The 56,347-nt window shown below is 72.2% G+C and carries 53 protein-coding genes and 1 pseudogene (2 of these 54 only partly in view); 19 read left to right on the top strand and 35 right to left on the bottom strand.

Going from position 1 to position 56,347, the window contains the following annotated elements:
• The 8 genes in view from B0I33_RS28685 to B0I33_RS28650 are tightly spaced (at most 45 nt apart) and all read right to left on the bottom strand, a layout consistent with a single transcriptional unit that may run on beyond the window.
• Positions 1-198 carry the 5' portion of a cytochrome d ubiquinol oxidase subunit II gene (locus tag B0I33_RS28685; protein WP_106182306.1) on the bottom strand. Its footprint begins 801 nt before the window's first position, so 198 of the gene's 999 nt are visible here — the first part of the coding sequence; it begins with the start codon at positions 196-198; the stop codon falls past the left edge of the window.
• Positions 195-1,565, bottom strand: a complete 1,371-nt coding sequence (locus B0I33_RS28680) for a cytochrome ubiquinol oxidase subunit I (protein ID WP_245901159.1) — start codon at positions 1,563-1,565, stop codon at positions 195-197. Before B0I33_RS28680 ends, B0I33_RS28685 begins: the two co-directional genes overlap by 4 nt.
• A gap of 6 nt (positions 1,566-1,571) precedes the next feature.
• Positions 1,572-3,515: an MFS transporter gene (locus tag B0I33_RS28675; RefSeq protein ID WP_106182305.1), complete on the bottom strand. Its 1,944-nt coding sequence runs from the start codon at positions 3,513-3,515 to the stop codon at positions 1,572-1,574.
• Between the two features lie 10 nt (positions 3,516-3,525).
• A complete protein-coding gene (locus B0I33_RS28670; protein WP_106182303.1) occupies positions 3,526-4,998 on the bottom strand; it encodes a phosphatase PAP2 family protein in 1,473 nt (490 codons plus the stop codon).
• Positions 4,999-5,006: 8 nt separating this feature from the next.
• On the bottom strand, positions 5,007-5,516 hold the full coding sequence (locus B0I33_RS28665) for a hypothetical protein (protein WP_106182301.1): 510 nt from the start codon (positions 5,514-5,516) through the stop codon (positions 5,007-5,009).
• 29 nt (positions 5,517-5,545) lie between these two features.
• Positions 5,546-6,196 carry a DUF2238 domain-containing protein gene (locus B0I33_RS28660; protein WP_106182300.1) on the bottom strand — a complete coding sequence of 217 codons (651 nt, stop codon included), beginning with the start codon at positions 6,194-6,196 and terminating at the stop codon, positions 5,546-5,548.
• A 45-nt stretch (positions 6,197-6,241) separates the two neighbouring features.
• Entirely contained in the window at positions 6,242-7,531 is a 1,290-nt protein-coding gene (locus B0I33_RS28655; RefSeq protein WP_106182298.1) for a sodium:proton exchanger, read from the bottom strand.
• A gap of 38 nt (positions 7,532-7,569) precedes the next feature.
• Positions 7,570-7,986: a hypothetical protein gene (locus B0I33_RS28650; RefSeq protein ID WP_245901157.1), complete on the bottom strand. Its 417-nt coding sequence runs from the start codon at positions 7,984-7,986 to the stop codon at positions 7,570-7,572.
• A 219-nt stretch (positions 7,987-8,205) separates the two neighbouring features.
• Between B0I33_RS28650 and B0I33_RS28645 the strand changes: the two genes are divergently transcribed.
• On the top strand, positions 8,206-8,964 hold the full coding sequence (locus tag B0I33_RS28645) for an acetate uptake transporter (RefSeq protein WP_106182297.1): 759 nt from the start codon (positions 8,206-8,208) through the stop codon (positions 8,962-8,964).
• A 69-nt stretch (positions 8,965-9,033) separates the two neighbouring features.
• On the opposite strand, the gene B0I33_RS28640 is transcribed toward B0I33_RS28645, so the two are convergent.
• Positions 9,034-9,558 carry a YflT domain-containing protein gene (locus tag B0I33_RS28640; RefSeq protein ID WP_245901155.1) on the bottom strand — a complete coding sequence of 175 codons (525 nt, stop codon included), beginning with the start codon at positions 9,556-9,558 and terminating at the stop codon, positions 9,034-9,036.
• Positions 9,555-10,511, bottom strand: a complete 957-nt coding sequence (locus B0I33_RS28635; RefSeq protein WP_106182295.1) for a universal stress protein — start codon at positions 10,509-10,511, stop codon at positions 9,555-9,557. Before B0I33_RS28635 ends, B0I33_RS28640 begins: the two co-directional genes overlap by 4 nt.
• A gap of 81 nt (positions 10,512-10,592) precedes the next feature.
• On the opposite strand from B0I33_RS28635, the gene B0I33_RS28630 reads away from it, so the two are divergent.
• A complete protein-coding gene (locus tag B0I33_RS28630) occupies positions 10,593-11,438 on the top strand; it encodes a YihY/virulence factor BrkB family protein (protein WP_181193488.1) in 846 nt (281 codons plus the stop codon).
• A gap of 34 nt (positions 11,439-11,472) precedes the next feature.
• Here the strand turns inward: B0I33_RS28630 and B0I33_RS28625 are convergent, their stop codons facing one another.
• Together B0I33_RS28625 and B0I33_RS28620 are read right to left on the bottom strand one after the other, a co-directional pair.
• Positions 11,473-12,000: an SPW repeat protein gene (locus tag B0I33_RS28625; RefSeq protein ID WP_245901153.1), complete on the bottom strand. Its 528-nt coding sequence runs from the start codon at positions 11,998-12,000 to the stop codon at positions 11,473-11,475.
• A 31-nt stretch (positions 12,001-12,031) separates the two neighbouring features.
• On the bottom strand, positions 12,032-12,388 hold the full coding sequence (locus B0I33_RS28620) for a hypothetical protein (protein ID WP_106182294.1): 357 nt from the start codon (positions 12,386-12,388) through the stop codon (positions 12,032-12,034).
• Positions 12,389-12,544: 156 nt separating this feature from the next.
• On the opposite strand from B0I33_RS28620, the gene B0I33_RS28615 reads away from it, so the two are divergent.
• From B0I33_RS28615 to B0I33_RS28605, 3 genes are all read left to right on the top strand, one after another.
• Entirely contained in the window at positions 12,545-13,798 is a 1,254-nt protein-coding gene (locus B0I33_RS28615) for a cation:proton antiporter (RefSeq protein ID WP_106182292.1), read from the top strand.
• A 9-nt stretch (positions 13,799-13,807) separates the two neighbouring features.
• Positions 13,808-14,836, top strand: a complete 1,029-nt coding sequence (locus B0I33_RS28610; protein ID WP_106182290.1) for a S1C family serine protease — start codon at positions 13,808-13,810, stop codon at positions 14,834-14,836.
• Between the two features lie 75 nt (positions 14,837-14,911).
• Entirely contained in the window at positions 14,912-15,478 is a 567-nt protein-coding gene (locus B0I33_RS28605; protein ID WP_106182288.1) for a hemerythrin domain-containing protein, read from the top strand.
• A 68-nt stretch (positions 15,479-15,546) separates the two neighbouring features.
• Here B0I33_RS28605 and B0I33_RS28600 read toward each other — a convergent pair whose 3' ends face one another.
• The 4 genes from B0I33_RS28600 to B0I33_RS28585 are packed head-to-tail and all read right to left on the bottom strand — an operon-like array spanning position 15,547 to position 19,797.
• A complete protein-coding gene (locus B0I33_RS28600) occupies positions 15,547-16,449 on the bottom strand; it encodes a carbohydrate ABC transporter permease (RefSeq protein ID WP_106182287.1) in 903 nt (300 codons plus the stop codon).
• Positions 16,450-16,451: 2 nt separating this feature from the next.
• On the bottom strand, positions 16,452-17,390 hold the full coding sequence (locus tag B0I33_RS28595; protein ID WP_181193487.1) for a carbohydrate ABC transporter permease: 939 nt from the start codon (positions 17,388-17,390) through the stop codon (positions 16,452-16,454).
• On the bottom strand, positions 17,387-18,757 hold the full coding sequence (locus B0I33_RS28590; protein ID WP_106182285.1) for an ABC transporter substrate-binding protein: 1,371 nt from the start codon (positions 18,755-18,757) through the stop codon (positions 17,387-17,389). Before B0I33_RS28590 ends, B0I33_RS28595 begins: the two co-directional genes overlap by 4 nt.
• A 44-nt stretch (positions 18,758-18,801) precedes the next feature.
• Entirely contained in the window at positions 18,802-19,797 is a 996-nt protein-coding gene (locus B0I33_RS28585) for a zinc-dependent alcohol dehydrogenase family protein (protein WP_106182283.1), read from the bottom strand.
• 137 nt (positions 19,798-19,934) lie between these two features.
• Here B0I33_RS28585 and B0I33_RS28580 point away from each other — a divergent pair, with 137 nt between their 5' ends.
• Positions 19,935-20,936 (top strand): sugar-binding transcriptional regulator, encoded by a 1,002-nt coding sequence (locus tag B0I33_RS28580; RefSeq protein ID WP_106182281.1) that lies wholly within the window; start codon positions 19,935-19,937, stop codon positions 20,934-20,936.
• A gap of 57 nt (positions 20,937-20,993) precedes the next feature.
• Here B0I33_RS28580 and B0I33_RS28575 read toward each other — a convergent pair whose 3' ends face one another.
• Positions 20,994-21,614: a YHS domain-containing protein gene (locus B0I33_RS28575; RefSeq protein WP_181193486.1), complete on the bottom strand. Its 621-nt coding sequence runs from the start codon at positions 21,612-21,614 to the stop codon at positions 20,994-20,996.
• Positions 21,615-21,804: 190 nt separating this feature from the next.
• Between B0I33_RS28575 and B0I33_RS30760 the strand changes: the two genes are divergently transcribed.
• The 3 genes from B0I33_RS30760 to B0I33_RS28560 are packed head-to-tail and all read left to right on the top strand — an operon-like array spanning position 21,805 to position 24,603.
• The gene (locus tag B0I33_RS30760) at positions 21,805-22,944 is read left to right on the top strand and encodes a sensor histidine kinase (RefSeq protein ID WP_106182278.1); all 1,140 of its coding nucleotides are present in this window, start codon (positions 21,805-21,807) and stop codon (positions 22,942-22,944) included.
• Entirely contained in the window at positions 22,941-23,603 is a 663-nt protein-coding gene (locus tag B0I33_RS28565; RefSeq protein WP_106182276.1) for a response regulator, read from the top strand. Before B0I33_RS30760 ends, B0I33_RS28565 begins: the two co-directional genes overlap by 4 nt.
• A gap of 58 nt (positions 23,604-23,661) precedes the next feature.
• On the top strand, positions 23,662-24,603 hold the full coding sequence (locus tag B0I33_RS28560; RefSeq protein ID WP_106182274.1) for an RluA family pseudouridine synthase: 942 nt from the start codon (positions 23,662-23,664) through the stop codon (positions 24,601-24,603).
• A 14-nt stretch (positions 24,604-24,617) separates the two neighbouring features.
• Here the strand turns inward: B0I33_RS28560 and B0I33_RS28555 are convergent, their stop codons facing one another.
• From B0I33_RS28555 to B0I33_RS28545, 3 genes are all read right to left on the bottom strand, one after another.
• On the bottom strand, positions 24,618-28,391 hold the full coding sequence (locus B0I33_RS28555; RefSeq protein ID WP_106182272.1) for a DNA gyrase subunit A: 3,774 nt from the start codon (positions 28,389-28,391) through the stop codon (positions 24,618-24,620).
• Between the two features lie 16 nt (positions 28,392-28,407).
• Positions 28,408-30,465, bottom strand: a complete 2,058-nt coding sequence (locus B0I33_RS28550) for a DNA gyrase/topoisomerase IV subunit B (RefSeq protein WP_106182271.1) — start codon at positions 30,463-30,465, stop codon at positions 28,408-28,410.
• Positions 30,466-30,616: 151 nt separating this feature from the next.
• Positions 30,617-31,645, bottom strand: coding sequence for a DNA polymerase IV (locus B0I33_RS28545; RefSeq protein WP_106182269.1), 1,029 nt, complete (start codon positions 31,643-31,645; stop codon positions 30,617-30,619).
• A 59-nt stretch (positions 31,646-31,704) separates the two neighbouring features.
• On the opposite strand from B0I33_RS28545, the gene B0I33_RS28540 reads away from it, so the two are divergent.
• From B0I33_RS28540 to B0I33_RS28530, 3 genes are read left to right on the top strand one after another with little or no spacing between them, the layout of a single operon-like run.
• Complete coding sequence (locus tag B0I33_RS28540; RefSeq protein WP_106182268.1) at positions 31,705-31,941, top strand: hypothetical protein; 237 nt, start codon at positions 31,705-31,707, stop codon at positions 31,939-31,941.
• A gap of 39 nt (positions 31,942-31,980) precedes the next feature.
• Complete coding sequence (locus tag B0I33_RS28535) at positions 31,981-32,400, top strand: CBS domain-containing protein (RefSeq protein ID WP_106182266.1); 420 nt, start codon at positions 31,981-31,983, stop codon at positions 32,398-32,400.
• A gap of 47 nt (positions 32,401-32,447) precedes the next feature.
• Complete coding sequence (locus B0I33_RS28530; RefSeq protein ID WP_106182264.1) at positions 32,448-33,368, top strand: ribonuclease Z; 921 nt, start codon at positions 32,448-32,450, stop codon at positions 33,366-33,368.
• Here the strand turns inward: B0I33_RS28530 and B0I33_RS28525 are convergent.
• Both B0I33_RS28525 and B0I33_RS28520 read right to left on the bottom strand, forming a co-directional pair.
• Entirely contained in the window at positions 33,340-34,038 is a 699-nt protein-coding gene (locus B0I33_RS28525; RefSeq protein WP_106182262.1) for an HAD-IA family hydrolase, read from the bottom strand. The two genes, B0I33_RS28530 and B0I33_RS28525, sit on opposite strands and share 29 nt — an antisense overlap.
• Positions 34,035-35,090 carry an alcohol dehydrogenase family protein gene (locus tag B0I33_RS28520; RefSeq protein WP_181193493.1) on the bottom strand — a complete coding sequence of 352 codons (1,056 nt, stop codon included), beginning with the start codon at positions 35,088-35,090 and terminating at the stop codon, positions 34,035-34,037. The genes B0I33_RS28525 and B0I33_RS28520 overlap by 4 nt, the downstream gene beginning before the upstream one ends.
• Before the next feature lie 300 nt (positions 35,091-35,390).
• Here B0I33_RS28520 and B0I33_RS28515 point away from each other — a divergent pair, with 300 nt between their 5' ends.
• Positions 35,391-36,236 (top strand): class I SAM-dependent methyltransferase, encoded by an 846-nt coding sequence (locus B0I33_RS28515; RefSeq protein WP_106182261.1) that lies wholly within the window; start codon positions 35,391-35,393, stop codon positions 36,234-36,236.
• A 1-nt stretch (position 36,237) separates the two neighbouring features.
• Here B0I33_RS28515 and B0I33_RS28510 read toward each other — a convergent pair whose 3' ends face one another.
• Together B0I33_RS28510 and B0I33_RS28505 are read right to left on the bottom strand one after the other, a co-directional pair.
• A complete protein-coding gene (locus tag B0I33_RS28510) occupies positions 36,238-37,200 on the bottom strand; it encodes an esterase/lipase family protein (protein ID WP_106182259.1) in 963 nt (320 codons plus the stop codon).
• Between the two features lie 32 nt (positions 37,201-37,232).
• Positions 37,233-37,790, bottom strand: a complete 558-nt coding sequence (locus B0I33_RS28505; RefSeq protein ID WP_106182257.1) for a hypothetical protein — start codon at positions 37,788-37,790, stop codon at positions 37,233-37,235.
• Between the two features lie 213 nt (positions 37,791-38,003).
• On the opposite strand from B0I33_RS28505, the gene B0I33_RS28500 reads away from it, so the two are divergent.
• On the top strand, positions 38,004-39,245 hold the full coding sequence (locus tag B0I33_RS28500) for a PucR family transcriptional regulator (RefSeq protein ID WP_106182256.1): 1,242 nt from the start codon (positions 38,004-38,006) through the stop codon (positions 39,243-39,245).
• A gap of 264 nt (positions 39,246-39,509) precedes the next feature.
• On the opposite strand, the gene B0I33_RS28495 is transcribed toward B0I33_RS28500, so the two are convergent.
• The 9 genes from B0I33_RS28495 to B0I33_RS28455 are packed head-to-tail and all read right to left on the bottom strand — an operon-like array spanning position 39,510 to position 48,655.
• Positions 39,510-40,577 carry an MCE family protein gene (locus B0I33_RS28495; protein ID WP_106182254.1) on the bottom strand — a complete coding sequence of 356 codons (1,068 nt, stop codon included), beginning with the start codon at positions 40,575-40,577 and terminating at the stop codon, positions 39,510-39,512.
• On the bottom strand, positions 40,577-41,578 hold the full coding sequence (locus B0I33_RS28490) for an MCE family protein (protein WP_106182252.1): 1,002 nt from the start codon (positions 41,576-41,578) through the stop codon (positions 40,577-40,579). Before B0I33_RS28490 ends, B0I33_RS28495 begins: the two co-directional genes overlap by 1 nt.
• On the bottom strand, positions 41,578-42,591 hold the full coding sequence (locus B0I33_RS28485; protein WP_106182251.1) for an MCE family protein: 1,014 nt from the start codon (positions 42,589-42,591) through the stop codon (positions 41,578-41,580). Before B0I33_RS28485 ends, B0I33_RS28490 begins: the two co-directional genes overlap by 1 nt.
• Positions 42,591-43,583 carry an MCE family protein gene (locus tag B0I33_RS28480; protein ID WP_106182249.1) on the bottom strand — a complete coding sequence of 331 codons (993 nt, stop codon included), beginning with the start codon at positions 43,581-43,583 and terminating at the stop codon, positions 42,591-42,593. The genes B0I33_RS28485 and B0I33_RS28480 overlap by 1 nt, the downstream gene beginning before the upstream one ends.
• Entirely contained in the window at positions 43,580-44,596 is a 1,017-nt protein-coding gene (locus B0I33_RS28475) for an MCE family protein (protein WP_106182248.1), read from the bottom strand. Before B0I33_RS28475 ends, B0I33_RS28480 begins: the two co-directional genes overlap by 4 nt.
• On the bottom strand, positions 44,593-45,783 hold the full coding sequence (locus B0I33_RS28470) for an MCE family protein (protein WP_106182246.1): 1,191 nt from the start codon (positions 45,781-45,783) through the stop codon (positions 44,593-44,595). The genes B0I33_RS28475 and B0I33_RS28470 overlap by 4 nt, the downstream gene beginning before the upstream one ends.
• Positions 45,780-46,616, bottom strand: coding sequence for an MlaE family ABC transporter permease (locus B0I33_RS28465; RefSeq protein ID WP_106182365.1), 837 nt, complete (start codon positions 46,614-46,616; stop codon positions 45,780-45,782). Before B0I33_RS28465 ends, B0I33_RS28470 begins: the two co-directional genes overlap by 4 nt.
• Before the next feature lie 9 nt (positions 46,617-46,625).
• Complete coding sequence (locus B0I33_RS28460; RefSeq protein ID WP_106182244.1) at positions 46,626-47,432, bottom strand: MlaE family ABC transporter permease; 807 nt, start codon at positions 47,430-47,432, stop codon at positions 46,626-46,628.
• Entirely contained in the window at positions 47,429-48,655 is a 1,227-nt protein-coding gene (locus B0I33_RS28455; protein ID WP_106182243.1) for a DUF6801 domain-containing protein, read from the bottom strand. Before B0I33_RS28455 ends, B0I33_RS28460 begins: the two co-directional genes overlap by 4 nt.
• Positions 48,656-49,014: 359 nt before the next feature.
• Here B0I33_RS28455 and B0I33_RS30620 point away from each other — a divergent pair, with 359 nt between their 5' ends.
• Positions 49,015-49,575 (top strand): GtrA family protein, encoded by a 561-nt coding sequence (locus B0I33_RS30620; protein ID WP_106182241.1) that lies wholly within the window; start codon positions 49,015-49,017, stop codon positions 49,573-49,575.
• Here the strand turns inward: B0I33_RS30620 and B0I33_RS28445 are convergent.
• Positions 49,560-51,029: pseudogene (locus tag B0I33_RS28445) on the bottom strand (AMP-binding protein); the annotation flags it as partial. The gene B0I33_RS30620 and the pseudogene B0I33_RS28445 sit on opposite strands and share 16 nt — an antisense overlap.
• Positions 51,030-52,046: 1,017 nt before the next feature.
• On the opposite strand from B0I33_RS28445, the gene B0I33_RS30105 reads away from it, so the two are divergent.
• From B0I33_RS30105 to B0I33_RS28420, 4 genes are all read left to right on the top strand, one after another.
• A complete protein-coding gene (locus B0I33_RS30105) occupies positions 52,047-53,363 on the top strand; it encodes a DUF6801 domain-containing protein (RefSeq protein WP_181193485.1) in 1,317 nt (438 codons plus the stop codon).
• Between the two features lie 162 nt (positions 53,364-53,525).
• Positions 53,526-54,131 carry a dihydrofolate reductase family protein gene (locus tag B0I33_RS28430; protein ID WP_106182237.1) on the top strand — a complete coding sequence of 202 codons (606 nt, stop codon included), beginning with the start codon at positions 53,526-53,528 and terminating at the stop codon, positions 54,129-54,131.
• A 144-nt stretch (positions 54,132-54,275) separates the two neighbouring features.
• Positions 54,276-54,599: a YciI family protein gene (locus B0I33_RS28425; protein ID WP_106182236.1), complete on the top strand. Its 324-nt coding sequence runs from the start codon at positions 54,276-54,278 to the stop codon at positions 54,597-54,599.
• A 2-nt stretch (positions 54,600-54,601) separates the two neighbouring features.
• Positions 54,602-55,843, top strand: coding sequence for an RNA polymerase sigma factor (locus B0I33_RS28420; RefSeq protein ID WP_106182234.1), 1,242 nt, complete (start codon positions 54,602-54,604; stop codon positions 55,841-55,843).
• Positions 55,844-56,107: 264 nt separating this feature from the next.
• Here the strand turns inward: B0I33_RS28420 and B0I33_RS30100 are convergent, their stop codons facing one another.
• A protein-coding gene (locus B0I33_RS30100; RefSeq protein ID WP_181193484.1) for a DUF6801 domain-containing protein crosses the window boundary here: on the bottom strand, positions 56,108-56,347 show its end. The gene runs 726 nt beyond the window's last position; 240 of the gene's 966 nt are visible here — the last part of the coding sequence; its start codon lies beyond the right edge, outside the window — the gene reads right to left on this strand; its stop codon occupies positions 56,108-56,110.

Raw genomic sequence — 56,347 nt, 5'->3', positions numbered from 1 at the left:
GACGAAGATGAGCCAGACGTGGTTGGCCTCCCACACCGGACCGATCGAGTCCTCGATCAGCTCCCGTTGCCTCGCGCCGCGCCGGGCGCCGCCCGCCACCAGATCCCAGACGCCGGCGCCGAAGTCGGCCCCGCCGAGCACGACGTAGGCGGTGAGCGCCACCCACATGAGCCCGATCAGCCAGTCGGCGAGCGTCATGGTTCACCTCGCTCGGTGTCACCGGTCTCGGCCTCCTGCGGCGCCAGCGGCAGCGGTGCCTTCGCGAGCCTGCGCAGGACAGCCACTGTGGCCACGGTCAGCAGCACGTACACCCCGGTCACCACGGCGAGCCCGGCCACGAGGCCGGGCACCGGGGTCACGGCGTCCTCGACCCGCATGACACCCCAGACGATCCACGGCTGCCTGCCCACCTCGGTGGTCACCCAGCCTGCCTCCAGCGCGAGCACCGACGCGAGCCCGGAGAAGGCGGCGCACCGGTAGAACCAGCGCGACTCCGGCAGCCGCTTGCGCCGCCACCGCACGATCAGCGCCCACGCACCGAGTGCCAGCAGGGCGAAGCCCATGGCGACCATGATCTGGAACGCCCAGTGCACGATGTTGACCGGTGGCCGCTGGTCGGGCGGCACCTCCGCGAGCCCGAGGACGGTCGCGTTCGGATCCCAGTGCGCCAGCAGCGAGAGCAGGTTGGGGATCTCCAGCGCGTAGTGCATCTCGCCGTCGGAGTAGAAGCCGCCGATCCGCAGCGGCACCCCCTGCGACGTCTCGTAGAGCCCCTCGATGGCGGCCAGCTTCACCGGCTGGTTGGTGGCGAGGAAGTGCGCGGCCCAGTCCCCCACCCCGATCTGCACGGGCGTCAGCACGGCGGCGACGGTGAACGGGATGGCGAAACCGAGCCGGTGGTAGCGGTCGTTCCGGCCACGCAGGATGGCGACCGCGTAGACACTCGCCATACCGAACCCGGCGACCAGGAACGCCGCGAGGATCATGTGGACGGTCTGCGGTGGAGTGGCCGGGTTGAACATGGCCGCCCACGGCTCGACCTCCGTGACAATGCCGTTCTCCAGGTCGAAGCCCCGCGGCTGGTTCATCCACGCGTTCGCGCACACCACGAAGAACGCCGAGGCGACCCCGGCCACGCACACGGGGATCCCGGTCAGCAGGTGGGTCTTCGGCGGCAGCCGGTCCCAGGCGTAGAGGTAGATGCCGAGGAAGATCGCCTCGATGAAGAACGCGAACCCCTCCAGGGTGAACGGCAGCCCGATCACCTGGCCGTAGGTCTCCATCAGGCCGGGCCACAGCACACCCATCTCGAAGCTGAGGATGGTGCCGGACACGGCGCCGACCGCGAACAGCACGCCCATCGCCTTGGCCCACCGGTGCGCGAGCAGCCGGTAGGTCTCGTCGCCCGTGCGCAGCGCGCGCCACTCGGCGAAGACCGTGATGGCGGGCATGCCGACGCCGAAGCAGGCGATGATGATGTGCCAGCCGAGCGACAGCGCCATCTGTGTGCGTGCCGCCATCAGGTTCGCCGGGGTGGTGACCTCGGCGAGCACCGGCCACGACACCAACCATCACCTCCGGGCGCGCTGGTGATCGCCCGCCGGGCCGTACACCCGCCGGGAGAACCTGCGCACCCGGCCCTCGTCGACAGCCGCCCGCAGAGCCGAGCCGAACCGGCCGGGGCCCCAGTAGCGCGCGCCGACCATCTCGGCGAGCGCGTCCCGCCGCGTCGGGCCGTGCTCGCGCAGCGCGTGGTCGATCATCTCGATCTCCAGCTCCAGCGCCTCGTCGGCGGCGGCCGCGTGACCCGGGTCCACGCCGAGCCCCCACGAGCCGACCAGCGAACCGGGACCCGGTCGCCAGCGGGCCTGCCTGCGCTCGGCGCGTTCCAGGGCGCGCCGGGCGCGGTCGGCGTCGGCCTGCCGCCGTTCGGCGGCGCGCTCGGCGACGTCGGCCCTGCGTTCGGCCTCCGCCCGCCGCCCGCGCTCGGCCTCCAGCTCGTCCCCGGGTTCTTCTCCCTCCTCGTCGGGCTTCCCCTCCGGGCGTGCCCGCTCGCCGCCGCCTTCCTCGGCCTCCTCGGCGGTGAGCGGCTTGGCGATGTCCTCGAGCGAGTTCTGCTCGGCGCGGACCCCGAACACGAGCTCGGCGACGCCGCCGAGGGCCATGACACCCGCGGCGATGGCGAAGCCGATCGCGACCAGCGTCCGGTCACCCGAGTCGATGAACTGCCCGAACAGCAGCGGGCCCGCGATCCCGCCGCAGGCCGTGCCGACGGCGTAGAAGAACGCGATGGCCAGTGCCCGCGTCTCCATCGGGAAGATCTCGCTGACGGTGAGGTAGGCCGCGCTCGCGCCCGCGGAGGCCAGGAAGAACGTGGCCACGACGAACCCGAGGAAGGTCCACTGCCCACCGAACTGGGCCAGGAACACCCAGATCAGCGGCACCACCAGCAGCGCGGAGCCGAGGTAGGAGATGCTGATCATCTGCTTGCGGCCGACCGTGTCGAACATCCGGCCGAGCGTCACCGGACCGAGGAAGTTGCCGATCGCGTAGGCGATGACGAACACCGGCACCATCCCGGACGCCACCCCGTAGTAGTTGTTGAACAGGGTGCCGAGGTTGAACGTGATGCCGTTGTAGATGAACGCCTGGCCGATGAACAGCGCGAGCCCGAGCACCGCCCGCTTGGGGTACACCTTGAACGCGGTGCGGGCGATGGTGCGGAACGGGATGGTGCGGCGCTGCCGCACGGTGATCGAGTCGTCGGGCTCGCCGAGCGGCTGGCCGGTCTCCTCCGTGACCCGGTCCTCGATGCCGCGGACGATGCGTTCGGCCTCGTCCTCGCGGCCGTGGATGAACAGCCAGCGCGGGCTCTCCGGCACGTGCCGCCGCACCAGCAGGATCACGAAGCCGAGCAGCGCGCCCATGCCGAACGCGAGCCGCCAGCCGAGGTCCGCGGGGAAGATCGCCTTGTTGAGGAAGAGGATCGCGAGCGCGGCGCCGATGGCGGCGCCGAGCCAGTAGGTGCCGTTGATGACCAGGTCCACCCGTCCCCGGACCCGGGCAGGCATCAGCTCGTCAATGGCCGAGTTGATCGCGGCGTACTCGCCGCCGATCCCCGCGCCGGTGAAGAAGCGGGCGAGGAAGAAGTACCAGGGGGCGAACGCGAACGCGGTGGCGACGGTGGCCGCGACATAGACACCGAGGGTGATGATGAACAGCTTCTTGCGGCCGAACCGGTCGGTGAGCTGCCCGAAGAATAACGCACCGAGACAGGCCCCGGTGACGTAGAAGGCGGCGGCGATCCCGATGTCCGCGGCCGACAGGTTGATCTGGGTCTCCGGATCGGTCAGCCGGGCGGCCACCGACCCGACGATGGTGACCTCGAGCCCGTCGAGGATCCACACCGTGCCGAGTCCGATCAGGACGCGCCAGTGGAAGTGCGACCACGGCAGCCGGTCCAGCCGGGACGGCACTCTGGTCTCGATCGTTCCCGTCTCCACCGTAGAACTCACGCCCCAGGCACTACCCACCGCGGCGGTTCGAAAACCGTCGCCGGGCGGACTCCTCCCCGGTGAACGCCTCGCCGGGGCGGAGGACCCACCACGCGACCAGGGTCCACGGGACGGCCAGCAGCACGCTGCCCAGCACGTCGCTGAGGTAGTGGGCGCCGGCGTAGACCCGCTGGAACGCCACCAGCAGGGGAATCAGCACGGCGAGGGCCACGAACGGCCAGCGCCACCAGCCGCGGGTCGCGGACGTCGCGAGCAGCGCCGTACCGAGGTACAGCGCGATGGCCGCGGTGAGGTGACCAGAGGGGAAGCTCTGCTGCGCGGGCAGGCCGGTGACCAGGTCGGGCACGTGCGGGCGGGCGCGGCTCACGGCGTTGGCCACCACCAGGTACAGCGTCACCTCGCCGAGGAGCGCGACCGCCAGGAAGAGCATGGGCCGCCAGCTGCGGCTGAGCGCGATCGCGAGGGGACCGAAGACCATGGCTCCGGCGGCGATGCCCGCGGTGTCGCTGAGCTTGGCGACGAAGGAGGTGACCGCGGTGAGCGCCGGCGTCCGCACGCCGACCAGCCACCGGGACACCGCTTGGTCCCATCCCGGGGCCTGCGGGCCGGGGCCCGCACCCTGCAGCCATTCGCCGACGCCGAGAAGCACACCGCCCACCAGCACCCAGGCGACCGCGAGCGCCGCGAGCTGGCGGCCGGGGCTCGCCAGCGCGGGGGGCCGGTCGCGCGGGGCCGGCTCGACCGCACCAGCGGCCTCGGGCCCGATCGTCGCTGTGGGTGACACCCGCCGGGCGCCGAGATCGCCAAGCCAGCGGCGGAACGCGACCGTCGTCGCGGTGAGCCACAGTGCCCCGAGCAGCCAGCCGCCGAGCACGTCGGTGAGGTAGTGCACACCGAGCGCCATGCGCGTGAAGCCGATCGCGAGCACGAGCAGCGCCACCACCGCGGCGAGGATGCGGCGGACACGCCGGGAGACGGCGGGCGCGAACACCAGGAACAGCACGCCGTAGCCCACCAGCGAGCCCAGCGCGTGCCCGCTGGGGAAACTCGGTCCCGGCGCGGTGCCGACCGGCACGTCGACGACCGGGCGGATGCGGTCGACGAGCGTTTTGACCAGGGTGCTGAGCACCATCCCGCCGATGGCGGTGACCGACACGTAGAGCGCCACCCACGGCAGGCGCCGGATGAGCAGGTACAGCACGCCGACCGTGAGCACCCAGGCGAGGACGGTCGCCCCGCCGAGTCGCGTCACGGCGTCGAGCGCCGACGCGAGCCGGTCGTTGCCCGACACGACGAGGTTCAGCCGGTCGGCGACCGCCCGGTCGGCGTCCCGCAGCGGGGCCCAGCGCAGCCGGAGCAGAGCGAGCAGGAGGGCGAAGCCGAGGCCGCAGGCGACGACCAGGACCAGTGCGCCGGCGGTTCGCGCGGCGAACCGCTCGGTCGCGCCGGTCAGGCCGGGCCCGCTGTCGCGGTGTTCGGTCAACGACGCGCTCAGCCCGTGTTGCCGCCGGTGTTACCGGCCGTGTTGCCGCCGGTGCCGTTCTCCTGCGGCACCGACTTGTCGATGTTCTGCGCGACGAGGAACTCCTCACCGCCGTACGGCTCGTAGAGGTCGGCGGCGCCGAGCGCGTAGTCGGCCTCGTAGTTCTGGTAGTCGAACTCCCGCACCGTCCCGGTCACCTGCACGACGTTGCCCTCCTGCACGTCGGGAGCGTCGCGCTGGGCCAGCACCAGCACGGAGTCGTCGCCGTAGTCCTGCGCGCCGAGCACGAAGCTGCGCGGTCCGACGACCTCGTCGACGGTGGCGCTGAGGGTCACCTGCCTGCCGACGTACTCGTTGTCGCCGAACCAGTCGTCCCCGGCGACGTCCCCGACATCGGCACCCTGCTCGGGACCGGCGGACTCGCCACCGCACGCGGTGAGGGCGAATGGGGCGGCGGCCAGCAGTCCGGCCGCGGCGGTCCCGGCGAGGCGGCGACGCAGGTTTCCATACGGTGGCATGACGAGTCTCCTTCGATCGGATTCCAGGGTCACGTGCGGAGGGAACGACCGTGGTCGGCGGCACCCGCGGCGACCAGCCACCGGTGCCTGCGCCTGCCGATCGTGGTGGCCCACAACGTCAGCAGGAGGCCCGCGCCGAGCGAGCCTGCGCCGTCGGCGAGCAGGTCGCCGACCGTGTCGGTGTAGCCCACCACCATCTCCATGCCGAGAAGGCGCTCGCCGATCCACTCGTAGAACTCCCACAGCATGCCGATGGTCCAGCCGAGCATCAGCGTCAGCAGCGGGTTCGCGACCGTCCGGACGCCGCGGTCGAGCAGCGGCGGGAACACCTCGGCACGGATCAGTAACAGGTGCAGCGCGGCCGCGATGGCGCCGGTGTCCACTGTGTGCAGTACCCAGTCGATCCAGGGCACGCTCTGGTACCAGCCGAGGATCGAGGCGATCATCGCCGTCGGGATCGTCAGGCACACCGCCAGGTCGAACAGCGGCGGCACCTTCCCGAGCCGCGGCACCAGCAGCACGGCCGCCGCCACGCCGAGCCGGACCGCGCCGTCGACCGAGCCGAGGATCGCCACGACCACGGCGGCCACGGCGAGACCGGCCCGGACGACGTCGGCCGCCATCCGGGTCGCGGTGAGGGCCCTGCCCTCGCGGTCGCCGTTCGTCGTCTCATCCCGCACACCGTTCCCCTTCCCCGTACGAACCGGGCGAAACAACCGGATCGGTCAGCCCGTGGGTTCCCGTTCCCCGAGCAGCCGCTCCGGGTGGGTCCGCGTCCCGTCCCTGAGGACACCGGGAATCCGGTGCCGCAGCCGGGCGATCCTGGCCACCGCGAGGACCAGGTACACCGCCGACAGGGTCAGCCGCAGCACCGAACGCGCGTCATCGCTGAGGACCACGCTGCCCGCCACGTCGGAGAGGAACAGCGTGAGGATGAGCGCGGCCTGCGGCACCGACAGCCGGAGGTCGAACAGCAGGCTCATCGCGAACACCGACTGTGCCGACGTGAGCAGGATGGCCTGCTGCTGCGTCGGGCTGATCGGCATGCCGTTCAGGCTGCCCGCCGCCAGCGCGTACGCGGCGGGCACCATGCTCACCAGCAATGTCCACTGGTTGATCTTCGAGGACAGCAGGGTGCCCAGCCCCTTGTTCGGCAGTTGCCGCCACGCGAACAGGCATGCAGGCACCAGCTCGGCGGACTCGGTGGCCAGCGGCGCCACCCACTGCACCATGAGGAACTTGTCCAGACCGAGCAACTGGCCAGTCTGGACGATGGAGTCGCTCAGCGGGTGTGCCATGAGGACGATCACGGCGGCGGCCGATCCCATCAGGACGACGACGACCGTCCTGCGCTTGGCGGTCGGCAACCGGTTGATCAGAGCGGGCGGACCGATGAACTCCGGTTCCTCCTGTGGCGCCCGGACGAGCCGGAACACGTAGAAGCCGAACAGGGACAGCAACACCGCCGAGTCGACCAGAGTGAGCGTCGACCGCAGTGGGATGTGCAGCATGTAGAGCGACGCGGCGGCGAGCACCACGAGGTCCACGGTCGCCAGCCGCCGCAGATGCATGGAGTAGCGGCGTTCACCCGTGCCGTCCGCACCCCGGCGCCGGGCCCGGTGGTAACTGACGGCCCCGACGAACACCACCACCGACCAGCCGATGCCGATGAGCAGCCGGTTGGCGCCGGTCATGTTGGCCAGCGCCAGCGACGACGTGCCCGGGTTCTGCCCGGCCTGGTACGCGAACAGCAGGTCGATCGCGTACTCCGGCAGGATCGCGATGACCGCCAGCGCCGAGAGCGCCAGGCCGGTCGGCACCTCCAGCTGCGCGAGCTCGGTGCCCCACACCAGCAACAGCGCGGCGCCGATGAACGCGGCGCCGTAGGCGAGCGTCCCCACGGGCGCGCTGACGTGCCCGATCACGAAACGCAGCAGGAGCGCGGGCACGCACAGCCCCGCCGCGCCCACCAGCGCGAGAACCTGGCGCCGCTGGGCGCCGCTGGAGGCGTTCATCGTCGCGGGGGGTAGCCCGATCCCGCGACGGCTACACCTCAGGCGACGTCCCTGGCCTCCTCGATGTGCCGGGCGACCGTCATTTCCAGCCCGTTGAGCAGCAGGTAGGTGGTGGACGCCGCGAACGAGCCCGCGAACCAGGCCGGCGCGACCGGCAGGAACAGGCCGCACAGGGCGGTCGCGCCCACCCCCAGGGAGATCGAGACCACGCTGAACGAGCTGCCCAGGGCGACCACCTTCGTCTGCTCGTCGCCGCCGAGGGACCGGCGGAACCCTCTCGTCGCGAGCGCCTCGACGGCGAGGAAACTCACCACGGCGCCGACCACGAACAGGAAGATGTGCGCGGTGGCGGGCATCCCCAGCTGCGAGTTCAGCATCGCCAGCGCGCACGTGATGAGCACCGAGAAGCCGTAGGCACCGGAGTTGTTGCGCAGCGAGAGCCGTATCTCGCGCACGTAGAGCCCGCCTGACCTGGACTGATTCGAGCTCTTGGCCGCCATCATCGCTCGCCCTTCCTCTGCGCGGGACCGACGCTTCGAGTGTGGTTCCGGACCGTCCCGGCCGCGACCGGAGGTCACGAATCGGAAAAGCGCCGAGGGAGCGAGTTACCTCCCGCGGCGGCGGGTATGCGCAGAAGGGTCCTGACGATCCGACAGAGCAAGGAGCGCAATCAGATGACCCGAAGTGCGAGCGTGACCAACGGTCACGGACAGACGAGGGAAGACTCGGAGTTCACCTTCTGGAAGGACCACACGCACATCAACCTGAGCCCGGTGGCGGCGCCGTCGATCCTGGGCCTCTACGGATTCGCCGTCGCCACGTTCATGGTCGCGGCCAACATCGGCGGCTGGTACGGCAATGACACCACCACGCCGCTGGTGCTGTCGTCGTTCGCGCTGACGTTCGGCGGTATCGCCCAGTTCCTGGCCGGCATGTGGTCCTACCGCGCGCGGGACGCCCTCGCGACCGCGATGCACGGTGCCTGGGGATCGTTCTGGATCGGGTACGGGATCTACCACCTGCTGGTTGCCGGTGGCGTCCTGCCCGGCCCCGCGACCAGTCCGGTCGCCGCGACGGCGTTCGGCTTCTGGTTCATCGGCCTCGCGGCCGTGACCTGGGTCGGCGGCATTGCCGCCATGGCGGAGAACGTGGCTCTCTCCCTGGTGCTGCTCACCCTGGCGGCCGGTGCGACGCTGCTGGCGATCGGCCTGATCGGCGGCTGGGGCATCATCGAGACGATCGCGGGCAACGTGCTGGTCGCCTCGGCGGTGTTCGCGTGGTACACGGCCAGCGCGATGGTGCTGGAGGCGACGTTCAAGCGCGTCATCCTGCCGGTCGGCAAGATGGGCCCCGAGCCCAACGCCCCCGGCGCCAAGCCGAAGGACACCATCCAGTACTCGCTCGGTGAGCCGGGCATCAAGATCGGTCAGTGACCCACCGCACGAAAGGCGCCCCGGGTTTCCACACCCGGGGCGCCTCTGCTGCGCGATCCAGCTCCGGCCTCAGCCGGTTCCGGGTGCGTCCTCGCGGGTGAGCACCTGCCGGGCCTGGTCGGCGACCTCCGTGTCCACCAGCAGGTCGTAGGACCGCGCCCGGAAACCGGGCACCGAGCTGAAGTCGCGCCTGCCGCGGGTGGCGGCATGCGCGGCGACCCCGAACAGGGCGCCGATCACCGCGCCGACGACCGCGCCGAACACGGCGCCGTAGAGCGCGAGCAGCAGGTAGCCGACCACCGGCTCCACCCAGCCGAACAGGCCGAACAGCCAGCCGAACAGAGCACCGACCACGGCACCCGTCGCCGCTCCGCGGCCCGCCGCGGACCAGTACGTGTACCGGCCGGTGATCCGTTCCACCATCTCCAGGCCACGGCCCACGAGCATGGTGCGGCGCACCGGGAAGTCGTGATCGGACAGATAGTCCACCGCGCGCTCGGCCTCGGCGTAGGAGCGGTAGCTCCCGACCACCTCGTGCGCCTCGGCACGGGCGGTCCCTTCCGTCCGCTGTGGAGCGTCGTGGTTCGTGCTCACTGAGCACCTCCTTCGTCGTTTTCTTTCTCCTCGTCGGTGTCGGCCAGTTCCCTGAGCACGGCCACCGGGCAGGGCGCGTGGTGCACGACGGCGTTGCTCACCGAGCCGAGCAGCACCCGCCGGACGGCACCGCGGCCGTGGCTGCCGACCACGAGCAACCGGGCGTCCCCGGCCAGCTCCAGCAGCGCGCTCCCCGGGCGGTCGGCCACCGAATGCCACTCCACAGGCACGTCGGGGAACCGGTCGCGCCGGGTCTCGACGTGCTCCCTGGCCAGCTTCTCGGCCGCGTCCGTGGCCTCGTCCTGCCCGACCTGGCCGAGTGGTGCGCTGACCGTGATGTCCAGCGGCCAGTCCGACCACGCGTGGACCGCGCGCACCGGCGCGCCGTGCCGCGCGGCGAAGTCGAGCGCGAACTCGATCGCCCGGTCGCTGGCCGCCGACCCGTCGACGCCCACCACCACGGGACCCGACCGGGGCACGTCCTCGCCCTCGCCGTCGCGGACGACGACCAAGGGGCAGCGCAGCGTGCGGGCCAGTTCCCCGACCGTGGAACCGAGCGCCGCCCTGGCCACCGCGCCCCGGCCGGAGCCGCCGACGGCGACCAGCTCGGCGGCGGCGCCCTCGGCCAGCAGCGGCACGGTCTCCTCGGGTGCCCCGTCGGGCATCTGCGACGTCACGGTCAGCCCGGGATGCGCGTCGCGCACCTCGGTGACCAGGTCACGCAGCGCGGACTCCGCGAACTCCCGGATCCGGTCGACGCCGTACTCGGACGCGCTCGTCGCGCCGCGGGCGATCAGCGGTATCCCCCACTCGAACGACTGCACGACCAGCAGGGACCGGTCCCGGGCCAGCGCCTCGGCGGCGGCCCAGTGCACGGCTCGCCGTGCGTTGTCCGAGCCGTCGAAACCGGCGACCACCGCGTACTGTTCGAGGTCCTGCACGGAAGCGGACAAGGTCGGCCTCCTTTCGGATTGCTCCCCCGTTGTCCGGGTTACCCCGAGGCCACGATCGGTACGCGGAACGAGGAGGGGCGCGTGGCGGCACGGTGGTGGCGGTTCGTGCGGAGGCTGTTCGAGGAGATCGGACGGGACCAGCTGCCCCTGGCCGCGGCGGGCATCGCCTTCTTCGCCCTGCTGGCGCTCGTACCGGCACTCATCGCGTTGATCTCGGTGTACGCGCTGGTCACGGACCCGCAGAACGTGCGGGACCAGTTGCAACCGCTGCTGTCGGCGATCCCCGGTTCCGCGGGCGGGCTGGTGAACCGGCAGCTGAAGTCGGTGACGGCGCTGGGTTCGGGCGGCCTGACATTCGGCCTGGTGGCCAGCGTGTTCGTGGTCCTCTCCAGCACGTCGACCGCCATGAGCGCGGTGATCTCGGGGCTGAACCGGGCGTTCAACGAGCAGGAGACCCGTGGCTTCCTCCGCGTGCGGGCCCTGGCGCTGCTGCTCACGCTCGGCGCACTGGTGGTCGCCGCGGTGTCCCTCGGCGCGCTGGCCGTCCTCCCGATCGTGCTGAACCTGCTCCGCGTGCCGGGCGACACCCTCTGGATCGTGGACACCGCGCGCTGGGGCGGGCTGGTGCTCCTGCTGGGCGGCGCCATCTCGGTGCTGTACCGGTTCGGCCCCGACCGGGAGCACACCCGCCGCCGGTGGTTCAGCTGGGGCGTGTTCACCGCCCTCGCGCTGTGGCTGGCGGGGTCGGCCGCGTTCGCCGTGTACGTCGAGAACTTCTCGCGCTACGAGGCGACCTACGGCACCCTGGCCGCGCTGGTGGTGCTCCTGCTGTGGCTGTATCTCTCGGCGTTCGCGGTGCTCGTCGGCGCCGAAGTGGACTCCGTGCGGGCGGAACGCCGCGCCGCCCCGCCCGGCCCTCGTGAGTGAGAAACATGGTGAGCGGGCGGCGGGTGGGCGTTCCTCACGGACGGCGGGAACGCATCGTCCACCCCAGACTGAGCGCGGTGAGCACGACGACGAGGGCGCCGCACACGATGTCGTTGCCGATCGCCGCCGCGGTGTCCCCGTTCTGCTGGTAGCCGAGCACGAACGGCGCGGCGATCAGCCAGCCGCCCAGGGGCAGCGTGAGCCAGCCCGCCCACATCGTCGAGAACGGCACGACGGCGCGGGCCGAGCCGAGCAGCACCAGCAGCGCGCCCACGCCCACGTCGTTCCACACGGAACTGATGCCCGCCGCCGTCCCGGGGTGGTCGATGAGGAACTGGCCGACCAGCAGCCACACCCCGACCAGGAACACGATCGCGCTGGGGAAGCCGGACAGGACGTCGCGGAACGGCACGTTCCTCGCCCTCGGCCGCTGGTACCGGTCGGCGGGCACGGCGGACGGGTGGGTGTGCGGCGGGCGCATGCCCTTCCACGGCCCGTACTGCTCCTCGGGCACCATCGGCGGCGGAACCTGCCCGCGGTGCTTGTGCCGGATCTTCGCCACGGCTGTCGCCTCCTTGCCTCCTCCCGGCGCGTCACGCCGGTCGCGCGTCGATCACCTCGACGGGAATGCCCTGCATGCACGTGGTGGCCTGGTCCGGCGCGGCCCGCGCCTGCACGACCACCCGGTCGCCCGGCTGCAGTGCGTCGTCGCCGCCCAGCAACAGGTACTGCCGCTGCTCGGCCATGAGCACGAGACAGTTGGGCTCGACCCCTTCCTGCACGATGCCTTCGAGGGTCAGCCGCTCGCCGGGTTCCGGCGTCGGCACGGGTTCGCTCGTCGGGGACGGGCTCACCGGCGCGGGCGGAACCTCGGGCGGTGTCTGCGTGTCACCGCAGGCGGACACCGCCAGCAGCGCGGCGGCGAAGACACCGGACAGCACGGTTCGCACGGCGATACTCCACTCCCTCATCCGGACGCGGACATGTCGCGGACATGTCAGGGTTGCCCATCAGCGCACCAGGGGTATGCCCGCCACGGGAACGGCCGAATCATCCGTTGCCGGTTCGTGACGGGCCCGCGGAGAACCCGAGCGGAAGGAGCCTCGATGGCACTGGCGCTGGCGTTCGGAGCCGTGCTGCTGCTGAGCGTGTCGCTGTCGGGGCTCGCCGCCAGGACCGTGCTGTCCACGGCACTGCTGTTCCTCCTCGCCGGGGCGCTGCTCGGACCTGGCGTGTTCGGGGTCGTCGACCTCTCGCTCGACACCGTGAGCAGGCTGGCCGACATCGCGCTGTTCACGGTGCTGTTCACCGACGGGCAGCGGGTGAGTGTGCAGGCGCTGCGCGAGGGCTGGCGGCTCTCCGGGCGGGCGCTGCTCCTCGGCATGCCGCTGATCATGGTGGGCGTCGCGGTGCCGGTCCACTTCCTGGCCGGGCTCGACTGGCCGACCGCGTTCCTGATCGGCGCCATCCTCGCGCCGACCGACCCGGTGTTCGCCTCCATCATCGTCGGGCGCGAGGACATCCCGCTGCGGCTGCGGCGGCTGCTCAACGTCGAGTCCGGGCTCAACGACGGCCTCGCCCTGCCGTTCGTGCTGCTGCTCATCGCCGCCGCGGCGCACGAGAGCGCCCACCCGCTCCAGGTCGCCGGTGAGCTGGCCCTCGGCCTGCTGTTCGGCGTCGCCATCCCGCTGGCGATCTCGTACGCGTGGCGGCTGCGGGTGTTCTCCGCCGAACCCCGGCTGCAGCCGCTCGGCCCGCTGGCGATCGCCGTGCTGCTGTACGCGGCCTGCCACCTGACGCACGCGAACCCGTACCTCGCCGCGTTCGTCGCGGGCTCCACGCTGGCGACCCTCGACCGCACGGCCGTCCGGCGGTTCCATCCGTTCGGCGACCTGCTGTCCGAACTCGCCAAGTTCGGCGCGCTGCTGGTGTTCGGTGCTCTCATCACGCCCGACCGGATCACCGACCTGAGCTGGGGCGCGTGGGCGGTGGCCGGCCTCGCCATCTTCCTGGTGCGGCCCACCGCCATCCTGCTGTCGATGCTGCGCACCCGGTTGTCGCCGCGGGAGCGCGCCGCGGCGGCCTGGTTCGGGCCCAAGGGGTTCGCCTCGGTGGTCTACGGGCTGCACGCGCTCCAGTCACCGATCCCGCACGCCGAGCAGGTGTTCGACCTCGTGGCGATCACGATCGCGCTGTCGATCGTGCTGCACTCGTCCACCGACGTGCCCTTCGCCAAGCTGCTGCGGGTGCGGCCCCCCGACAACCTGCCCGGCGGCCGGGAAGAAACGGAGGAGGAGACGGGGGAGCAGGCCGGCGGCGAAACCGGCGAAACCGGATTGGGAGCGCGCCGCCTCGGGTAGCCGGGCGCTATGGCGCCGAATCGATGGATCGCGGCCGCGGCCGGCGCGGTGCTGGTACTGGTCAGCGGCTGCACCGGAGGCGGGGGCGACGACTCCGACGCCTCCGCCACCCAGAACCAGACGTCCGCGCCCGGCCAGTCGGCGGGCGGCCAGGGCTACGCCGACCTCGTGGACCGGGTGGAGCCGAGCGTCGTCACGGTCCGGGTGCAGGGCGGCGTCGGCAGCGGGGTGGTGTTCAAACCGGACGTGGTCATCACCAATCACCACGTCGTCCAGGGCCAGGACCAGGTCCGCGTCGTCTACGCCGACGGCACCGAGTCGGCGGCGAGCGTCATCGCGACCGACCAGGTCACCGACATCGCGGTGCTCCGCACCGAGCGCGGTGGGCTGCCCGTGCCCGAGTACCGGGAGCAGCTGCCCCGCCAGGGTGACCGGGCCATCGCCATCGGCAGCCCCCTCGGGTTCCAGAACACGGTCACCGCGGGCATCATCTCCGGCCTGCACCGCGAGATCCCCGGCTCGGCGGGCCGGACCCAGTCGCTGGTCGACCTCATCCAGACCGACGCGCCGATCTCCCCGGGCAGCTCCGGTGGCGCGCTGCTCGACGCGCAGGGCCGGGTGATCGGCATCAACGAGGCCTACATCCCGCCGAGCACGGGCGCGGTCGCCCTCGGCTTCGCGATCCCCTCGGCGACCGCCGTGGACACCGCGAACGAGCTGCTGCAGGACGGCACCGCCACCCACCCGTACCTCGGCGTGTCGCTGGGCAGGCTGACGCCCCCGATCCGCGAGCAGTTCAACGTGCAGGTCGAGCAGGGCGCGCTGGTGCTCGGCGTCGAGGAGGGCGGCCCCGCCGCGCAGGCGGGCCTGCGGCAGGGCGATGTCATCGTCGGGCTGGGTCAGCAGGACGTGAACACCGTGGAGGACGTGCTCTCCGTGCTGCGCCGTGCCGAACCCGACCAGCAGCTGCAACTGACCTACTCCCGCGACGGCAACGAGCGGCAGACGACGGTCACCGTGGGCACCAGGCCGAGCTGACCCTCCGTTTCGCCGGAAGCGGCGGGGGTACCCGGGGCGCGAGTTCCCGAACCGAACCACCACGAGGAGACACCCATGACATCGGCGCAGGGCCAGCCCGACCTGATCAGCGTCATCGTCAACGACCACCGCGAGGTCGAGCAGGTGTTCACCGAGCTCGAGCGCGGTGGCGGCGACTCCCGGCACCGCAGGGCGCTCGTCGACCACGTCATCGCCGAGCTCGTCCGGCACAGCGTCGCCGAGGAGCAGTACATGTACCCGGCGGCACGCAAGAACCTCGCCAACGGCGACCAGGTCGCCGACCACGAGATCGCCGAGCACGCCGAGGCCGAGCAGCTGATGAAGCAGCTGGAGGACCTCGACCCGGACGACCCGAAGTTCGAGCAGCTGCTCGGCGAGCTGATGGGGGCGATCCGGCACCACGTCGAGGACGAGGAGAACGACCTGCTGCCCAAGCTGCGGAACGCGCTGTCCGAGGAGGAGCTGCGCGAGCTCGGCCAGCAGGTGGTGAAGGCCAAGGAGCGGGCACCGACGCGGCCGCACCCCGGCGCCCCGGACAAGCCGCCCGCCAACCGCATCCTCGACCCGGGCGCCGGCCTGATCGACCGCATGCGGGACCGGCTCGCCGGCAGGCAGTCCTGACCAACCGCCTGGTCACCGGTCGTGAGTGAGGAACGTGGTTAGAACCACGTTCCTCACTCACGACCCGGTCACTTCACGGCGCCGAGGGACAGCCCGCGCACGAGCCACTTCTGCGCCACCCAGCCCGCGATGATCACCGGCAGCGCGGCCATGGTGGACGCGGCCGACAGCCGCGCCCAGAACAGGCCCTCGCTGGTGATGAAGCCGACGAGGAAGACGGGCACGGTCGCCGCCTGCGTCGCGGTCAGGCTCACCGCGAAGAAGAACTCGTTCCAGGCGAAGATGAAGCAGATCAGCGCGGTCGCGGCCAGCCCTGGCGCGATCATCGGGAGGATGACGCGCCGGATCTCCACGCCGAAGGTGGCGCCGTCGATCCGCGCCGCCTCCAGCACCTCCTTGGGCACCTCGACCAGGAACGACCGGATCATCCAGACCGCGATCGGCAGGTTCATCACGGTGTAGACGAGCGCCAGCATGGTGACGTTGTCCAGGACGCCGACGTTCTTCGCGATGATGTAGAGCGGCAGGATGATCGCGACCGCGGGCATCATGCGCGTGGAGATGAAGAAGAACAGCGAGTCCCGCCACCTCGGGATCTTCGCGATGGACAGCGCGTACGCCGCCGGGGTCGCCAGGATGATCACGAGGATCGTGGAGAACACCGACGCGCTGACCGAGTTCAGGAAGTACGGGGTGAAGTCGCGGCCGAGGATCGCCCGGTACTGGTCGAGCGTCGGCACGAAGAAGAACGTGGGCGGGTCGGTGGAGGCCTGCGACTCCTGTTTGAAGCCGGTCAGGAACATCCACAGCACCGGCGAGAAGAACACCGCCGCCGCGGCCCACGCGGCGAACGCGACGCCGGGGTGGCGTGGCCGGAACCGGCGGCGCCGCCGGTGCGGGACGGTCCGCACGTCCGCCTGCCCGCGTTCGGGCACGGCCGCTTCCGGCGCGGTGGTGGTCGTCGGCGACATCGTCACACCTCTTCCCGGAACAGGTTGGAGATGACCCGCAGGGCGAACGTCGCGATGATGATCGTCGCGACGACGACGAGCACCCCGGCGGCGGCCGCCTCGCCGACGTCGAAGGCCCGGAACGACTCCTGGTAGATGAAGTACGGCAGGTTGGTGGTGGCCTGCCCCGGCCCGCCCTGCGTGATCATGAAGATCGCGTCGAACGTCTGCACGATGAAGATCGAGCCGAGCAGGATGCCGAGCTCGATGAACTGCCGCAGGTGCGGCAGGGTGATGTAGCCGAACGTGGACCACGGCCCCGCACCGTCCACTGTGGCCGCCTCGAGGACCTCGGGGGACTGGCTCTGCAGTCCGGCCAGGACGATCAGCATCATGAACGGCGTCCACTGCCAGACCAGGACGAGGATGATCGACGCCATCGGGAACCGGCTGACCCAGTCGACGTTGTCGACGCCGAACGGGGAGAGCACCCAGTTGAGCAGGCCGAAGACCGGGTTGAAGATCGAGGTCTTCCACAGCAGCGCCGCGGCGGCGGGCATCACCAGAAACGGGGTGATGAGCAGCGTCCGCACGATGCTGCGGCCGAGGAACTTCTTGTCCAGCAGGATCGCCAGCCCGATGCCCAGCGCCATGGACAGCAGCACGGTGGACGCGGTGAGCACGACCGTGTTGAACACGGCGTTGCGGAACAGCCGGTCGCCGAGGACGTCCGCGTAGTTGGCGAGCCCGACGAACTCCCGCGATCCCGGCCGCAGCAGGTTCTGCGAGAACAGGCTGTAGAAGACCGTGAGCAGCATCGGGATCTGCGTCAGCACGATCGTGAGCAACAGGGCGGGCAGCAGCGGCCCCCGGCGGCGCCACCGCTGCGCCGCGGGGGGTTTCGGGGGTGGTGCCGGGCGGCGGCCCCGCGGGGCCGCCGCCCGGACGGTCGGTGCGGTCATTTCCGGTAGCCGCCCTCCGTGGCGGTCTGCTCGGCGTACCGCTGGGCCTTGGTCAGTGCCTCATCGACCGACTGCCTGCCCGCGATGGCCGCCGAGATCTCCTGCGAGACCGTGGTGCCCAGGTCCTGGAACTCGGGGATGGCCACGTACTGCACGCCGACCCAGGGCTGCGGATGCACGCCGGGCTGCCGGACGTCGACGTTCTGGATCGCGTTCAGCGTCGGCTCCGCGAACGCCTCCGCCGCCTGCTGGTACTCGGGGATCTCGTAGGTGGACTGCCTGCTGCCCGGCGGCACCCTCGTCCAGCCCAGCTCGTTGCCGACCAGCTTCATGTACTCCTTGGACGTGGCCCAGGAGATGAACTCCCACGCGGCGTCCTTCTGCTGCGAGGTCTCCGGGATCGCCAGCGACCACGCCCACAGCCAGCCGGACTTCTCGGTCTCCATCACCGGCGCGGGAGCGTAGCCGATCTTGCCGGCGACCTTGCTGTTCTTCGGGTCCTCCAGCGAGCTCGCGGCGACCGTCGCGTCGAACCACATGGCGGCGTTGCCCTGGCCCATCGCGGTCAGGCACTCGGAGAACCCGGCGTTGGGCGCGCCCGGCTGACCGTGCTCACGCACCAGGTCGACGTAGAACTGGACGGCCTCCTTCGTCTCCGGCGAGGTCAGCTTGGCGTTCCAGTTCTCGTCGTACCACTGCCCGCCGAAGGTGAGGATCATCGTGTTCAGCGGCGCGAGGACCTCGCCCCAGCCGGGCAGGCCGCGCAGGCAGATCCCGGCGGTGTCACTCGCCGGGTCGTCCAGCTTCGCGGCGAAGTCCGCGACCTGCTGCCACGTCGGCTGCTCCGGCATCGTCAGCCCGGCCTCGGCGAAGAGGTCCTTGCGGTACATCAGGAACGAGGACTCGCCGTAGAACGGTGCCGCGTACATCGTGTCCTCGTAGGACAGTGCCTCGCGCACCGGGGTGAGGATGTCGTCGACGTCGTACGCGGGGTCGCTCGCGTACTCGTCCAGCGGGGCGAGCCAGCCGTTCTCCGCCCAGATCGGCGTCTCGTAGGTGCCGATGGTGACCACGTCGTACTGGCCCGCCTGCGTCGCGATGTCCTGCGTCACGCGGTCGCGAAGCTCGTTCTCCGGCAGGATCACGAAGTCCAGGTTGATGTCCGGGTGGTCCTCCTCGAACCGCGCGCTGAGCTTCTCGATGTCCTGCATCTGCGGGTTGGCGACGGTCGCGATCGTGACGGTGCGCTCGCCGTCACCCCCGCCACCTCCTCCTGCGCCTGCGCACGCGGTCGCCAGCAACGGCAGCGTCGCCGCCATCGCCGCGAGCGCGAGCGGCGTCCTTCGGGCTCGGGAACGGGTTGTCATCAGGACCTCCTCGTCCTGTCCGGTGGGTGGTTGGCTGGCGGGCCTCAGGTGGCCGGGACGACCTGGACCTTCAGTCCCGCACCGCTGCGCATCAGGTCGAGCGCCTCGGGGTAGCGCTCCAGCGGGAGCGTGTGGGTGAGCAGTTCGGAGGTGTCGACGGCGCCCGTCGCCACCAGGTCGAGCGCGGCTCCGAAGCTGTGCAGCACGGCCATCGAGCCGACCACGGTGATCTCGTCGTTGTAGATGCGGAACGGCGAGAGCGACACGCGCGCCTCCTCGGGGGCGACGCCGAATACGAGCAGCCGCCCGCCGCGGCGCAGCGCGTCGAACGCGGCCTCGATGGCGGGCACGGCACCGGTGCAGTCGGCGGCCGCGTCGAACCGCTCCCCGTCCAGCTCCGCGGTGTCGCCCGCGACGGCGTGCGCGCCGAGCCGCCGTGCCCGGTCGAGCCGGGCCGTGTTCCGGTCGACAACCGTGACCACGGCGCCCGCCCGCTGCAGCAGCTGCTGCATGATCAGGCCCATCGTGCCCGCACCGAGGACGAGGAACCGCTCCCCCGCCTCGACCCCGACCCGGCGCACCCCGTGCACGGCGCACGAGACCGGCTCCACGAGGGCACCCTGCTGGTAGGTGAGCTCGTCGGGCAGGCGGTAGCAGGTCGCGGCGGGCACGGCGACGTACTCGGCGAAGGCACCGTTCACGGTGTCGCCGGTGGCGCCCCAGTTGGCACACAGGTTGCCGTGGCCCGACCGGCACGGGGTGCAGTACCCGCAGAACAGCGACGGGTCGACGGCGACGCGGTCGCCGATCCGCCAGTCGCCCGGCACGTCCGCGCCGAGCTCGACGATCTCCCCGGCGAACTCGTGGCCGGGCACGATCGGGTACGGCGTCGGCGGGAAGTGCCCGTCGGCGATGTGCAGGTCGGTCCCGCAGATACCGCAGGCGCCCACCCGCACGACGACCTGGGCATCGCCCGGTTTCGGATCGGGTACGTCACCGACCCGGACCCGTCCCGGCTGGTCGACGATCGCGGCTCGCATGCATTCTCACCTTTCACTGCCGTACCGCTCATATGAGCACGATGGGAACCATTCGTCGCATCGCATGTGCAGGCATTGAAAGACTTCCCCGGTGAAAACGTCAACCTTTCCAGCGAATCCGGTGCTATAGTGCTCATATGAGCAGGAGTAGGCGACCACTCGGCGTGGCCGAGGCAGTGCGGGCCGCATCGATCGCGCGCCGGTACTACCTCCAGGGCGCGACCAAGCTGGAGATCGCCGAGGAGTTCGGTCTCAGCCGGTTCAAGGTGGCCCGGATACTCGACGCGGCCAGGGAAGACGGGCTGATCAGGGTGGAGTTCGACATGCCGGCGCCGGTGGACCCGATCCTCGGTGACGACCTGCGCGCCGCCTACGGCCTGGAGCGCGCCCTGGTGCTCGAACGAGCAACTTCCCGGGGGCCGCGGACGGAGCTGCGCCGCCGGATCGGCGCGCTCGCCGCGCGCCTGCTCACCGAGATCGCCACCGACCGCGACGTCATCGGGCTGTCGTGGGCCCGCTCGGTAAACGTCATGACCGAGCTGATCGACACGCTGCCGCGGTGCCCGATCGTCCAGCTCTGCGGGGTCCAGGCCGGAATGGACATGCGCGACCGCTCGGTGGAGACGGTGAGCAGGCTCGCCGGGGTCTCCGGCGGCGCGGCGTACCCGATCTTCGCACCGCTGGTCCTGCCCGACAGCCGGACCACCGAGATCCTGCGCCGCCAGCCCGGCATCGCGGAGACGTTCAGCCAGTTCGGCAACCTCACCAAGGCGGTGGTCAGCATCGGGGCGTGGGAAGCCGGTGAGTCCACTGTGTACGACGCGCTGAGCCAGGCCGAACGGGACGCGATCAGCAAGCGCGGCGCGAAGGCCGAGGTCGCGGCCAGGCTGTACGACGCCGAAGGCAACCCCCTGTCGACCGGGCTGGCGCACCACGTGCTGGCGATCAGCGCCGAGGACCTGCACCGCGTGCCCGAGGTGATCGCGCTCGGCTACAGCCCGCCGAAGGCCGAGGCCGTGGATGCCGTGCTGCGCTCCGGCATGGTCTCCACGCTCATCACCGACGCGGAGACGGCGGCGCTGACCCTGGAACTCGCCACCCGCAGGCCCCTCCAGCCCCGCCCCCGCCGCGGGCAGTGAAGGCCACCTCCACTGCGCTGGGCGCAGTGGAGGTGGCCTTCACTGCCCGCCACCGGGTCAGGCGGCGGTGTGCTCCTCGGCGAACACCTCGTGACAGCCCTTGCTGCAGAAGGCGTAGCGCGTGCCCCCGTGCTCGGCGGTGGCCGCGGCGTGCTCGAACGGGACGGTCATGCCGCACACCGGGTCGAACCCCGTGCCGGGCGGCAGGCCCTCCGGCGACCGCGGCGACTCCCGGTGCGCCTTCGTGATCAGCTTGACCAGCTCCACCGAGCCGAGCACCCCGCCCATGGCGCCGATGCCGTCGTCCGGTACGCCGAGCACGTGGACCCACGCCACCGGCTCGGCCCGCAGCCGCTCCGGGCGGGAGTCCACCTCCGCCACCAGCGCCGAGAAGACCTTGATCACGTGCGGGGCCATCCCGTCCCGCCAGCTCTCCGGCACGCTGACCCGGAGGAGGTACGGCGGCGGGTCGCCCGGCTGCACCTCGCGCCCGGCGGTGTACCAGCCGTCCGTCTCGTGGAACAGCACGTGGCACAGCGACCGCGCGGCCTCGATGACCTCGTCCGGCGCGCCACTGTCCCCCGCCTGCATCACGTCGGTCACCAGCCGCCGGCCCAGCACGTGCCGCTGCTCCGGCCCGAGCGCGCCCTTCGGCACGAACACCTCGATGAACATCATGATCCGCATCTCCCTTCCGGTGACGCCTCGAGCCTCGCCCGCCGACGGCCCTCCGCGCGTCGCGCGGGGGAAGACAGTCTCCGCTGCTCCCCCGGCCGCAGCGCCCGGCCGGAAGTACTCCCCGGGGAGTACCCGCGACTGCCTCCCGGAAGGGAACGTGCACGTCAGCCGCGCGGGCTAGGGTTCGTCCATGGCGACCGACCAGGGGTGGCGCGCGTACGCGCGGGACGGGGCACTCACGCTCGGGGTGGTGGCGCTCGTCGTCGCCGACGCGGTGCTCGGCCCCGCCCGCCCCGGCGCGCTCGACTACACGCTGCTGCTGGCGGGGACCCTGCCGCTGGTGGCGCGCAACCGGGCGCCGCGGACGGTGCTGCTGGTGAGCCTCGCGCTCGTCTTCGCCTACACCGCCCGGGTGGAGCCGGGGCCGATCGCCACGACACCCGTGCTGATCGCGCTCTACACCGTGGTCGCCGTGGGGCACCGCGTGCTGGCCACGGTGGTCGTCGTCCCGCTGACCGCCTTCGCCGTGGCGGACAACCTGCTCTCGGCGCCGGAAGGCCCCGCGGCCCAGGCGGTCCAGGCCGCGATCCTGCCGGTGGGCTGGTTCGCGGCGGTGTTCGTGCTCGGCGAGGTCACCCGCGCCCGGCGCGCCTACCTGCGGCAGGCGGAGGAACGCGCGGCCGAGGCGGAGCGCACGCGGGAGGAGGTGGCGCTGCGCCGGGCGAGCGAGGAGCGGCTGCGCATCGCGCGGGAGCTGCACGACTCGCTGACCCACAGCATCTCGGTCATCACCGTGCAGGCGGGGGTGGGCGTCCACCTGGCCCGCAAACGCGGCGAGGAGGTGCCCCCGGCGCTGCTCGCCGTGCAGGAGGCCAGCCAGGAGGCGAGCCGGGAGTTGCGTGCGACGCTGGAGGTGCTGCGGGAGCCGGGCGACGCCCCGGACATCGGGCTCCGCAGCCTGCCCCAGCTCGTCGAGCGGGCTTCCGGCGCGGGAGTGCCCGTGACGCTGACCGTCGACGGTCCCGAGCGGTCCGTGCCGCCCGAGGTGGACCGGGCCGCCTACCGCATCGTCCAGGAGGCACTGACGAACGTGGCGCGGCACGCGAACGGAGCCTCGGCCACCGTGTGCGTCGGCTACGGCGACGGGACGCTCGTGCTGCGGATCGACGACGACGGTGCCGCCACCCCAGACGACGCCCCGGTGCCCGGCGCGGGGCTCACCGGCATGCGCGAGCGCGTGTCCGCGCTGGGCGGGCACCTGCGGGCGGAACCGCGCCGGGGCGGCGGGTTCACCGTCGAAGCCGAGCTGCCGCTGGAGGGCGTCTCGTGATCCGGATCCTGCTCGTCGACGACCAGCCGCTCATCCGGGCAGGGTTCCGCGCGCTGCTGGACGCCGAGGACGACATGACGGTGGTCGGCGAGGCGGCCGACGGTGCGGCGGGAGTCACGCTCGCGCGGGAGCACCGGCCGGACGTGGCGCTGGTCGACGCGCAGATGCCCGTGGTCGACGGCATCGAGGCCACCCGGCGGATCGCGGCCGACCCGGACCTGTCCCGCGTGCACGTGGTGATGCTGACCAACTACGGCTTCGACGAGTACGTGTTCGCCGCCCTGCGTGCCGGGGCCTGCGGGTTTCTCGTGAAGGACAGCGAACCGGCCGACCTGATCGCGGCGGTCCGGGTGGCCGCCCGCGGGGACGCGCTGCTGTCGCCCTCGATCACGCGCAAGCTGATCAGCGAGTTCGTCTCCCGCCCTCCGGAGGCGCGGGCGAGCGTGGGCATGGACGTGCTCACCCGCCGCGAGCGGGAGGTCGTGGCCCTGGTGGCGCGCGGGCTGTCCAACGACGAGATCGCCACGCACATGGTGATCAGCCCCACCACCGCGAAGACGCACGTGAGCCGGGCGATGGTGAAGCTGCGCGCGAGGGACCGCGCCCAGCTGGTGGTGTTCGCCTACGAGGCCGGCCTGGTCACCCCGAGGCGGTCGTGACCGTTTCCGGGTTCTCGCCACGTCGTCCACTGCCCGAACCCGGCTACAGTGCCGGGTGATGACACGCAGGCCCGCTTCCCCGCTGCCGCCGAGGCACGGGCTCGACGCCGCCCGGTTCCGGCTGCCCGCCGACGGGCACTGGGCGACGATCCGGGACCACCTCGTCGACCGGATCCCCCGGCTGCCGCCGCGGCGGATCGACGCGATGCTGCGCGAGGGACGGATCGTGGGCCTGGACGGGCCGATCACGACGGACACGCCGTACGCGCCGAACACCTACCTCTGGTTCCACCGCGACCTGCCGGACGAGGTCCCGGTGCCGTTCGACATCGGCGTCGTGCACCGCGACGACGACCTCGTGGTGGCCGACAAGCCGCACTTCCTGGCCACGATCCCCCGCGGCAGGCACGTGCTGGAGACCGCGCTCGTGCGGCTGCGCCGCGACCTCGGCCTGCCCCTGCTCAGCCCCGCGCACCGGCTCGACCGCGTCACCGCCGGGCTGGTCCTGTTCGTCACCCGCCCCGAGCTGCGCGGCCCCTACCAGACGCTGTTCCGCGACCGCGCGGTGCGCAAGGAATACGAGGCCGTGGCGCCGTACGATCCGGCGCTGCGGCTGCCGCGCACCGTGCGCAGCCGGATCGTCAAGGAACGCGGCGTCCTCACGGCGCGGGAAGTGCCCGGCGAGCCGAACGCCGAGACCCACGTGGAACTACGGGAACACCGCGACGGCCTGGGCCGCTACCGGTTGCGGCCGGAGACCGGCCGCACCCACCAGCTGCGGGTGCACATGAGCGGGCTCGGCGTGCCGATCCTCGGGGACACGTTCTACCCCGAGCTCACCGAAACCGCGCTCGACGACTTCCGCCGTCCGCTGCAACTGCTCGCCAGGACGCTGGAGTTCACCGACCCGCTCTCCGGCGCGCCGCGCCGCTTCGACAGCCGTCTCCGGCTGCGAGCGTGGACCGACTACGCCGCGTGGGCGGGGGACGCGCCCGCCTGAGCGCGGGACTCGCGTCAGCCGCGTTCGATCAGGTGGCCGACCACGTCCGGTCCGGGGTGCGCCGCACCGGAGCCGTCGCGGCGCGGGTCCGGCTCGGGCAGCTCCACGGCCTCGCCGTTCCTCGTGGCTCCGGCGGGGCGGGGCCCGATCCAGGCCACGGTGACCTCGGACTCTCCCTTGAGGAACCGGTGCGCGCGGACACCGCCGGTCGCCCTTCCCTTGGCCGGGTACTCCGAGAACGGCGTCGTCTTCACGGTCGCGCCCGTGGCCGTGACCACCATCGGCTCGCCGTGTTCCGCGTCGTCGGTGCGCACCGCGCCGAAGAACACCACGTGCGCACCCGCGGGCAGGTTGATACCGGCGACGCCGCCGCTCTTGAGCCCTTGCGGCCGCACGAGCGAGGCCTCGTAGCGGAGCAGCGACGCGGCGGACGAAACGAACGCGAGCGTCTCCGCCCCGTCGGAGAGCCAGCTCGCGCCGACCACCTCGTCGCCGTCCTTCAGCGTGATCACGTCGAACTCGTCGGCCCGCACCGGCCACTCCGGCGAGCACACCTTCACGATCCCGCGCCGGGTGCCGAGCGCCAGCCCGGGTGAGCCCTCGGCCTGCGCACCGACCGGCGCGATGCCCACCACCCGCTCGCCCTTCTCCAGCGGCACCAGCTCCCGCGCGGGCATCCCGCCGCGCAGCGACACCGTGCCCGCCTGTTCGGGCAGCACCGGCAGCGGCAGCACGTCGGTCTTCACGGCCCGCCCCCGGCTGGTGATCAGCAGCACCTGGCCCCGGGCCGTCGAGTGCACGAGCGAGGCCACCGCGTCGTGCCGGGTCCGGCCGCTGCGCCTGCGCCCCTCGGTGACCTCCTCCGACTCGGCCGCCGTCCGCGCCACCAGGCCGGTCGCCGAGAGGATCACCTGGCACGGATCGTCGGCGATCTCCAGCGGCCCGGCCGGCTTGGACGCCTCCAGGACCTCCTTGAGGTCGCCGTCGACGAGGGCCGTGCGCCGCTCCGTCGGGAAGTCCTTGGCGATCTGCGCCAGCTCCTGCGAGACGACCTTCTTCAGCACCGACTCGTCGTCGAGGATCTTCGTCAGCTCGGCGATCTCCGCGCGCAGCCTGTCCTGCTCGGCCTCCAGCTCGATCTTGTCGTACTTGGTGAGCCGCCGCAGCGGGGTGTCGAGGATGTAGGTGGCCTGGATCTCGGACAGGGCGAACCGCTTCATCAGGCCCTCCTTCGCGGCCTGGGCGTTCTCGCTGCCCCGGATGAGCCGGATCACCTTGTCGATGTCGAGCAGTGCCTTGAGCAGGCCCTCCACCAGGTGCAGGCGCTCCTCACGCTTGCGCCTGCGGTAGCGGGTGCGCCGCGTCACGACGTCGTAGCGGTGGGCGAGGAAGACCTCGAGCAGCTGCTTGAGGCCCAGCGTCCTCGGCTCCCCCTCCACCAGCACGAGGTTGTTGATGCCGAACGACTGCTCCAGCGGGGTGAGCCGGTAGAGGTCGGCCAGCAGCGCCTGCGGGTTCACCCCGACCTTGCACTCGATCACCAGCCTGGTGCCGTTCTCCCGGTCGGTGAGGTCCTTGACGTCGGCGATGCCGGTGAGCCGCTTGGACTTGTTCACCTCGTCGGTGATCTTCTCGATCACCTTCTCCGGGCCCACCCCGTACGGCAGTTCGGTGACGGTGATGGCCTGCCTGCCCCGGCTGCCCTCCAGCGGGCCGGTCTCCACCTTGGCCCGCATGCGCACCACACCGCGGCCCGTCTCGTACGCGCGGCGGACCTCGTCGAGACCGAGCAGCAGGCCACCGGTCGGCAGGTCGGGCCCGGGCACGAACTCCATGAGCTTGTCCAGCGACGCGTTCGGGTGGTTGATGAGCCACCGCGCCGCCCTGATGACCTCGCTCATGTTGTGCGGGATCATGTTGGTCGCCATGCCCACCGCGATCCCGGACGTGCCGTTGACCAGCAGGTTCGGGAACGACGCGGGCAGCACCGTCGGCTCGGCCAGTGAGCCGTCGTAGTTGGGCCGGAAGTCGACGGTCTCCTCGCCGAGCTCCCCGACCAGCAGCATCGCCTCGGGCGACATGCGCGCTTCCGTGTTGTGGTTGACGAACCCGCCTGCCAGGAAGGAATGGTCGTCGGAGTCCACGCGGACCGAGTACACCTCGGCCGGCTCCGCCGCCTTCGCCTCGGTGACCTCCTCGAACCGGTAACCGGAGTCCATGACGGGGAGGATGGTGGCGAGGATCTCGGGATCCTTGATCCGGTCGATGATCCGCAGCCGTTCGGTCTCCCAGCGTTCGATCCGGTCGAAGTTGTGCTGTGTCAACCACTTCCGGCCGCTGCCGCGCGTGTCGACATCGAGCGCGCCGCGCACGTAGTCCGCGACGAACGGGACGTGGTCCTGGCTGAGCCGGTGCGGGCGCAATGGCGAACGAGCCAGCAGCTCACGTAGTTGTTCTTGCTTGGTCTTGAGGAAGCCGATCCGCTCCGCGAAGCCCCTGACGTTCCGCAGTCCGGAGACGACCAGCCGGTACTCGATCGAGCCATTGGGCCGCGTGTAGTGGCGGTTCCGGGCGATGACACCGAACTCGGCGAGAAGCTCCTGGAGTTCCTGGGCGAGCCGCGCACTGTAGGTGCTGTACTGGATCGTCCATGAACCCTTGGCTAGTCGCACGCCGCCGTCGCCCTCGAACGCGGCCATGAGGAAGGCCCGCTTCACCCCCCAGCCGCCGGTCCACACGAACTCGGGAACGAACTTCTCCCGCGCCTGGTGACCGATGAACTCGGCGAGCGGACTCGCCCGGAAGGCGTCCATTGCCCCGGCATAGTCCTGGATGTCGAGTTCGTGGATCAGCTTGCGGTCGCGGCGGGTCCGCCGCTGGGACACGTACCGCGTTCCGCCGACGACCTGGTCGTAGGCATGCAGCACCTCACCGAAGAAGTGCTCGTCGGCATTGTTGAAACCGGCGCGGGTATCGGAGGCGAACCCCTCGGACACCCAGGCACCGGCCAGCACCCCGAGCATGTACTCCCGTGCGGTCGGAACGACCTGGAGCCATGCGTTCCGGGCGACGCACACCACGGTGCCGGGCTGGATCTCGTCCAGCCTGCGCCACTGGAAGAGCGGAACTCCCATCGGAGCCTCGAGGCAGAGCACCAGGTGGTTCTCACTTCCCCTGAGGGAGAACCCGGACCTCGTCGTGATCCGCCGGGTCGGATGGACACCCGAGTTGAACACCTTGCTCACCCGGACGCTCTTGCCGTCCTTGTCCAGGACCTCGAAATCCGCGTCGGCCTCCGAGTCGGCGGGCAGGTCCACCAGGTCCCCGATACGCGGGCTCGAGCCGTCCGCGAGCCGGATCCGCGTGTCGCCCGTCACGCAGTACCGCGAGGCGGCCGGTCCGTCGTCCGGGGAACCGAAGTTGCCGTGCCCGTCCACCAGCGGCACGTTCATCGAGAAGTCCTGCGCCAGCCGCACCATCGCGTCGTAGATCGCGGCGTCGCCGTGCGGGTGGTAGCGGCCCATGACATCACCGACCACACGGGACGACTTCACGTACGCGTGCGTCGGCCGGTAGCCGTTCTCGTTCATCGAGAACAGGATCCGGCGGTGCACCGGCTTGAGGCCGTCCCGCGCGTCCGGCAGCGCACGCGAGTGGATGACCGAGTAGGCGTACTCCAGGTACGAGTCCTCGATCTCGGTCTTCACCGGGTTGTCGAAGACCTGCGCGCCCGGCTGGTCGAACGCGGCCGGATCGACCCGGGTGACTGTGCTCTTCCGGCGTGCCATGGCTTTCCGAAACTCCTCAGATGTCGATCGCGGCCTGGTCCACGCGGGCGGCCGAGGCGATCAGCCAGTTGCGGCGTGGCTCGACCTTCTCCCCCATGAGCAGCTCGAGCGCGGCCTCCGCGGCGTCGGCGTCGTCGAGCGTGATGCGGCGCACCGAGCGGGTCGCCGGGTTCATCGTGGTCTCCCACAGCTCGTCGGCGTCCATCTCGCCGAGTCCCTTGAACCGGGGAACCGGCTTGTCGACCTTCTTGCCCGCCGCCTCCAGCTCGGCGACCACGGCCTCCATCTCGCGCTCGGTGAACGTGTAGCGCGTCTCCCCGTTACGGCCCTTGGTGACCACCTTGTGCAGCGGCGGCATGGCGGCGTAGAGCCTGCCCTCCTCGATCACCGGCCGCATGTACCTGGCGAAGAGCGTGATGAGCAGCGTCCGGATGTGCGAACCGTCCACATCGGCGTCCGCCATCAGGATCACCCGCCCGTAGCGCATCGACGAAGAGTCGAACGTCCGGCCGGTGCCCGCGCCGAGCACCTGCACGATCGACGCGATCTCGGCGTTCTTCAGCGCGTCGCCGAGCCCCGCCTTCTGCACGTTGAGGATCTTGCCGCGCAGCGGCAGCAGCGCCTGGTACTCCGAAACGCGCGCCATCCGCGCGGACCCGAGCGCGCTGTCGCCCTCGACGAGGAACAGCTCGCTGCGGGAGACCCCGGTGGTGCGGCAGTCGACCAGCTTGGCCGGCATCGCGGCGCCCTCCAGCGCCGTCTTGCGCCGGGCGGCGTCCTTTTGCTGCTTCTGCGCCAGCCGCACCCGCGAGGCCTCGACGATCTTCTGCAGGACCGTCTTGGCCTCCGCCTTCGTCCTCCGGTGCTCGGTCCAGGCCTTGATCTCCTTCTCCACCAGCCCCTGCACGACCTTCGTGATCCCGGCGGTGGACAGCTCGTCCTTGGTCTGCGAGGTGAACTGCGGCTCCGGCATCCGGACGTGGATGACCGCCGTCATCCCCTCCTGGACGTCGTCCAGCAGGGGCGGGTCCTCCTTCGGCTTGAGCAGGCCACGGGTCTTGGCCACGGCCTCCTGCAGTGCCTTCACGGTGGCCCGGTCGAATCCCCTGCGGTGGGTTCCACCGTGGACGTTGCGAATGGTGTTGGTGAAACACTCGACGGTGCGCTCGTACCCGGTGCCCCAGCGGAACGCGATCTCGACCTCCGCCTTGCGTTCCACATTGGACTGCATGACGCCGTTCTCGTCCGCGGCGTTCTCCTTGTACGTGCCCTCACCCTTGACGAGCAGCGTCCCGGACACCGGGCGGTCTCCCGCGGGGGCGAGGTACTCGACCATGTCCATGATCCCGTGGGGATAGTGGAAGGTCTCCTCGTTGATCGCCCCTTCGGTGGCCGTGCGCAGCACGTAGGTCACCCCGGGGACCAGGAAGGCGGTGTGCCGCAGCTTCGACCTGACCTCCTCGGGGTCGAGGCGGGCGCCGTTCTCGAAGTAACGGGCGTCGTGCCAGTACCGGGTGGACGTCCCGGTCCGCTCGCCCCGCTTCATCTTGCGGACCACCCGCAGTCCGGACTGCGGCGTGAACTTCGCCTTGGGGCCCGGCCCGTCGAACACACCGGGCTTGCCGCGCGCGAAGGAGATCTCGTGCACCTTGCCGTCCCGCTTGACGGTGACGTCGAAGCGCAGGGACAGCGCGTTGACGGCCGAAGCGCCCACCCCGTGCAGGCCGCCCGAGGTCTTGTAGCCGGAGCCGCCGAACTTGCCGCCCGCGTGCAGGCGGGTGAGCACGAGCTCGACCCCGGACAGCCCCGACTTGGCGTGCTTTCCGGTGGGGATGCCGCGCCCGTCGTCGTCCACCTGGACGCTGCCGTCCGCGTGCAGCGTCACCACGACCTTCGTCGCGTGCCCGGCGACGCCCTCGTCGGTGGAGTTGTCGACGATCTCGGTGAACAGGTGGTTCACCCCGCGGCTGTCGGTGGACCCGATGTACATGCCGGGCCGCTTCCGAACCGCCTCGAGACCCTCCAGGTGGGTCAGGTCGTCGGCCCCGTAGAAGGTCTCAGCAGAAGCAGTCACAGGGTCGCTCTCCCGGATCTGGCACGGTCTGGCACGTGGGACGCGTGGCGTACGCGCGCTGCAGGCTATCGTAACCGCACCCGGTCGAACAGGTATTCGATCCCGGCGCGCCGTCGTGAGTGAGAAACGTCGTTCTAACCACGTTTCTCACTCACGAGCCGAACTCCGCGCGCACGCCGAGCAGCCGGACGGGCCGGGTCAGCTCGAACCGGCCGAGCACGGTGAGCGCGGCCCGTTCCAGTTCGGCCGCGTCGCTCGTGGGGGTGGCGAGGGTCATACTGCGCGTGCGGGTGTCGAACGGAGCGAACCGCACCTTCACGGCGACCCGGGCCGCGGGCCGCTCCTCGTCGGCGACGTCCCGCGCGACCCGCCGCGCGAGCACGGCCACCTGCTCGCGGATCTCGCCGGGCTCGGTGAGGTTGCGCTGGAACGTCGTCTCCCTGCTGCGGGACCGGGGCACGTACGGCGTGGCCTCGACGGTGGTGCTGCCGCCGCCGCGGGCGAGGACGCGGTACCACGGCCCCAGGTTCGGGCCGAACCGCGCGGCGAGGTCGCCGGGATCGGCCGTCGCCAGCCGCGCGACCGTGGTCAGGCCGGCCTCGGACAGTTTCCGCGCGGTTTTCGGGCCGATGCCCCAGAGCGCGTCCGGCGGCCGCCCGGCCATCACCTCCACCCAGTTGTCCCTGGTCAGCCGGTAGATCCCGGCGGGCTTGGCGAACCCGGTGGCGAGCTTCGCCCGCAGCTTGTTGTCGCCGATGCCCACCGAGCAGGACAGTCCGGTCTCCTCGGCGACCACGGCTCGCACGCGGTGGGCGAGCGCTTCCGGATCGGCCGTGCGCGCGCCGAGGAACGCCTCGTCCCAGCCGAGGATCTCCACCACGACGGGGAGGGTGCGCAGCACCGCCATCACCCGCTCCGAGACCTCCTCGTAGGCGCTGTGGTCAGCGGGCAGGAACACCGCGCCGGGGCAGCGTTTCGCCGCGGTGCGCAGCGGCATGCCCGACCGGACTCCGAACTCGCGGGCCTCGTACGACGCCGTCGCGACGACGGCCCGCTCGCCAGGGTCGCCCGAGCCACCGACGACAACCGGGAGTCCGCGCAGCTCCGGATGCCGCGCGATCTCGACCGCCGCGATGAACTGGTCGAGGTCCACGTGCAGGATCCAGTCCGCTGTAGACACGCGTCCAGTATCGCTCTCGGGACGGTTGCGCGGAGCCGCGCGGCGGGTAACCCACGGAGATGAGTGAGGAGAACAGGCCGCGTCCACGCGACCAGCAGGAGTACGTCGACGAGGTGGCCGAGCGTGAGCAGGGCAGGGCGGCGCCCGTGGAGAACGACGCGGGCGTGCTCGACGAGCCCGAGGCCCAGCCCGGCCGCAGCGCCGTGTCCCGGCGCACGAAGGAGGCCCGCGCCACGCCCAAGACCGACGAGGAGGTTGGGTCCACCGAGCACGCGGGTACCCGCCGACCACGGTGAACCCGAACGAACCGCTACGACAGCGAAGGAGGGGAGAACATGGCTCAGCTCGTGCGTGAGCTCATGACCTCCGATCCCGAGACCCTGCCGGTCGACGCCACGGTGCAGCAGGCGGCCCAGCGCATGCGCGACCGCGGCATCGGCGACGTGCTGGTCATCGAGGACGGCAGGTTGTGCGGCATCGCCACCGACCGCGACATCGTGGTCCGCGCGCTGGCCGAGCGCGAGGACCTGTCCGGCACCCGCCTCGGCGAGGTGTGCAGCGAGCAGATCGTCACGGCCTCGCCGAACGAGGATGCGGACAACGCCATCGCGCGGATGCGGGAGCACGCGATCCGGCGGATCGCGGTCGTCGACGAGGGGCGCCCGGTGGGCGTGCTGTCGATCGGCGACGCCGCCGTGGAGCGGGACCCCCGCTCGGCGCTCGGCGACATCAGCGCCGCCAGGGCGAACGCCTGACCAGGCACGGACCGCGGCCGGCGCGGTGACGGCCTAGGGTCGTCGCCGTGTCGGCCCGGGAACTGGTCGTGCTGGGCACCGCGAGCCAGGCGCCCGCACGCGACCGCAACCACAACGGCTACTTCCTCCGCTGGGACACCGAGGGGCTGCTGTTCGACCCCGGTGAGGGCACCCAGCGGCAACTGCTGTTCGCGGGTGTACCGGCGAGCGCGATCACCCGCCTCTGTGTCACCCACTTTCACGGGGATCACTGCCTCGGCGTGCCCGGGATCGTGCAGCGGCTGTCCCTCGACGCCGTGGCGCACCCCGTGGCCGCGCACTACCCGGCCTCCGGCGCGGAGTACTTCGCCCGGCTGCGGCGCGCCAGCGTGTTCCACGAGCGGGCGACGCTCGCCGAGGCACCCGTGACGGGCGAGGGCACGATCGCGACCGGCGGGTTCGGCGAGTTGCGGGCCCGGCGGCTCGACCACCCCGTCGAGTCGTTCGGCTACCAGCTCACCGAACCGGACGGCAGGCGCATGCTGCCCGACCGGCTCGCCCGGTTCGGCGTGCACGGGCCGGACGTGGGCAGGCTCCAGCGGGAGGGCGGGCTGCGCGTCGGCGACCGCACCGTCACGCTCGCCGAGGTCAGCGCGCCCCGTCCCGGGCAGCGCTTCGCGTTCGTCATGGACACCCGCCTGTGCGACGGCGCGTTCGCGCTGGCGGAGGGTGCCGACCTGCTGGTGATCGAGTCGACGTTTCTCTCGGCGGACGCCGGGCTGGCCGCGGAGTACGGCCACCTCACCGCCGCGCAGGCGGGCCGCATCGCCGCGGAGTCCGGGGTGCGCAGGCTCGTGCTCACCCATTTCTCGCAGCGCTACACCGAGCCGGAGGAGTTCCGCGCCGATGCGGCCCGGGAGTTCGGCGGCGACATCGTGGTGGCCGCCGACCTGATGCGCGTCAGCGTGCCGCGGCGGCGAGGGCGCTGAGTTCGGCGAGCGAGCGCAGATGGAGGTCGGGCGTGGTGACCACGGTGGCCTCCGGGGTGGCTCCGGAGCCCGGCCTGCCGTGCCCCCGCTCGATCCAGCACACCCGCAGGTCGGCTGCCCTGGCGGCCCCGATGTCGTGGTACTGGCTCTGCGCCACGTGCAGGTGGTCCGCGCGACGGTAGCCGTGCACGGACTGCCTGCCGAGGCAGTAGGCGAACACGCGGAGGTCCGGCTTGTTCACGCCGGCGTCCTCGGCGGTGACGATGTCGTCGAACGGCTCACCGAGCGTGGTGGCGAAGTGGCCCGCGGCCCAGTTGTCGGCGTTGGTGAGCGCCACCAGGCGGAACCGCGTGCGCAGCGCGCGCAGTGCGGTCACCGCGTCGGGAAAGGCGGGCCAGCGGGGGATGGACGCGCGCAGGGCGGGCCCCTGGCCGGGCGGGAGGCCGAGCTCGCCCGCCATCCGCTCGTACACCGGCTCGAGCATCTGGGTGAACGGCAGCTCCGGGGTGAGCCGCTGCTGCCGGTCCTCGGCCCGGCCGAACGCGGCGAGGACGTCGGCGCCGGGCACGGCCGGGGCGAGCGGCCGGACGGCGTCGAGGATGCCCTGCTCGAAGTCGACGAGCGTGCCGACGACGTCGAACGTCAGCACGCGGTGGTCGGCGAGGTTCACCGGTGCACCTCCCCGGGGACGACGGCGAGCTTGCCGAAGAACTCCTTGCGGGTGAAGTGCTCCTGCGCCCGCCCGAGCTCGGCCAGCGGGTAGGTGCCCGCCAGCAGGGGTTGGAGCTCGCCTGCCTCGATGTGGGCGAGCACCTCCCGGAAGTCCTCGTGGGTGCCGAAGGACGAGCCGACGAGGCGCAGCTGTCGCAAGTAGACGGTACGCAGGTCGGCCTCGACGAGCGGGCCCGCGATCGCGCCCGCGACGACGTAGCGGCCGAGCGGGCCGAGCACGCGCAGCAGGGCGGGGAACAGCGGCCCCGCGACGACGTCGGCGACCACGTCCGGCCGCTCCCCGCCGAGCGCGGCGACGACGTCCGCGCCGAGGTCGGCGGTGTCCCGGTCCACCGTCGCGTGCGCGCCGAGCCATGCGGCGCGTTCGCGTTTACCCGTCCCGGCCACGGCGACCACCCGCGCGCCGCGGGCGACGGCCAGCTGGATCAGCGCCGAGCCGACCCCGCCCGAGGCGCCGGTGACCAGCACGGTCTCCCCCGCCGTCACCCCGGCACGGCGCAGCATCCGCAAAGCGGTCGTGTAGGCGGTGGGGAACGTGGCCAGCTCGGCGTCGGCGAGCGGGCTGTCGACCGCGTGGGCGTTGGCCGAAGGCACGGTGACCAGTTCGGCGAACCCGCCGTCCCGCTCGCTGCCGAGGTAGTCGGTGGTGACGAGCTCCCGCTCGCCGCCGTCGTAGAGCATCGGGTCGACGAGCACCCGTTCGCCGATCCGCGTCTCGGGCACGCCCGTGCCGACGCGGTCGACGCGGCCCGCGACGTCGGCGCCCTGGATCCGGGGGAACCGCAGCGGCTCGCGGCGCCAGCCCGCCTGGGCGCCGGGGTCGTCCGGCGAGCCGTAGGCCCCCTGCCTGGTCCAGATGTCGGTGTTGTTCAGCGCCGCCGCGCCGACGCGGACGCGCACCTCGCCCGGACCCGGCTCCGGATCGGGCACGTCCTCCCGGTACTCCAGCTTCTCCGGCCCGCCGAACCCCGTGAGCAGCACGGCTCGCACCGCGAACACCTCCTGACTATACCGACCGGTATGTTTACCTACTCAGTGAAACCACGTCCCCTGCGCGCTGTCAACCCGGATGTCATGACCGAAGCGGAAAGGTTGCGTGCGGTGAGCAAGTGCCAGGCGGGCATGAAAGAGCCCGCTCAACCGGCCTGGGGGTCACCGGGAGCGGGCATCGCCCATCCTACCTGATGTCGCACAAGTTGGAACCACGATTTTGTCCTCCGGCACTATTTCACTCGTCCGTGGCTCCGTGGCCTTGCGCCGGGGACCGCCGGCACCCGAGACTGCGGAACCGTGCGCCTCCGCCGCGGACCCGACGCGATCAGCCCCACCGGCCACTACACCGGCTACGTCTGGGTGCGTCACGGGCTCGCGCCCGGCGCGCTGGCCACCCCCGAGGGCCGGGCCCTGTACTACGCCGCCGAGCCCGCGATGCGGCTCAGCCGGGCCGCCGGCGGCCCCACCTTCGAGGGCGTGCTGCTGGCCCGCCACCAGGTTCTCGACACGCTGCTGGCCCAGGCCGTCGAGCGGGGCGAGATCGGCCAGGTCGTGGAGGTCGCCGCGGGGCTGTCCGCGCGCGGTCACCGGTTCGCCGAGCGGTTCGGCCCGGCGCTCACCTACGTCGAGACCGACCTGCCCGGGATGGCCGGACGCAAGCGCGCCCTGCTGGACCGGCTCGGCGGCACGGGCCCGCACCACCGCGTCGCCGAACTGGACGCCCTGCGCGACACGGGGCCGGACAGCCTCGCCGCGCTCGCGGACACCCTCGACCCGGACACCGGAACGGCGATCCTCACCGAGGGCCTGCTCAACTACTTCGACCGCGCGGCGGTGACGGCGATGTGGCGGCGCTTCGCCACCGTGCTGGCCCGGTTCCCGCGCGGGACCTACCTCGCCGACCTGCACCTGCGGGAGCAGGCCGGCGCCCCCGCGCACCGGCTCGGCGCGGGTCTCGTCGGCGCGTTCGTGCGCGGCCGGGTGCACTTCCACTTCGCCGACCGCGCCGAGGCGGAGGCCGAGCTGCGGGCCGCGGGGTTCGCCACGGCCTCGGTGCGGGGGGCCGACGACCTGGCCGGACGGCCGGGCGACCGCAGCGCCCGGCTGGCCGGCATCGTGGCGGCCCGCACCGCGCGGGACTGACTCACACCACCGGCAGCGCCGGGGCGCACTCGCGCAGCGGCCCGGTGACGCCGAGCCCGCGCAGCACGAGCGCGATGGCCGCCGTGGAGTAGCTCATCGACAGGTGGTCGGAGAAGTCGATCGCGCAGTGGTCCTGGATGGTCACGTTCCGCACGGTGGCCCCGGGGCCCGCGGTGAGGAACGTCGACTCGTACGGCGTGGTCACCTGGTCGTACCTGGTCGCGATCACGACGTAGTCGACCCCCGCCACGGTGTCCCCGCCCTGGTTCAGCGTGCGCAGGAACTCGGAGCCGGCGTACTGCTGCCGCGCCGCCTCGCCCAGCACGGCAGGCGTGTGCGGCAGCAGGCCCAGCCGGTCCACCAGCGTGCCCAGCCCGCTGAGCGTGGTGCCGTGGTGGGTCGCGCCGAGCGTGACGAGCGTGCGCACCGCCTCCGCCCCGCCACCGAAGCGCAGATACCAGCGTGGCATCAGCCCGCCCTGCGAGTGCCCGACGATGTCTACTTCGGACGAGCCGGTGGCCGCGCGCACCCGGTCGACGAAGGTCGCGAGCTCCCCGGCCGAGGCGCGGATGTCGCCGTAGCCCTTGATGCCGGGCGCCAGGTTCACCGCCGCGCTGCCGTCGTCGCCGTAGTTCAGCGCGAAGACGCAGAACCCGGCGCGGCGCAGCGCGGGCGACAGCCGAGCGAAGTTGTTGTACCGGTTCTCCCACGTGCCGTGCACGAGCACCACCGGGCGGGGCCGGTCGGCCGACGGCGTGCACGACCAGTCGTTGGCGCCGGGCGGCACCGCGTCCGGATGTGCCTGCGAATAGAGGAACGCCGCGGCGAAACTGTGCAGTTCGGGACCGCGCGAACCCTCCCCGGCAGCCGCCGCCGGAGCGGCCGGGGCGGTCGCGAGAACCGCGGAGAACGCGACCGCGAGAACGGCCGACCGGCACACCACACGTCGTCGGGTGGTTTTCATGGACGCCTCCAGGAAATGTGTTCCGGAATGATTCAGGCGGGCGCTCCCAGCTGCCGGCAGGCCCGCGCGTCGTCGAATGCCGCGTCCAGTTCCGGATTCGCGCGCAGCTCCCGCTCCGGGCCCTCCACGAGGTTCACCTCGTCGAACACCGACCTGGCCGAGGTGATCGCGCGCTCGTACGACCGCGCGTCCGTGATCTCCGCCCCGGCGAGCGTGGACCGTGCCTCCTCGACCGCGCTCCTCGTGCCCGTCACGTTGTCCACGGCGCGCCGCAGCGCGGCGTCGCCGCTGTCCACCGGTGGCGCCCCCTCGCGCCGCAGCATGGTCTCGACCTCGGTCAGCGCCGTCGAGATGCGGCCGAGGTAGTCGACGAGCGCCGTCCGGCCCGCGTCCGGTTCGGCCGTGTCCACCTTCGGCAGCCGGGACAGCAGGTCACCGCCCCCGCGCACGGTCCGGCAGAACTCCTCGGCCCAGGCGACGGCGGCCGGGTTCTCCGGCCCCTCCTGCTCGCCGGAGCCGCACGCGGTCAGGCCGGCGGCCGCGACGACCGTGGCGACGGAGAGCGCACCGGCGAGGAATCGGCGGATCATGGCAGTCCCTTCAATTTCGTTCGACGGCCCGGAAAACGTACACAGCCACCCGCGCGGGCGACAACGGCGGACGCGAGTATTTCCGGATTCCGGTCATTATTTGTCAGACGCGGACAACGAACGCGGGCCGCTCTGACGAATTTCGCTGACGTCTACCGGGAAATCGTGGCCGTGTTTTGACAGCGCCGGTGACGCAAAACTACGTTGACCGGCATGACCACGCCCGGCACGCCGGCCGAGGCGAGCCGGAGCGATCCCGTCCGGCGAGCCACCGAGCAGGCCACGTCGCTGTGGGCCTCGCTGCCCCGTGACCTGAGCGAGCGGTTCGGCCCGCTCGTGGAAGGGCTGACCCGGGAGATCGTGCGGGAGGTGCGCCACGCGGTGCCCGCGTACTCCGGTCCGCTCGGCGCCGGGACCCTCGAGGACCTCGTGTCCGCCACGCGGCAGGCCGTGCTGCGCGGCAAGGACGCCATCCGGGCGGGTGCCGAGCCGGACCCGGCGTGGCAGGAGGTGTTCCGCAGGCTCGGCAGGGTGGAGTTCCGCAACGGCCGCAATCTCGACGCGCTGCAGGCGGCGTACCGCGTGGGCGGCCGGGTCGCGTGGCGGCACATCGCGGTGTGGGGTCAGCGGGAGCGGCTGCCGACCGAGCTGTTCGCGATCGCGGCCGAGGCCATCTTCGCCTACGTCGAGCAACTGTCCGCGCTGTCGATCGAGGGGTACACCGCCGCGCAGGCCGAATGCGACGGCGTCCGCGCGCGGCACCGGCGCAGGCTGGCGCAGCAGATCGTCGCCGACCCGCCCCCGGCGGGCAAGGAGATCGCGCGACTGTCGACGCTCGGGCACTGGCCGCTGCCCGAAGAGGTGGCGGTGGTGGCGGTCGCGCCGGACGACGAGGCCCCCGAGCTGTCCGCCGCCGAACTCGGCGACGACATCCTGGCCGATGTGGACAGTGGGCAGCCGTGCCTGGTCGTCGCCCACCCGGAGCGGGCCGGAGAACGGCTCGGCAGGCTGCTCGCGGGCCGCAGGGCGTGCGTCGGCCCCACCGTGCCGCTGGCGGAGGCGCCGGTGTCGCTGCGCTGGGCCCGGCGGGGCCTGCGGCTGGCGGAGCGCGGCGCCCTCGGTGCCGAGCCGGTCGTCTGGTGCCGGGACCACCTCACCACGCTCTGCCTGCTCGCCGACGAGTTCCTGGTCGAGGAGCTGCGCAGGCGGGTGCTCGCCCCGCTGGCGCCGCTGACGCCGAACCGCAGGGCGCGCACCGTGGAGACCGCGCTGGCGTGGCTGGAGAGCCGGGGCAACGCGCCCGCGGTGGCTGGGCGGCTCGGGATCCATCCGCAGACCGTGCGCTACCGCATGCGGCAGGTCACCGAGCTGCTCGGCGACCGGCTCGGCGACCCGGCCGCCCGCCTGGAACTCGAGCTGGCCCTGCGTGCCGAGCGCCTGCTGGCTCGTGAGTGAGGAACGCCCTGCCGAACGCCTGCTGACTCGTGCATGAAAGGCGGCGGCGCGCAGCGCCTCCACCAGGGGTGGTGGCCGGGCGACGGGCGGGCACAGCGGCGCGCAGCGCCTCCACCAGGGGTGGTGGCCGGGCGACGGGCGGGCACAGCGGCGCGCAGCGCCTCCGCCAGGGGTGGTGGTCGGGCGACGGGCGGGCACAGCGGCGCGCAGCGCCTCCGCCAGGGGTGGTGGTCGGGCGACGGGCGGGCGTTCGAACGACGTTCCTCACTCACGAGCCGGTCGGCGGACGCAGTGGGCGTCGGTGTTGAGCGGGGCGGGTGCGGTGTCGAGGCCGTCGCGGTACCGGGTGCCCTCGTAGCCCGTGGTGCACGGCAGCGGGTCGAAGAACGTGCTCGCCAGCCCGAAGCCCGCGGACTGTCCGCCGAGGACGGTCCGGCCGGCCGCGACCGCCCTCGGCGTGAGCACGAGCAGCTGCTCCAGCCCGTCGTGCCGGGTGCGGATCACCTCCGCCGTCGTCAGCAGGTTGCCGAGCAGGGTGGTCAGGCCCGGCCCGCTCTCCCGCAGCAGCTCGCCGACCTGCACGGCGGCCGCGGGCCCCGCCGAGAGCACCCCGCGCAGGTCCCCGTCGGAGTTCCGCAGCCGCCGGGCGACGAGCCTGGCGTTCCGCCCGAAGTCCCGCAGTGCCTCGGCGGCCGAGACCTGGGTCTCCAGCACGGTGCCCGCGTCGGTGATCAGCCGTACGGTCTGTGGCAGGTGCTCGCCGGCGGCCCCGGTGAAGCCGGCCGTCGCGTCCAGCAGGGCCTGCAGGCTCGGCCCGGTGTCCCGGGTGGCGAGGTAGAGCTCGTCGACCACCGTGCGCAGGTCGTCCCTCGGCACCGAGGCGACCAGCCGGTCCAGGTTGCGCACCAGTTCCTCGCTGCGCAGCGGGGTCTCGGTGTCCTCGGCCTCGATCACCGAGCCGTCGGCCAGGTACGGCGCGCCGTCCGACCGGGGGCGGAGGTCGACGTACTGCTCACCGACCGCCGAGCGGTGGGCCACCACGGCCAGCACGTCGGCGGGCACCGGCGGCGCGTCGTCGTCGATGCGCAGGTCGGCCTCCACCCCCTCGCCGGCCAGGCGCAGCTGCCCGACCCGCCCGATGGCCACCCCCCGGTAGGTCACCTCGGCGTTGCCGAAGATGCCGCCCGATTCGGCCAGGCGCGCCCTGACCACGTACCCGGAGCCGCCGACCAGCCGGTCGAGCCCGACGTAGGTGGCGCTCACGTAGCTGATCCCGGCGAGCGCCACGAGCACGAACGCGATCACCTGCAGCCGTACCTTGCGGGTCAGCATCAGCCCGCACCGCCGTCCGGCGCCGTCCGCGCGTCGTAGTCGAGGTACAGGTTCAGGTAGTCGCCCCGCACGGCGTCGAGCGCGGCGTCGGGGAACGGGAAGGTCAGCAGGATCTCCATGGCTTCGGGCAGCCGTGCCCCGGCCTCGTCGAGCCGCCGCAGGATCGGCTCCAGCGCCCGCAGATCGGCGACGAGGTCGTCCTTGCCGCGCCGCACGGTGTCCACGGCGACGGCGGCGAGGGAGTCGAGTGCCGTCAGCATCCGCACCAGCTGCCGCCGCTGGCCTGCCAGCGCCTCGACGCCGGGCGCCAGGTCGTCGATGGCGCCCGCGATGTCGTCCTTGCGGGCCGCGAGCGTGCCGCTGAGCTCGGCGACGGAGTCGAGCGCGCGGGAGATCTCGTCCCGGCGCCGGTCCAGCCCGCCGAGGAAGGTGTCCAGGCCGGACAGCAGGTTCTTGATCTCGGTCTCCCTGCCGCCGAGCGCGGCGTTCAGCTCCCGGGTGATCTGCTGCAGCTGGCCGATTCCGCCGCCGTTGAGGACCAGCGACAGCGCCCCGAGCACCTCCTCGACCTCGGTGCTGCGGTCGGTGCGGGCGACCGGGATGCGGGCCCCGTCGGCCAGCCTGCCCCGGGGTTCGGCGGTCTCCGGTGGGCCCAGCTCGACGAACTTCTCCCCCAGCACGCTGGACTGCCGCAGCCGCGCGACCGCGTTGGCGGGCAGCTCGACCGACCCGCGCACCACGAGGGTCACTTCGGCGGTCCGGCCGTCCGGTGCCAGCTCGATGCGTTCCACCTGCCCGACCGGGACGTCGGCGACCTTCACCGACGACTGCGGCACGAGGTCGAGCACGTCGGTGAAGCTCGCCGTCACCCGGAACGGCCGGTCGCCGAGGTCCGGCCCGCCCGGCAGCGGGGTGCCGTAGAGCCCCGGCAGCGCGGAGCATCCGGCGACGAGCGTGAGCACCGCCGCGAGCACCGTGGCCCGGATTCCCCGTCGCGCCATCAGTTGCCCCCCGTCGTCGGCAGCGGCAGCACCGAGCCCATGCTGAACTCGTTGAGGTTGACGCGGGAGTCCAGCGTGCCGGTGCGCTCGTCGTAGGCTGCGAGCACCCGGCGCAGCGCGCCCGGCGCCTCGTCGAGCGCCATCGCCAGCGAGTCGCGCTGCCGCACCAGCGTGCCGGTGACGCTCGCCAGTTTGTCCACATTGGAGCGAAGGCGTGCCCGGTTGCCGCGGACGAACTCCGCCACCGTGTCGAGCGCGCCGGCCAGCTCGTGCAGCGCGGCACCGAACTCGTCACGGTCGTCGGCCAGGTAGCCCGAGACGGTGGCGAGCAGGCGCTCGAACCTGGCCACCTGGGCGTCGCTCTCGGCGAGCATCGTGGTGAACCGCTGCAGCCCGTCGACGGTGGCGAAGAAGTCGTCCTGTGTCCCGTTCAGCGTCCTGGCCGCCTTGCCCAGCTCGCGGACCATCCGCCCGGCCTGCTCACCGTTGCCGTCCAGGTACTCGGCGCCGGTGGCGAGCAGGTCGCCGAGCGCGCCACCGCCGTTGGCGCCGTCGGGGCCGAGCGCCGTGGTGAGCCGGTCGAGACTGCCGAACACCTCGTCGATCTCCACCGGCACGGCCGTGCGGTCGGTGCCCAGCACGGCACCGTCCGGCAGCGTGGGACCTCCGGTGTGGACGGGCGAGAGCTGGACGTAGCGGTCGCTGACCAGGCTCGGCGTCACGACAAGTGCCCGTGCCCCGGCGGGCACGGCCACATCCGGGTCCACGGACAGCACCACCCGGACGTCCCGCCCGCTCGGCTCCACCGCGTCCACGGTGCCGACGGGCACGCCGAGCACGCGCACGTCCGATCCCGGGTAGATGCCCACGGCAGCGGTGAAGAACGCGGTGAACCGCTGGTCGCGCCGCGGGTCGAGCACCACGAGCGTGGCCGAGGCGGCGAGCACCGCGGCGACGGCGAGCGCGAGCAGGCGGCGCAGGCGGCGCGCCCGGGGCCGTGGTCGGCGGGTCATCACTGTCCCCCTTCCGGTTTCGGTGGCCGGCAGCTCCCGTCCTCGCCGGAGGTGACGAGTCCGCAGAGGTAGGTGTCGATCCAGGGCCCGTTGCTGACCGCGTCGCCGAGCAGCCGGTAGAACGGCCCGGCCAGCCGCAGGCTGCGGTCCAGCTCGTCCTGGTTGCGCCGCAGCACCTCGGTCACCCGGTCCAGCTGCGCCAGCGCGGGCCCGAGCCGGCGCTGGTTGTCGGCGACCACGCCGGACAGCTGGCGGGAGAGGTCCCGCGCCCCGGTCAGCAGCGCGTGCACGGCTTCCCTGCGTTCGCGGAACTCCTCGAGCAGCACGTTGCCGTCGGAGAGCAGTGTGCGTACCTGCTCGCTGCGCTCGGCCAGCGTGGTGCTCAGCTCGCCGGTGTTGCCGAGCAGGCGCTCGAGGTCGGCGTCGCGTTCGGACACCGTGCGGGACAGGGCGGCCAGGCCGTCCAGCGCGCCGCGCAGGTTCTCCGGGGTCGTGCCGCGCAACGTCTCGGAGAGGGTGCGGAAGCTCTCCGCGAGCCGTGCGGTGTCGAGCCCGCCCGCGGTGCGGGCGAGGTCGCCGAACGCCTCGTTGACGTCGTACGGCGTCACCGTGCGCTCGCGCGGGATCGGCCGCTCCGGGTCCTGCTCGGCGTCCCCGCGCGGTTCCAGGGCGAGGTTCTTCGCGCCCAGCAGTGTCTTGATCCGGATCGCGGCGACCGTCTCGTCGCCGATCCACACGTCGTCGACGCCGAAGGTGACCCGCACGTGGTCCCCTTCGAGGTCGACCGAGCGCACCTCACCGACCTGCACGCCCGCCACCCGGACCTCGTCGCCCGACCGCAGCCCGGCGGCCTCGGTGAACTCGGCCGTGTAGGTGGTCCCGGTGCCGGGCAGGCGGTCCCAGAAGAACGTCAGCAGCACCACGGCGAGCACGGCGGCGGCGCCGAGGAAGCCGAGCCGGACGGGATCGCGGGACTGGAACGGCGTGATCATCGCGTGCACCTCGGTTGGGTCACCGGCACCCCGACCGGGCCGCCGCCGGGGGCGGGCACGGCGTCGGAGGTCACCGAGCAGAGGTAGAAGTTGAGCCACGAGCCGTAGGAGGCGATGCGCCCGATCGACTCGTACTTGCGCGGCAGGTTGGCGAGCACGCCCTCGAACTCCGGGGTGTTGTCGGCGAGCGTCTTCGACAGCGCGCCGAGCGCGGCGATGTCGGCCCGCAGCGGTGCCCTGCCCTCGGCGAGCAGGTCCGCGGTGCTGCCGCTGAGCTCGCCGACACCCTCGACGGCCGCGCCGATCGGGCCCGCCTCCCGCGCCAGGCCCGACACGAGCCGCTGGGTGGTGGCCAGCAGGCCGGATAGCCGGTCCCCGCGCGCGTTGACGCGGTCGAGCACGGCGTTGAGGTTGCCGACGACGCGTTCGATCACCCGGTCCTTGTCGGCGAGGGTCGAGGTGAGCGACGCCGTGTGCCGCAGCAGGCTGTCGACCGTGCCGCCCTCCCCTTGCAGCACCCGGACAATCTCGGCGGCGAGACGGTTCACGTCGTCCGGCGAGAGTGCCTGGAACAGCGGCTTGAACCCGTTGAACACGGCCGTGAGGTCGAGAGCGGGACTCGTGCGCTCCAGCGGGATCAGCGCGCCTGCCCGCAGTGTCCCCGACGGGTCCTCGCCCTGGTCGAGGGCGATATAGCGCTGGCCGATGAGGTTGCGGTACTTCACCGTCGCGGTGACCGATGTGGACAGTTTCCGGGTGCGCTCGACGGAGAACTCCACCTCGGCGATGCCGCGGTCGACGATCGTGACGTGCTCGACCTGTCCGATGCGGACACCGGACATGCGGATGTCGTCCCCCGGGTTGACGGAGGTGACGTCGGTGAACCGGGCGCGGTAGGCGACGGCGTCGCCGCCGTCCCGGTTGGCGATGGCGGTGCCGAGCACGGCGGTGGCGACCAGCGTCACCAGCGCGAACACGAGCCCCTTGACCAGCGGCTTGGTGATGTTCCTCATCGCAGGGTCACCTCCGTTCCGCGCAGCAGCGGTCCGACCAGCAGCGCGCCCCAGCCGGGGACCTCGGCGGGCCGGGAGCCCTGCCCCGCGGCGATGAGCTCGGTGAGCAGCCGGTGCTCGGCCGTCGAGTACGCGGCGGGGGCGGGCCCGCCCGCGGCGGGGCACCACGGCCCCGGCGGAGGGCTGGGTGCGGTGCGCCGGGGGCGTTCGGCGGGTTTGAGCGTGAGGTCCACGTGCAGCCCCGGCTCGTCTGTTCCGGCGCCGAGCACGCGTTCCACCTGGGGCTTGAGCCTGGCCGCGGCCTCGGCGAGGCACGGGAACACCGGCGAGTACTCGGCGAGCAGCCGCAGCGTGGGCTCGCTCGCGGCGGCCAGGCCGATGATCTCCTCCCGGTTGGTGCCGGTGAACCGCTCCAGCTCGTGCGCGGCGCCGGTGACGGTGCGCAGCAGCGCACCGAGGTCGTCGTCGTGCCGCGCGAGGGTCACGCCGGTGGCGCGCAGGTCGGCGAACGCGGACACCAGGTCGGGCGCGGCGGCCTGGTAGCCGTCGACGGCGTCGGCGAACCGGGTGATGGCTTCCCGCAGCTCCGGCACGGCGGGGTTGAGCCGGGCGAGGTAGCCGCCGAGCGTTTCCAGTGTCCGGCCCAGCAGCTCGCCCCTGCCCTCCAGTGCCTGCGCCACCGCGCCGAGCGTGCTCGCGAGCTTCTGCGGCTGCACGGTGCGCAGCACGGGCAGCAGGTCGTTGAGCGCCTGTTCCAGCTCGACGCTGCCCGGGTCGCGGTCCTGCCGGATCTCCGCGCCCGCCCGCAGCGGCACCGGGGCCGGCTCCTCCGGCAGGACGAGGCTGACGTAGCGCTGCCCGAACAGGGTCTTCGGCAGCAGCCGCGCGGTGACGTTGGCGGGCAGCTGCCCGGCGAACGCCGGGTCGAGCGCGAGGCCGACCTCGATGCCGCGACCGGGCTCGCCGAGCCGGATGTCCCGGACGGTGCCCACGAGCACGCCGTTGACCTTGACGTCGGCGTTCTCGGTGAGCTGGGTGCCCGCCCGGCCGGCGTGCAGGGTGACGTCGACGGTGCGGGTGAACGACTTCTGGTAGACGGCGACGGCGAACCAGCCGAGCCCGGCGAGCAGCAGCAGGAACACCACGCCGAACGCGTGGTAGCGGAGCCGTCCGCGGTCGCCGGTCATCCCGCCACCCGCACGGTCGTGGTCGCGCCCCAGATGGCGAGGCTGAGGAAGAAGTCGAGGACGCTCACCAGCACGATCGAGGTGCGCACCGACCGGCCCACGGCCACGCCCACCCCGGCGGGACCGCCGCTGGCGCGGTAGCCGTAGAAGCAGTGGGTGAGGATCACGCCCACGCTGAACACCAGGACCTTGCCGAACGACCAGAGCACGTCCTCCGGCGGCAGGAACAGGGTGAAGTAGTGGTCGTACGTGCCCGCCGACTGCCCGTAGAGGTGAACGGTGGTGGCGCGCGCGGCGACGTAGGAGGTGAGCAGCCCGACGACGTAGAGCGGGATGATCGCGATGAACCCGGCGACGATCCGCGTGGTGACGAGGAACGGCACGCTGCGCACGGCCATCACCTCCAGCGCGTCGATCTCCTCGGAGATCCGCATCGCGCCGAGCTGGGCGGTGAAGCCGGAGCCCACGGTGGCCGAGAGGGCCAGCGCCGCCACGAGCGGCGCGATCTCGCGCGTGTTGAAGTAGGCGGAGAGGAACCCGGCGAACGCGGACGTGCCGATCTGGTCGAGCGCGGTGAAGCCCTGCAGGCCGACGACCGTGCCGGTGAACACGCACAGGCCGACCATCACGCCGATCGTGCCGCCGATCACCGCGAGCGCCCCGCTGCCGAACGTCACCTCCGCGAGCAGCCGCACGACCTCGCGGCGGTAGCGGGTGACGGTGACCGGCACCCACGCCAGCGCGCGCCCGTAGAACGCGAGCTGGTCACCCAGCCGCGCCAGGCCGTCGAGCGGCCGCTCCGCGTCGAGCAGCCGGTGCCGTCCGCCGGTCATCGTCACCGTTCACGCTCCCTTCGCCGGGACGACCCGCAGGTAGATCACGCTGATCACGAGGTTCACCAGGAACAGCAGCAGGAACGTGATGACCACGGACTGGTTGACCACGTCGCCGACCCCCTTCGGCCCGCCCCTCGGGTTGAGGCCGCGGTAGGCGGCGACGAGCCCGGCGAGGAAGCCGAAGAGCACCGCCTTGATCTCGCCGACCCACAGGTCGGACAGCTGTGCCAGCGCGGAGAAGCTGGCGAGGAACGCGCCCGGCGTGCCGCCCTGCACGATGACGTTGAAGAAGTAGCCGCCGCACACGCCGACCACGCTGACCATGCCGTTGAGCAGGGCGGCGACCAGCATGGACGCGAGCACCCTCGGCACGACCAGCCGCTGGACCGGGGAGACGCCGAGCACCCGCATCGCGTCGATCTCCTCGCGGATGGTGCGGGAGCCGAGGTCGGCGCAGATGGCCGAACCGCCTGCCCCGGCCACGACGAGCGTGGTCACGATCGGGCTCGCCTGCTGGATCACGGCGAGCACGCTCGCCGCCCCGTTGACCGACCCGGCACCGATCTGGCTGGTGAGCGAGCCGAGCTGGAGCGTGATCACCGCGCCGAACGGGATCGACACCAGCGCGGCGGGCAGGATGGACACGCTGGCGACGAACCAGAACTGGCCGATCAGCTCGCGCACCTGGAACGGCCGCCGGAACAGGCCGACGAGCACGTCGAGGCCCAGCGCGACGAGGCGGCCGAACTCGGCGACGGCGGTGAGCGCGCGGCCGGGCGGCCCCGCGGTCCCGAGGTCCCTGGTCGCGGTCACAGCCCGACCCCCACGGTGGTGAGCACGGTCGTGATCTCGTTGCCCGGCCCGGAGATCAGCCCGGACAGCAGCGGGTCGAGGTCCTCGTGCACCCCGCAGCCGGTGAACCGGGGGATGGCGGCCACCGACTCGAACGTGGACCGGGCGCCGGGCGTGAGATCCGCCTTGCCGCGCATCCGCACCTCCAGCGGCCGCTCGGTGCGGCAGTGGTCGCCGACCTCCAGCGGCACGCCGTCCTGCCGCACGTGGGACACGGCGAGGCCGAGCCGGGCGGTGACGTCGACGTCCGGGTGGAACAGGTCGGGCAGGATGCCCGCCGTGCCGCTCACCCTGCCGTTCTGCGTGAGCGTCACGGTGCTGGTGACCGGCAGGAACCGGAACACCACGAAGTACCCCTCGCCCGGCGGGATGGCCAGGTCACCCTCGATGCGCACCTGACCGGCGACGTCGGTGGGGTACAGCCCGGCGTCGAAGGTGCCCCGCGGCATGGTGAGGTCCGAGCCGAGCTTGGCGACGCGGGTGGTGGTGTCGACGAGGAACCGCGCGGTGAGCAGCGGCGCCTCCGGCTCCGCCGCCGGAGCCGGTGCGGGCCGGGCGGCCGTCCCCTGTCCCGCCGGAGCCGCGGCCGCCGGGGTGGCGGCCACCGTGCCGAGCCGCCCGCCCTGCCCTGGCCCGGTGGCGCAGGGCGCCGTCCCGGCCCCGGTTCCGGAGTGGACGGTGAGCGTGGGGGTGAGGGCGGCCAGTTCGACGGTGAGGTCGCCGGAACCTGGCGCCGCGAGCGGAACCGGCTTCCCGGCGAGCGGGATCCGCCAGTCGCCCCCGGCGGGCAGCGGCAGGTCCGCTGTGGACTCCAGCGTGGCGGGCACGGCGGTGCCTGCCCCGTCGCGGTGCAGCGCGAGGGTGGCGGACGCCGACACCGTCACCGCGGTGGCGCCTGCCCCGTGCAGGGCGGTCACGGCGGAGGCGGGCAGCGTGGCCACACCCGCCACGGCCGCCGTCTCCGGGATGCCCTCCCGGCTCAGCGTGGCGGGCAGGTCGGCGGTGAACGACAACGTCACCGGCACCGGATCGCCGCCGGGCACCGGGCACTCGCCGCCGATCTCCACCGCGGCCGCCGCCGTGCCCGGCGGTGCGGGGATCGCGGCGGTCGCCAGGAGCACGCTCGCGCTCGCGGCGAGCGCCGCGCACCGGCCGCGTGCGTGCGACCACCGCCAGGATCTCATCGGGAACACTCCGCGTCACAGGAATCGGAAACCGCATTACGTGCGGCGACTGGAGAGCCACCGTATCCGCGGCGCAAGGGCCCGACAATGACCTCGGGACATCGATTCCCGCGCGCTCACGGAAATCGCCGATTGTTGTCACGAGCGGCCAACGACCGTCGGCAAAGTTGTTGGCAGCCAAGAAGTTTCGGTGTTCCGAGCGGAACGCACATCGGCCGCGTCATTCTTGTGCGCGGCGGACAAAAAGCGACTTCGCGGGGGCCGGGCGGGTTCCGGCCGATTGCGGCTCTCGCCCGCCCTGCAGTAGCTTCCGGCTGCGCCCGTGGTTCCCGGCGTGATTTCCGCCCGGTGGAGGTGCCATGCTCCGATCCGCGCTCGTACGGCACCGCGAGCTGCTCCGGTTCGGCGCGGTCGGCGCCATCGCGTTCGCCGTCACCGCCGCCGTGAACTACGCGCTGAAGCTGTCCGTGCTGGCGGCGAAGCCGGTCACCGCGCTCGCCGTCGCCACGGTCGTCGCGACGGGTGTGTCGTACGTGCTGTCGCGAACGTGGTCGTTCCGCGAGCGGGGCGGGCGCAGGCGGCACCACGAGGCGGTGCTGTTCGGCACGGTCAACGCCGTCGCCGTCGTCATCAACGTGGCGCCCGCCTTCGTGTCCCGGTACGTGCTGAACCTGCGGGTGCCCCTGGTGTCCCTGACCGCGCAGGAGATCGCCGACTTCACGGCCGGGATGGTGGTGGGCACGGTGCTCGCGACCGGTTTCCGCTGGTGGGGCTACCGGCGGTGGGTCTTCCCTGCGTCCGCCGCCCGCCGGTCGCCGGGCGGCACGAGCAGTCGTTTGAGCACCTTGCCGGTGGCGTTGCGCGGGAGCTCGTGGGTGAACAGCACCTCGCGGGGCATGCAGAACCGGGGGATCCGCTGACGCAGGAAGGCGAGCACGTCACCGGCCGAGAGCTGGGCCTCGGGCGAGGTGACCACGTAGGCCAGCAACCGGTGGCCGAACTCGGGATCGGGGACCCCGACGGCGGCGGCCTCGTTGACGCCGGGCATGGTGGCGAGCGCGTCCTCGACGGAGCGGGGGAAGACGTTCTCCCCGCCGGAGACGATCATGTCGTCGTCGCGACCGGCGACGAACAGCCTGCCGTCCGCGTCGAGGTAACCGCGGTCGCCGGTGTCCATGAGCGAGTGCCGCCGCTCCCGGCCCGAGCCGTCGGTGTAGCCGTCGAAGAGCATGTCGTTGCGCACGAAGACGCGGCCGACCGCGCCGGGCGGCGCCGGGTCGCCGGTCGGCTCCAGCACCGCGACCTGGCTGCCCAGCGGCGGGTAGCCCGCGGTGCCCGGCGCGGCACGCAGGTCGGCGGGCCCGGCGACGGTGGCCACCGACACCTCCGTGGAGCCGTACAGGTTGTAGAGCACGTCCCCGAAGGCGTCGAGGAAGTCGGTGACGAGCTTCGGCGGGAGCGCCGAGCCGCTGCTGGCGACCACCCGCAGGCTGGAGGTGTCGTACCGGCCGCGGACCTTGGCCGGCAGGTCCATGATGCGCTGGAGCATGACCGGCACGGCGAACATCGAGGTGCAGCGGTACTGCTCGATGGCCTGCAGGCAGTCCTCGGGGTCGAACCGGCGGCGCAGCACGAGTCCCGCGTGCAGCGGCATGCCCACCTGCACCGCGGCCAGGCCCCAGGTGTGGAAGACGGGCGCGGCGACGAGCATGCGCTCGCCCGCGCGCAGCGGGATGCGGGACAGGAGGGCGAGCGCGGCGCCGAGGCCCTTCGGGGTCGGCCGCCGCGCGCCCTTCGGCGTGCCCGAGGTGCCCGACGTCAGCACCACCAGGCGGCCCGGCCGGTCCGGCGGCGTGAGCGGTCCGCCCGGCTCGGTGGCGATCAGGTCGTCCACGGTGACCCGCCTGCGCCCGGAGCGGCCGCCGAGGGTGCCGACCACCAGCACGTCGTCCCGCAGCCCGGCGAGGTGCTCGTCGAACTCGGGATCGCCGAACACGACCCGCGCGCGGTGCCGGTGCACGGCCTCGGCGACCTGCCTGCCCGCGAGGCCGGTGTTGAGCAGCAGCGTGTGCGCGCCGAGCTTGCCGCACGCGATGAGCACGTGCAGCAGGGCGGCGTGGTTGCGGGCGAGGACGGCGACGGTCCGGCCCGCGCCGACCCCGATCTCCCGGAGCCCCCAGGCCAGGCGGGTGGTGCGGCGATCGAGGTCGGCGAACGTCCACCGCGTCTCCTCGTCGGCCACGGCGATCGCGTCGGGGGCGGACGCCGCCGCGGCCTGGTACCCGCCCGCGAGCGTGGCTCCCCAGCGCGACAGCGCGCGCAGCTGCCGGATGATCTTGGCGGGTGACGAGGGGGCGATCACGCCCGCGTCCATGAGCGTGCGGGCGGCCTTGAGCTGGGTGGGCGGGGACCAGACGGGCAGCGGTGCGCCGATCCCGCCGAGGTGGTCGTCGATGCGCCGGATGCCGTCGGTGAGCCACGCGCGGATCTCCGGCTCGGCGAACTCGCGATGGGCGACGGCCGTCCGGAAGAAGTAGACCTTCACGCGCGTGCCCGCCACACCGGCGTCCTCCAGGTGCACCGAGACACAGCCGGTGGCGCCCTTCAGGCTCTCCAGGACGAAGTGCTCCCCGCGCCGGTACTGCACGGTGTCCACCTCGAGCGGGACGACCGCGCCCTCCTCGCGGACGCGCATCCGGTAGGTGCGCCGCCTGCCGTCCGCGGCGACGCGCTCGCACGAGCCGATGCCGCGGAAGAAGCGGGGATACCGCTCGGGGTCGGCCAGTATCTTCCACAGCTCGGCCCTCGGCTGGTCCACGAAGACGTCGAAGACCGCGCATTCGACCGTCATGGGTGCACCGTCCCGTCTTTCACCAGCCCGGGGCTGCGACCGCCTGGCTCCCGCCCGCGCCGAATCGAGCAACTCGCAAGGAATAGCATTACTCCGAACGGCGGTCAACTGATCGTTGAAAGTGCAATTTCACGGATGGAGACGGCTCGGCCACGTTGTGCTCAGGTGAGCATCCCGGCACCGGCGTTTACCCCGTTCCGCACAATTCCATCCCGCCCCGGCCTGCCCGTCGGCGAACCTGTGATCCCCCGCCGAAACGGCCCCGCATTTCTTGTCAAAAATCGCTGAACCGGCGAGTCTGTCGTGCACGACCAAGGCGCACCGACGGTACGTATCGAATCGTGACAAATTCGCCCGCCATCTCGGTTTCCGCTGGAGACAGCCTTGCCCGCGCGGTTTCCCCGTAGGTAGCTTACCCGGGAGTAGGGAATGGCGGACCGCGTTTCCCTGCTACTCGACAAAATCCGCCGTCGACCTCCACGACGGGCACATTGTCGTGTCACGCCATTTCGTATCTCGATGGATACCACGGAGGATAATGTGAAACACAGACCGAGCACGCGACGGCTGGTGACCAGGACCGTGGCGGGTGGCGCCGCGGCGAGCATGGTCATCGGTGGTCTGCTGGCAGGCGCCGGGTCAGGTTCGGCCGACCCGGTGTCCCTGACGCTGAACTACCAGTGTCCGTTCCCGCTCATCGGCACGCAGGCGATCACGATCGACATCTCGACCGACATCCCGACCACGATCGAGGTGGGTGAGCCGACGCCCGAGTTCGAGATCACGGCGGTGGCGACCGTGCCGGAGACGGCCACGCAGGGCCTGAACCTGGTCGGCGCGGAAACCGTCGAGGGATCGGCGCTGGCGTCGTCGACGGTGACGGTGCCCGAGGCGACGCTGCCGGTGGAGGTGCCGACCACGATCCCGTCGACGCCGATTCCGGACTCGGGGTCGTTCCAGGTGACCTCGACCGGCAACGCGCCGTCGCTGACGTTCACGCAGGCGGGTGACGGCACGATCAGCGTGGGCGACGTCCTGCTCACGATGACGCCGCGGACGGCCGACGGCTCGGAGACCGGGCTGGGCACGTTCGACTCGCAGTGCGTGCAGGACCCGGGCCAGGACAACACGCTGGCGACGTTCCAGATCGTCGAGCCGGAGCCGACCGAGCCCACGGAGCCGACCGAGCCGACCGAGCCGACGGAGCCGACCGAGCCCACGGAGCCCACGGAGCCGACCGAGCCGACCGAGCCCACGGAGCCCACCGAGCCGACCGAGCCCACCGAGCCGACCGAGCCCACGGAGCCCACGGAGCCCACGGAGCCTACGGAGCCCACCGAGCCGCCGGGTGGCATCGAGTACAGCTACGGCCTGGAGGGCTCGTCGCACATCGCGAAGCTACGGGCCTCCGCACCGCTCACCGGTGGCATCGACGCGGAGCTCGACCTCGCCAGCGGCGACTTCACCGCGGACCTGCTGCTGCACCCGACCAGCGTGAAGGCCCGGCTGTTCGGCCTGTTGCCGATCAGATCGAAGGTCGAGTTCCAGCAGGAGGGCAAGACCACGGGCACGCTGACCGGCGGCCGGCTCACCGCGAACGCCTCCACCACGATCACGATGCCGAAGATCACCGTGTTCGGCTTCCCCATCAGCAGGTCGCCCGACTGCCGCACGTCCGAGCCGTCCGACATCGCGCTGACGTCGGAGGACGGCTTCGACCCGCTCGCGGGCGGTGACCTCTCCGGCACCTACGAGATCGCACCGCTCACCGATTGCGGGGCGCTGAACAACGTCGTCAGCGCCTTCGTCGCCGGACCGGGCAACACCGTCGACGTCACCCTGACGCCACAGCAGTAGACCGGCGTCCCGGAGGAAGGCCCGCCCCATCGGCCACGGTGGGGCGGGCCTTCCGCACGGGTGCGGTGGAAAATCCGGCCGGAGGTGTCGGATCGGGGCAGCGGCGTTCGTGGCAAGAGCGAGCGACCGCCCGCAGGGGGCCGCCCGGAGGAAGGGAACACCATGAAACTGACGACTGTCACCAACGTCTCCGTCGACGGAGTGATGCAGGGGCTGGGCGGAGCGGACGAGGACCGCCGAGGCGGGTTCGAGCGCGGCGGATGGGCCTTGCCGCTGTTCGACGACGAAGCCGAGGCCTTCCTCGGCGAGATCTACCAGCGCACCGACGCGTTCCTGTTCGGCAGGCGAACCTACGAGATCTTCGCCGGCTCCTGGGGCGCGATGGAAGACCCCAGCACCAGCCCCATCGCGGCGGCGTTGCACGCGCGGCCCAAGTACGTGGCGTCGACCACGCTCACCGGCCCGCGCTGGGCGGACACGACCGTCCTCTCCGGTGACCTCGCGGCCGCCGTCCGCGAGCTGAAAGCCAGGCCGGGCGGTGAGCTGCAGGTGCACGGCAGCGGCAGCCTGGTCCGCTGGCTGTTCGACCACCACCTGGTCGACGAGATCATCCTGCTCACCTATCCCGTGGTCGTCGGCCAGGGCACGCGGCTGTTCCCCGCCACCGGCCCGGACACAGCACTCGACCTGGTCACCTCGCGCGCCACCTCGGGGGGCGTGGCGATCCACGCCTACCGGCCCAGCGGGCGCCCGCGGTACGCGCCGTAGGCAGCCGGGGCCTGGCGCCGTCCGGCGGACGGGCGAAGTTGAAAGAAGTCCGGCCGGTGGTGTCGGATCGGGACATCGGTGTTCGTGGTGGGGGTGAGTGGCCGTCCACGAGGGACGCCCCGAGTCACAGGAGATGATCTTCAGATGCGGTACCTGGTTTCGGTGATCGACGACAAGAGCAATCCCGGCAGCACGGACAGGCAGCCCGCCATCAACGCGTTCAACGAACGACTGATCGCCGAGGGCTACTGGGTTTTCGCGGGCGGGCTCGCGGGAACCGACGCGGCCACGGTCATCGACAACCGGGGGGAGCAGGCAATGGTCACCGACGGGCCGTTCGTGGAGTCCAAGGAGTACCTCGCCGGGATCTGGGTGTGGGAGGTCCCCGACCTCGACGTCGCGCTCACGCTCGCCGCCGAGGCGTCGAAGGCCTGCGATCGCAAGATCGAGGTGCGGCCGTTCTCGTGAGCATGGCTGACGTCCGCGCGGCGGTCACCCGGGCCCACCACGAGGAGTGGGCCCGGATCGTCGCCACCCTGACCAGGCGGTGCGGTGATCTCGACCTCGCGGAGGAGGCGGCGGCCGAGGCGTCCGCGACCGCGGTCGAGCGGTGGCCGGCCGAGGGCGTGCCGCCCAACCCGGGTGCCTGGCTGACCACCACCGCGCACCGCAAGGCCATCGACCGGATCCGGCGGGAGAACAAGCGCGACGGCAAGCACCAGGAGGCGCAGACCTTGTGGGACGACCCGGCTGTACCCGCCGAGCCACCCGGCGCCATCGAGGACGACCGGCTCCGGCTGCTGTTCACCTGCTGTCACCCGGCGCTGGCGATGCCGGCCCGCGTGGCGCTGACCCTGCGCATGGTCGGCGGCCTGACCGTGCCCGAGATCGCCCGCGCCTTCCTGGTGACCGAGACCACCCTGGGGCAGCGGATCACCCGCGCGAAGGCCAAGATCAAGGCGGCGCGCATCCCCTACCGGATACCGGCCGCCGAAGACCTCCCGGCCCGCGTCACCGGCGTGCTCGCCGTGCTCTACCTCGTGTTCAACGAGGGCTACCTGGCCACCGGCCCCGGCACCGATCCCGTGCGCCGCGACCTGACCGCCGAAGCGATCCGGCTCACCCGCCTGATCCGCACCCTCCTGCCGGAGGACGGCGAGGCGGCCGGGCTGCTGGCGCTGATGCTGCTCGCCGAGGCCCGCCGCACCACCCGGGTGTCGGCGAGCGGCGAACTCGTCACCCTCGACGAGCAGGACCGTGGGTCCTGGGACACGACACTGATCGCCGAGGGGCATCGGCTGGTGCGCGAGCGCCTCACCGCGGCCGCCGCCGGGATCGCCCCGGGCCGCTACCAGATCCTCGCCGCGATCAACGCCGTGCACACCTCCGCCCGCGACGCCCGCGACACCGACTGGGCGCAGATCCTCGCCCTCTACGACCAGCTCCTCCCCCTCGACCCCTCACCGGTCGTCGCCCTCAACCGGGCCATCGCGGTCGCCGAACTCGACGGCCCGGAGGTGGCCCTGGCCTCCGTCGACCGGCTCGCGGACAGACTGGCCGGCTACCACGCCTACCACGCCACCCGCGCCGACCTGCTCCGCCGACTCGGCCGCAGCCAGGAATCCCGCGCGGCGTACGACCGCGCCATCGACCTCGCGGGCAACACCGCCGAGATCGCCTACCTGACCCGCCGCCGCGACCAACTGGGATAGCACTCTCGACCGCGGCGTGGTGGCCGTCGCCGACGTGATCGGTGCGGCACCCCGCTCCGGTCGCCGCCCTGGCGGCTCACTCCGTCGAGGCACGGTCGAGTTCGGCGGTGAAGGCGGCCTCGTAGGCGAGCAGGGTGTCGGCGAACAGTCGCCGCTGTCCGGCCGTCAACGGAGCGAGCGCCTGTCGCCACGCCGCCCGAACGCAGAACTCGCGGACCTGAGCGGGCACTCGCGCGCCGGAACGGGGGACTCGCGCGGGAGGGCTCAGTGGCGCTGTGCTCGCCTGCGCGCGAAGCCGAGCAGCGCGGCTCCCGCGGTGAGCAGCCCGCCGCCCAGCAGCAGGGACAGGGTCAGCGGGGCGCCCGTGCTCGCGAGGCCGCCCGTGCCGTCGCCGTAGCCGCCGGAGCCGCCCACGGGGACGTACGACCCGGTCGGCGTGGGCTCACCACCGGGAGGAGTCGTTCCGGGCGGTGTCGTGGCGGGCGGCCCGGTGGGCTCGGTCGT

This window comes from Prauserella shujinwangii, assembly GCF_003001955.1.
In the GTDB taxonomy this organism is placed as follows: domain Bacteria; phylum Actinomycetota; class Actinomycetes; order Mycobacteriales; family Pseudonocardiaceae; genus Qaidamihabitans; species Qaidamihabitans shujinwangii.
Note: the sequence above shows the minus strand (reverse complement) of the source record. Positions and strands in the feature narration are given on the sequence as shown.

What these genes read in the sequence shown, in the direction of transcription:
- B0I33_RS28665 (WP_106182301.1), bottom strand. Translation starts at nt 5,516, where the DNA reads ATGCCACCGTATGGAAACCTGCGTCGCCGCCTCGCCGGGACCGCCGCG.
- B0I33_RS28655 (WP_106182298.1), bottom strand. Translation starts at nt 7,531, where the DNA reads ATGAACGCCTCCAGCGGCGCCCAGCGGCGCCAGGTTCTCGCGCTGGTG.
- B0I33_RS28645 (WP_106182297.1), top strand. Translation starts at nt 8,206, where the DNA reads ATGACCCGAAGTGCGAGCGTGACCAACGGTCACGGACAGACGAGGGAA.
- B0I33_RS28615 (WP_106182292.1), top strand. Translation starts at nt 12,545, where the DNA reads ATGGCACTGGCGCTGGCGTTCGGAGCCGTGCTGCTGCTGAGCGTGTCG.
- B0I33_RS28610 (WP_106182290.1), top strand. Translation starts at nt 13,808, where the DNA reads ATGGCGCCGAATCGATGGATCGCGGCCGCGGCCGGCGCGGTGCTGGTA.
- B0I33_RS28605 (WP_106182288.1), top strand. Translation starts at nt 14,912, where the DNA reads ATGACATCGGCGCAGGGCCAGCCCGACCTGATCAGCGTCATCGTCAAC.
- B0I33_RS28600 (WP_106182287.1), bottom strand. Translation starts at nt 16,449, where the DNA reads ATGTCGCCGACGACCACCACCGCGCCGGAAGCGGCCGTGCCCGAACGC.
- B0I33_RS28595 (WP_181193487.1), bottom strand. Translation starts at nt 17,390, where the DNA reads ATGACCGCACCGACCGTCCGGGCGGCGGCCCCGCGGGGCCGCCGCCCG.
- B0I33_RS28590 (WP_106182285.1), bottom strand. Translation starts at nt 18,757, where the DNA reads ATGACAACCCGTTCCCGAGCCCGAAGGACGCCGCTCGCGCTCGCGGCG.
- B0I33_RS28585 (WP_106182283.1), bottom strand. Translation starts at nt 19,797, where the DNA reads ATGCGAGCCGCGATCGTCGACCAGCCGGGACGGGTCCGGGTCGGTGAC.
- B0I33_RS28580 (WP_106182281.1), top strand. Translation starts at nt 19,935, where the DNA reads ATGAGCAGGAGTAGGCGACCACTCGGCGTGGCCGAGGCAGTGCGGGCC.
- B0I33_RS28575 (WP_181193486.1), bottom strand. Translation starts at nt 21,614, where the DNA reads ATGATGTTCATCGAGGTGTTCGTGCCGAAGGGCGCGCTCGGGCCGGAG.
- B0I33_RS30760 (WP_106182278.1), top strand. Translation starts at nt 21,805, where the DNA reads ATGGCGACCGACCAGGGGTGGCGCGCGTACGCGCGGGACGGGGCACTC.
- B0I33_RS28560 (WP_106182274.1), top strand. Translation starts at nt 23,662, where the DNA reads ATGACACGCAGGCCCGCTTCCCCGCTGCCGCCGAGGCACGGGCTCGAC.
- B0I33_RS28555 (WP_106182272.1), bottom strand. Translation starts at nt 28,391, where the DNA reads ATGGCACGCCGGAAGAGCACAGTCACCCGGGTCGATCCGGCCGCGTTC.
- B0I33_RS28540 (WP_106182268.1), top strand. Translation starts at nt 31,705, where the DNA reads ATGAGTGAGGAGAACAGGCCGCGTCCACGCGACCAGCAGGAGTACGTC.
- B0I33_RS28535 (WP_106182266.1), top strand. Translation starts at nt 31,981, where the DNA reads ATGGCTCAGCTCGTGCGTGAGCTCATGACCTCCGATCCCGAGACCCTG.
- B0I33_RS28510 (WP_106182259.1), bottom strand. Translation starts at nt 37,200, where the DNA reads ATGAAAACCACCCGACGACGTGTGGTGTGCCGGTCGGCCGTTCTCGCG.
- B0I33_RS28505 (WP_106182257.1), bottom strand. Translation starts at nt 37,790, where the DNA reads ATGATCCGCCGATTCCTCGCCGGTGCGCTCTCCGTCGCCACGGTCGTC.
- B0I33_RS28500 (WP_106182256.1), top strand. Translation starts at nt 38,004, where the DNA reads ATGACCACGCCCGGCACGCCGGCCGAGGCGAGCCGGAGCGATCCCGTC.
- B0I33_RS28495 (WP_106182254.1), bottom strand. Translation starts at nt 40,577, where the DNA reads ATGCTGACCCGCAAGGTACGGCTGCAGGTGATCGCGTTCGTGCTCGTG.
- B0I33_RS28490 (WP_106182252.1), bottom strand. Translation starts at nt 41,578, where the DNA reads ATGGCGCGACGGGGAATCCGGGCCACGGTGCTCGCGGCGGTGCTCACG.
- B0I33_RS28485 (WP_106182251.1), bottom strand. Translation starts at nt 42,591, where the DNA reads ATGACCCGCCGACCACGGCCCCGGGCGCGCCGCCTGCGCCGCCTGCTC.
- B0I33_RS28480 (WP_106182249.1), bottom strand. Translation starts at nt 43,583, where the DNA reads ATGATCACGCCGTTCCAGTCCCGCGATCCCGTCCGGCTCGGCTTCCTC.
- B0I33_RS28475 (WP_106182248.1), bottom strand. Translation starts at nt 44,596, where the DNA reads ATGAGGAACATCACCAAGCCGCTGGTCAAGGGGCTCGTGTTCGCGCTG.
- B0I33_RS28470 (WP_106182246.1), bottom strand. Translation starts at nt 45,783, where the DNA reads ATGACCGGCGACCGCGGACGGCTCCGCTACCACGCGTTCGGCGTGGTG.
- B0I33_RS28465 (WP_106182365.1), bottom strand. Translation starts at nt 46,616, where the DNA reads ATGACCGGCGGACGGCACCGGCTGCTCGACGCGGAGCGGCCGCTCGAC.
- B0I33_RS28455 (WP_106182243.1), bottom strand. Translation starts at nt 48,655, where the DNA reads ATGAGATCCTGGCGGTGGTCGCACGCACGCGGCCGGTGCGCGGCGCTC.
- B0I33_RS30620 (WP_106182241.1), top strand. Translation starts at nt 49,015, where the DNA reads ATGCTCCGATCCGCGCTCGTACGGCACCGCGAGCTGCTCCGGTTCGGC.
- B0I33_RS28430 (WP_106182237.1), top strand. Translation starts at nt 53,526, where the DNA reads ATGAAACTGACGACTGTCACCAACGTCTCCGTCGACGGAGTGATGCAG.
- B0I33_RS28425 (WP_106182236.1), top strand. Translation starts at nt 54,276, where the DNA reads ATGCGGTACCTGGTTTCGGTGATCGACGACAAGAGCAATCCCGGCAGC.
- B0I33_RS28420 (WP_106182234.1), top strand. Translation starts at nt 54,602, where the DNA reads ATGGCTGACGTCCGCGCGGCGGTCACCCGGGCCCACCACGAGGAGTGG.